The organism is Streptomyces sp. TSRI0107 (assembly GCF_001905845.1).
Lineage (GTDB): Bacteria > Actinomycetota > Actinomycetes > Streptomycetales > Streptomycetaceae > Streptomyces.
In genome coordinates this window covers 56,028-111,192 of the sequence record NZ_LIVZ01000011.1, presented here as the reverse complement: position 1 = coordinate 111,192, position 55,165 = coordinate 56,028, and the positions used below count along the sequence as shown (strand labels likewise).

54 protein-coding genes (1 of these 54 running past the window's edge) are annotated in these 55,165 nt (G+C 74.3%); 22 read left to right on the top strand and 32 right to left on the bottom strand.

The window, feature by feature from the left end; all coding sequences use genetic code 11:
* The 4 genes from AMK31_RS28110 to AMK31_RS28095 form a co-directional block, all read left to right on the top strand.
* On the top strand, positions 1–45 hold the 3' portion of the coding sequence (locus AMK31_RS28110; protein ID WP_241842738.1) for an RNA polymerase sigma factor. Its footprint begins 405 nt before the window's first position; the window shows 45 of its 450 coding nt (coding positions 406–450); its start codon lies off the left edge, out of view; it ends in the stop codon at positions 43–45.
* A 51-nt stretch (positions 46–96) separates the two neighbouring features.
* A complete protein-coding gene (locus tag AMK31_RS28105) occupies positions 97–834 on the top strand; it encodes a hypothetical protein (protein ID WP_073943473.1) in 738 nt (245 codons plus the stop codon).
* Between the two features lie 527 nt (positions 835–1,361).
* On the top strand, positions 1,362–2,909 hold the full coding sequence (locus tag AMK31_RS28100) for an ABC1 kinase family protein (RefSeq protein WP_073943472.1): 1,548 nt from the start codon (positions 1,362–1,364) through the stop codon (positions 2,907–2,909).
* A 38-nt stretch (positions 2,910–2,947) separates the two neighbouring features.
* Complete coding sequence (locus AMK31_RS28095; RefSeq protein WP_073943471.1) at positions 2,948–3,838, top strand: SAM-dependent methyltransferase; 891 nt, start codon at positions 2,948–2,950, stop codon at positions 3,836–3,838.
* Between the two features lie 73 nt (positions 3,839–3,911).
* On the opposite strand, the gene AMK31_RS28090 is transcribed toward AMK31_RS28095, so the two are convergent.
* The 10 genes from AMK31_RS28090 to AMK31_RS28045 all read right to left on the bottom strand — a co-directional run bounded on the left by AMK31_RS28090 (position 3,912) and on the right by AMK31_RS28045 (position 13,866).
* The gene (locus tag AMK31_RS28090; protein WP_073943470.1) at positions 3,912–5,150 is read right to left on the bottom strand and encodes a wax ester/triacylglycerol synthase domain-containing protein; all 1,239 of its coding nucleotides are present in this window, start codon (positions 5,148–5,150) and stop codon (positions 3,912–3,914) included.
* A 35-nt stretch (positions 5,151–5,185) separates the two neighbouring features.
* The gene (locus AMK31_RS28085) at positions 5,186–6,505 is read right to left on the bottom strand and encodes an NAD(P)/FAD-dependent oxidoreductase (protein ID WP_073943469.1); all 1,320 of its coding nucleotides are present in this window, start codon (positions 6,503–6,505) and stop codon (positions 5,186–5,188) included.
* Positions 6,502–7,080: a flavin reductase family protein gene (locus AMK31_RS28080; protein ID WP_073943468.1), complete on the bottom strand. Its 579-nt coding sequence runs from the start codon at positions 7,078–7,080 to the stop codon at positions 6,502–6,504. The genes AMK31_RS28085 and AMK31_RS28080 overlap by 4 nt, the downstream gene beginning before the upstream one ends.
* Positions 7,049–7,570 carry a type II toxin-antitoxin system RatA family toxin gene (locus AMK31_RS28075; RefSeq protein ID WP_079186958.1) on the bottom strand — a complete coding sequence of 174 codons (522 nt, stop codon included), beginning with the start codon at positions 7,568–7,570 and terminating at the stop codon, positions 7,049–7,051. Before AMK31_RS28075 ends, AMK31_RS28080 begins: the two co-directional genes overlap by 32 nt.
* A gap of 69 nt (positions 7,571–7,639) precedes the next feature.
* Positions 7,640–8,905 (bottom strand): aspartate aminotransferase family protein, encoded by a 1,266-nt coding sequence (locus AMK31_RS28070; RefSeq protein WP_073943467.1) that lies wholly within the window; start codon positions 8,903–8,905, stop codon positions 7,640–7,642.
* Entirely contained in the window at positions 8,902–10,032 is a 1,131-nt protein-coding gene (locus AMK31_RS28065) for an SDR family oxidoreductase (protein ID WP_073943466.1), read from the bottom strand. Before AMK31_RS28065 ends, AMK31_RS28070 begins: the two co-directional genes overlap by 4 nt.
* A gap of 265 nt (positions 10,033–10,297) precedes the next feature.
* Positions 10,298–11,431: an acyl-CoA dehydrogenase family protein gene (locus AMK31_RS28060; RefSeq protein ID WP_073943465.1), complete on the bottom strand. Its 1,134-nt coding sequence runs from the start codon at positions 11,429–11,431 to the stop codon at positions 10,298–10,300.
* 30 nt (positions 11,432–11,461) lie between these two features.
* Positions 11,462–12,424 carry a bifunctional lysylphosphatidylglycerol flippase/synthetase MprF gene (locus AMK31_RS28055; RefSeq protein ID WP_073943464.1) on the bottom strand — a complete coding sequence of 321 codons (963 nt, stop codon included), beginning with the start codon at positions 12,422–12,424 and terminating at the stop codon, positions 11,462–11,464.
* Complete coding sequence (locus AMK31_RS28050; RefSeq protein ID WP_073943463.1) at positions 12,408–12,902, bottom strand: hypothetical protein; 495 nt, start codon at positions 12,900–12,902, stop codon at positions 12,408–12,410. Before AMK31_RS28050 ends, AMK31_RS28055 begins: the two co-directional genes overlap by 17 nt.
* Before the next feature lie 28 nt (positions 12,903–12,930).
* Positions 12,931–13,866, bottom strand: a complete 936-nt coding sequence (locus AMK31_RS28045) for a DMT family transporter (RefSeq protein ID WP_073943462.1) — start codon at positions 13,864–13,866, stop codon at positions 12,931–12,933.
* 122 nt (positions 13,867–13,988) lie between these two features.
* On the opposite strand from AMK31_RS28045, the gene pdxR reads away from it, so the two are divergent.
* From pdxR to AMK31_RS28030, 3 genes are all read left to right on the top strand, one after another.
* On the top strand, positions 13,989–15,485 hold the full coding sequence (gene pdxR, locus AMK31_RS28040) for a MocR-like pyridoxine biosynthesis transcription factor PdxR (protein WP_073943665.1): 1,497 nt from the start codon (positions 13,989–13,991) through the stop codon (positions 15,483–15,485).
* A gap of 120 nt (positions 15,486–15,605) precedes the next feature.
* On the top strand, positions 15,606–17,180 hold the full coding sequence (locus AMK31_RS28035) for an alkaline phosphatase D family protein (RefSeq protein ID WP_073943461.1): 1,575 nt from the start codon (positions 15,606–15,608) through the stop codon (positions 17,178–17,180).
* A 201-nt stretch (positions 17,181–17,381) separates the two neighbouring features.
* Positions 17,382–18,782, top strand: a complete 1,401-nt coding sequence (locus AMK31_RS28030; protein WP_073943460.1) for a GNAT family N-acetyltransferase — start codon at positions 17,382–17,384, stop codon at positions 18,780–18,782.
* 51 nt (positions 18,783–18,833) lie between these two features.
* Here AMK31_RS28030 and AMK31_RS28025 read toward each other — a convergent pair whose 3' ends face one another.
* On the bottom strand, positions 18,834–19,979 hold the full coding sequence (locus AMK31_RS28025) for a trans-sulfuration enzyme family protein (RefSeq protein ID WP_073943664.1): 1,146 nt from the start codon (positions 19,977–19,979) through the stop codon (positions 18,834–18,836).
* Between the two features lie 60 nt (positions 19,980–20,039).
* Here AMK31_RS28025 and AMK31_RS28020 point away from each other — a divergent pair, with 60 nt between their 5' ends.
* Positions 20,040–20,531, top strand: a complete 492-nt coding sequence (locus AMK31_RS28020) for an Lrp/AsnC family transcriptional regulator (protein ID WP_073943459.1) — start codon at positions 20,040–20,042, stop codon at positions 20,529–20,531.
* 33 nt (positions 20,532–20,564) lie between these two features.
* Entirely contained in the window at positions 20,565–22,256 is a 1,692-nt protein-coding gene (locus AMK31_RS28015) for a DUF885 domain-containing protein (RefSeq protein WP_073943458.1), read from the top strand.
* 7 nt (positions 22,257–22,263) lie between these two features.
* Here the strand turns inward: AMK31_RS28015 and AMK31_RS28010 are convergent, their stop codons facing one another.
* A complete protein-coding gene (locus tag AMK31_RS28010) occupies positions 22,264–23,109 on the bottom strand; it encodes an SDR family oxidoreductase (protein ID WP_073943663.1) in 846 nt (281 codons plus the stop codon).
* Between the two features lie 184 nt (positions 23,110–23,293).
* Entirely contained in the window at positions 23,294–23,794 is a 501-nt protein-coding gene (locus AMK31_RS28005) for a rhodanese-like domain-containing protein (RefSeq protein WP_073943457.1), read from the bottom strand.
* A gap of 120 nt (positions 23,795–23,914) precedes the next feature.
* On the opposite strand from AMK31_RS28005, the gene AMK31_RS28000 reads away from it, so the two are divergent.
* Entirely contained in the window at positions 23,915–24,361 is a 447-nt protein-coding gene (locus tag AMK31_RS28000; protein WP_073943456.1) for an Lrp/AsnC family transcriptional regulator, read from the top strand.
* Here AMK31_RS28000 and AMK31_RS27995 read toward each other — a convergent pair.
* The 5 genes from AMK31_RS27995 to AMK31_RS27975 all read right to left on the bottom strand — a co-directional run bounded on the left by AMK31_RS27995 (position 24,355) and on the right by AMK31_RS27975 (position 30,572).
* Entirely contained in the window at positions 24,355–27,345 is a 2,991-nt protein-coding gene (locus tag AMK31_RS27995) for an AAA family ATPase (protein WP_073943455.1), read from the bottom strand. The genes AMK31_RS28000 and AMK31_RS27995 overlap by 7 nt on opposite strands.
* 31 nt (positions 27,346–27,376) lie before the next feature.
* Positions 27,377–28,540, bottom strand: coding sequence for an exonuclease SbcCD subunit D (locus AMK31_RS27990; protein WP_073943454.1), 1,164 nt, complete (start codon positions 28,538–28,540; stop codon positions 27,377–27,379).
* Positions 28,541–28,657: 117 nt separating this feature from the next.
* On the bottom strand, positions 28,658–29,284 hold the full coding sequence (locus AMK31_RS27985; RefSeq protein ID WP_073943453.1) for a YigZ family protein: 627 nt from the start codon (positions 29,282–29,284) through the stop codon (positions 28,658–28,660).
* A 20-nt stretch (positions 29,285–29,304) separates the two neighbouring features.
* Entirely contained in the window at positions 29,305–29,847 is a 543-nt protein-coding gene (locus AMK31_RS27980; protein ID WP_073943452.1) for a SixA phosphatase family protein, read from the bottom strand.
* The gene (locus tag AMK31_RS27975) at positions 29,844–30,572 is read right to left on the bottom strand and encodes a hypothetical protein (protein ID WP_107468743.1); all 729 of its coding nucleotides are present in this window, start codon (positions 30,570–30,572) and stop codon (positions 29,844–29,846) included. Before AMK31_RS27975 ends, AMK31_RS27980 begins: the two co-directional genes overlap by 4 nt.
* 122 nt (positions 30,573–30,694) lie before the next feature.
* Here AMK31_RS27975 and AMK31_RS27970 point away from each other — a divergent pair, with 122 nt between their 5' ends.
* The 3 genes from AMK31_RS27970 to AMK31_RS27955 all read left to right on the top strand — a co-directional run bounded on the left by AMK31_RS27970 (position 30,695) and on the right by AMK31_RS27955 (position 33,830).
* Complete coding sequence (locus tag AMK31_RS27970) at positions 30,695–31,102, top strand: CoA-binding protein (RefSeq protein WP_073943450.1); 408 nt, start codon at positions 30,695–30,697, stop codon at positions 31,100–31,102.
* Positions 31,103–31,349: 247 nt separating this feature from the next.
* Positions 31,350–32,573 carry a 4-hydroxybenzoate 3-monooxygenase gene (locus AMK31_RS27960; RefSeq protein ID WP_073943449.1) on the top strand — a complete coding sequence of 408 codons (1,224 nt, stop codon included), beginning with the start codon at positions 31,350–31,352 and terminating at the stop codon, positions 32,571–32,573.
* A 138-nt stretch (positions 32,574–32,711) separates the two neighbouring features.
* Entirely contained in the window at positions 32,712–33,830 is a 1,119-nt protein-coding gene (locus AMK31_RS27955; protein ID WP_073943662.1) for a cation diffusion facilitator family transporter, read from the top strand.
* 222 nt (positions 33,831–34,052) lie between these two features.
* Here AMK31_RS27955 and AMK31_RS27950 read toward each other — a convergent pair whose 3' ends face one another.
* Entirely contained in the window at positions 34,053–34,613 is a 561-nt protein-coding gene (locus AMK31_RS27950; protein WP_073943448.1) for a YbaK/EbsC family protein, read from the bottom strand.
* Positions 34,614–34,633: 20 nt separating this feature from the next.
* Positions 34,634–35,206, bottom strand: a complete 573-nt coding sequence (locus AMK31_RS27945; RefSeq protein WP_073943447.1) for a helix-turn-helix domain-containing protein — start codon at positions 35,204–35,206, stop codon at positions 34,634–34,636.
* 124 nt (positions 35,207–35,330) lie between these two features.
* Here AMK31_RS27945 and AMK31_RS27940 point away from each other — a divergent pair, with 124 nt between their 5' ends.
* The gene (locus AMK31_RS27940) at positions 35,331–36,188 is read left to right on the top strand and encodes a DMT family transporter (protein ID WP_073943446.1); all 858 of its coding nucleotides are present in this window, start codon (positions 35,331–35,333) and stop codon (positions 36,186–36,188) included.
* Position 36,189: 1 nt separating this feature from the next.
* Here AMK31_RS27940 and AMK31_RS27935 read toward each other — a convergent pair whose 3' ends face one another.
* Positions 36,190–36,993 (bottom strand): acyltransferase, encoded by an 804-nt coding sequence (locus AMK31_RS27935; protein ID WP_073943445.1) that lies wholly within the window; start codon positions 36,991–36,993, stop codon positions 36,190–36,192.
* A gap of 108 nt (positions 36,994–37,101) precedes the next feature.
* Between AMK31_RS27935 and AMK31_RS27930 the strand changes: the two genes are divergently transcribed.
* A complete protein-coding gene (locus AMK31_RS27930) occupies positions 37,102–37,638 on the top strand; it encodes a gamma carbonic anhydrase family protein (protein ID WP_073943444.1) in 537 nt (178 codons plus the stop codon).
* Positions 37,639–37,654: 16 nt separating this feature from the next.
* Here AMK31_RS27930 and AMK31_RS27925 read toward each other — a convergent pair whose 3' ends face one another.
* The gene (locus AMK31_RS27925; protein ID WP_073943443.1) at positions 37,655–38,302 is read right to left on the bottom strand and encodes a DedA family protein; all 648 of its coding nucleotides are present in this window, start codon (positions 38,300–38,302) and stop codon (positions 37,655–37,657) included.
* A gap of 129 nt (positions 38,303–38,431) precedes the next feature.
* Positions 38,432–40,192 carry an RICIN domain-containing protein gene (locus AMK31_RS27920; protein WP_073943442.1) on the bottom strand — a complete coding sequence of 587 codons (1,761 nt, stop codon included), beginning with the start codon at positions 40,190–40,192 and terminating at the stop codon, positions 38,432–38,434.
* Between the two features lie 302 nt (positions 40,193–40,494).
* Between AMK31_RS27920 and galU the strand changes: the two genes are divergently transcribed.
* Complete coding sequence (gene galU / locus AMK31_RS27915) at positions 40,495–41,418, top strand: UTP--glucose-1-phosphate uridylyltransferase GalU (protein WP_073943441.1); 924 nt, start codon at positions 40,495–40,497, stop codon at positions 41,416–41,418.
* 67 nt (positions 41,419–41,485) lie between these two features.
* Here the strand turns inward: galU and AMK31_RS27910 are convergent, their stop codons facing one another.
* A complete protein-coding gene (locus AMK31_RS27910; RefSeq protein ID WP_073943440.1) occupies positions 41,486–41,923 on the bottom strand; it encodes a DUF4442 domain-containing protein in 438 nt (145 codons plus the stop codon).
* Positions 41,924–42,008: 85 nt separating this feature from the next.
* Here AMK31_RS27910 and AMK31_RS27905 point away from each other — a divergent pair, with 85 nt between their 5' ends.
* The 3 genes from AMK31_RS27905 (at position 42,009) to AMK31_RS27895 (ending at position 45,467) form a co-directional block, all read left to right on the top strand.
* Entirely contained in the window at positions 42,009–42,959 is a 951-nt protein-coding gene (locus AMK31_RS27905; protein ID WP_073943439.1) for a hypothetical protein, read from the top strand.
* A 79-nt stretch (positions 42,960–43,038) separates the two neighbouring features.
* On the top strand, positions 43,039–44,067 hold the full coding sequence (locus tag AMK31_RS27900) for a hypothetical protein (RefSeq protein WP_073943438.1): 1,029 nt from the start codon (positions 43,039–43,041) through the stop codon (positions 44,065–44,067).
* Between the two features lie 65 nt (positions 44,068–44,132).
* Complete coding sequence (locus tag AMK31_RS27895; protein ID WP_073943437.1) at positions 44,133–45,467, top strand: MFS transporter; 1,335 nt, start codon at positions 44,133–44,135, stop codon at positions 45,465–45,467.
* On the opposite strand, the gene AMK31_RS27890 is transcribed toward AMK31_RS27895, so the two are convergent.
* The 4 genes from AMK31_RS27890 to tuf all read right to left on the bottom strand — a co-directional run bounded on the left by AMK31_RS27890 (position 45,429) and on the right by tuf (position 48,777).
* Positions 45,429–46,274: a spermidine synthase gene (locus tag AMK31_RS27890; protein WP_073943436.1), complete on the bottom strand. Its 846-nt coding sequence runs from the start codon at positions 46,272–46,274 to the stop codon at positions 45,429–45,431. The genes AMK31_RS27895 and AMK31_RS27890 overlap by 39 nt on opposite strands.
* Entirely contained in the window at positions 46,271–46,513 is a 243-nt protein-coding gene (locus AMK31_RS27885) for a helix-turn-helix domain-containing protein (protein ID WP_073943435.1), read from the bottom strand. Before AMK31_RS27885 ends, AMK31_RS27890 begins: the two co-directional genes overlap by 4 nt.
* A gap of 113 nt (positions 46,514–46,626) precedes the next feature.
* Positions 46,627–47,463: a patatin-like phospholipase family protein gene (locus AMK31_RS27880; RefSeq protein ID WP_107468742.1), complete on the bottom strand. Its 837-nt coding sequence runs from the start codon at positions 47,461–47,463 to the stop codon at positions 46,627–46,629.
* Between the two features lie 144 nt (positions 47,464–47,607).
* Entirely contained in the window at positions 47,608–48,777 is a 1,170-nt protein-coding gene (gene tuf, locus AMK31_RS27875) for an elongation factor Tu (protein WP_073943434.1), read from the bottom strand.
* A 399-nt stretch (positions 48,778–49,176) separates the two neighbouring features.
* Between tuf and AMK31_RS27870 the strand changes: the two genes are divergently transcribed.
* Positions 49,177–49,941, top strand: coding sequence for a TVP38/TMEM64 family protein (locus tag AMK31_RS27870; protein ID WP_073943433.1), 765 nt, complete (start codon positions 49,177–49,179; stop codon positions 49,939–49,941).
* 4 nt (positions 49,942–49,945) lie between these two features.
* On the opposite strand, the gene AMK31_RS27865 is transcribed toward AMK31_RS27870, so the two are convergent.
* Positions 49,946–51,115 carry a thiolase family protein gene (locus AMK31_RS27865; protein WP_073943432.1) on the bottom strand — a complete coding sequence of 390 codons (1,170 nt, stop codon included), beginning with the start codon at positions 51,113–51,115 and terminating at the stop codon, positions 49,946–49,948.
* A gap of 106 nt (positions 51,116–51,221) precedes the next feature.
* Here AMK31_RS27865 and AMK31_RS27860 point away from each other — a divergent pair, with 106 nt between their 5' ends.
* Together AMK31_RS27860 and AMK31_RS27855 are read left to right on the top strand one after the other, a co-directional pair.
* A complete protein-coding gene (locus AMK31_RS27860; protein WP_073943431.1) occupies positions 51,222–51,692 on the top strand; it encodes a winged helix-turn-helix transcriptional regulator in 471 nt (156 codons plus the stop codon).
* A gap of 60 nt (positions 51,693–51,752) precedes the next feature.
* Positions 51,753–52,211 (top strand): hypothetical protein, encoded by a 459-nt coding sequence (locus AMK31_RS27855; protein ID WP_073943430.1) that lies wholly within the window; start codon positions 51,753–51,755, stop codon positions 52,209–52,211.
* A gap of 34 nt (positions 52,212–52,245) precedes the next feature.
* On the opposite strand, the gene AMK31_RS27850 is transcribed toward AMK31_RS27855, so the two are convergent.
* The 3 genes from AMK31_RS27850 to AMK31_RS27840 are packed head-to-tail and all read right to left on the bottom strand — an operon-like array spanning position 52,246 to position 54,979.
* On the bottom strand, positions 52,246–52,890 hold the full coding sequence (locus tag AMK31_RS27850; RefSeq protein ID WP_385312133.1) for a cupin domain-containing protein: 645 nt from the start codon (positions 52,888–52,890) through the stop codon (positions 52,246–52,248).
* Entirely contained in the window at positions 52,887–53,816 is a 930-nt protein-coding gene (locus AMK31_RS27845) for a PmoA family protein (protein WP_073943428.1), read from the bottom strand. The genes AMK31_RS27850 and AMK31_RS27845 overlap by 4 nt, the downstream gene beginning before the upstream one ends.
* The gene (locus AMK31_RS27840) at positions 53,813–54,979 is read right to left on the bottom strand and encodes a Gfo/Idh/MocA family protein (RefSeq protein WP_079186955.1); all 1,167 of its coding nucleotides are present in this window, start codon (positions 54,977–54,979) and stop codon (positions 53,813–53,815) included. Before AMK31_RS27840 ends, AMK31_RS27845 begins: the two co-directional genes overlap by 4 nt.
* Positions 54,980–55,165 lie beyond the last annotated feature (186 nt).

Below are 55,165 nucleotides of genomic sequence, written 5' to 3'. Positions count from 1 at the left end.
TTGAAAATGGCCTGCGTAAAGGCCTTGGACGATCGCGTCGGATAGGACGGCAGCGCCTGCTGCCGCATCGCACAGACAGCGAAAGGAAATCCTTCCATGGGCAGCAACAAGAACATCCAGGACATCATGAAGGACTTCGTCGGATCGGTGACCGACGCCTGGAAAGACATGATCGACGACCTCATCAACAGGCCGGACAGTTCCACGTCGACCGCGGCCTTCAACCCGGCCCAGGCTCTGGCCGGCCTGCCCGTGAACGCGCTGGGCACACTCTCCCAGGCCCTCAACCCGGCCGCCGCCGCCCAACTCCTGGGCGGCGTGGGCAATCCGCTCGCCGCCCTGGGCGCGCTCGGCGGGGGCGGTGCCGCCGCCAACCCGCTGGCCGTGCTCAACGCGCTCACCGGCGGAGCCGCCGCCGCCAACCCGCTCGCCGCCCTCCAGATGCTGGGCGGCGCGGCGGGCGGGCTCGGCGGACTCGGCCAACTGGCGGGCGGCGTGGGCCAGCTGGCCGGCGGCGTCGGACACGCGGCGGGCGGCATGGGCAACGTGCTCAACACGGCCGCCGCGCTGCCGGGTCAGCTCGGCCAACTGGCCGGTCTCCCGGCCCAGCTCGCCCACGCCGTCCCCGGCGTCGGCCAGGCGGCCTCCGGGATCGCGGGAGCCGTCCCCGGCGTCGGCCAGGCGGTCTCGGGGCTCGCGGGGGCCGTCCCCGGCGTCGGTCAGGCGATGTCCGGGATCGCGAGCGCCGTCCCCGGCGTCGGCGGGCTGCTCGGCGGCGGGGCCCCCGGCGGGGGCGGACCGGCCGAGCGGGGCGCGGAACCCCACAAGCCCTGACCGCACTTGGCCGGTCGTCCCGCTCTGAGCGGCCCCGGCGCCTGCCGCTCCGAGCGCACCCGATCCGGCACGCTCTGAGCACACCCGGCACCCACCGCTCCGAGCACGCCGGGCGCCCGCCGCTCCAAGCCCACCCCATCCGCCCCGCTCCGAGCGCTTCCGGCGCCCGCCGCTCGGAGCCCACCCCCACCCGTCACGCTCTGAGCACACCCGGCACCCACCGCTCGGAGCACACCCGATCCGTTCCGCTCCGAGCACGCCGGGGGACCGCCCCTCCTAGCCCACCCCATCCGCCCCGCTCCGAGCGCGTCCGGCGCCCGCCGCTCGGAGCACACCCCCACCCGTCACGCCTCTGAGCACACCCGGCACCTGCCGCTCCGAGCCCACCCATCCAGCACGCTCTGAGCGCAGCCGGCGCCGGCCGCTCCGAGCGCTCGCCCGATCCGTCCCGCTCCCCGGTCGCGGCCGCCGCCGGCGCCGACGGCGGTGGACCGCGGTTTCCGACCGACCGTAAAGGATCCCTCGCGATGGCGTCTGTCGTAGGTGACCGCCTGCGTCTCGTGGTCAAGGTGCTGGGCAGTCTCGTCGCCGACGAGGTCGGTCAGGCCACCCGGTTGCGCAGGAGCACGAAGCGGGACGACTGGTCTCCGGCGGAGGCGGCCGACGCCTCCGCCGGGGCCGAACAGCGCCGCGCCAAGGCGGTGCGGCACGCGCTCGAAAGCCTCGGCCCCTTCTATGTGAAGCTCGGCCAGATGCTCTCGACCCGGCCCGACATGGTGCCCCAGTCGATCCGGGACGAGCTGCAGAACCTGCACGACGAGGTCGACGTCCAGCCGTTCTCGGCGTTCGAGCCGGTGCTGGCCCGCGATCTCGGACCCGACTGGAAACTGCGCTTCGACGACATCGAGACCGTCGCCCCGCTCGGCGCGGCCTCGCTGGCCCAGGTGTACCGGGTGACCCTGCCCGGCGGGCGCCCGGCCGTGGTCAAGATCCAGCGGCCCGGCATCCGCGAGGGCGTGCTCGCCGACATGGCCCTGATGCGCCGGGCGTCGAAGATCGTGGCGAAGGTCGCGCCCCGGTTCAACGAGGTCATCGACATCGAGGCGATGCTGGGCTCGGTCTTCGACGCGATGGAGCCGGAGCTGGACTTCACCGGCGAGGCCCGCAACATGGACGAGGCCCGGGAGAACATCCGGTCCTTCCGCAGCCTCCAGGTGCCGCGGGTGCTGCACGCCAGCCCCCGGGTGCTGGTCCAGTCGATGGCGGCCGGCACCTCGGTGCGGCATCTGGACCGGCACCACTTCACCGACGACGAGCGCATGGAGATCGGCCGGGATCTGCTGCGCTTCATGTACCACGGTTACTTCGTCCACCGCATGTTCCACGCCGACCCGCACGCGGGCAACGTCTTCGCGGTCCCCGGCGGTCCCGCCACCCTCATCGACTGGGGCATGGTGGGCCGCCTGGACCGGCGTACCAGTCTCCAGCTGCTGCCGCTGTTCATGACGTTGGCGCAGAACGACGGTCCGGGGCTCGCGCACCACTGGGCGGAGATGGGCCGGCTGACGCCGTGGGCCAACATGCCCGCGTTCGCCGCCGACATGGCGGCGTTCGTGCCGAAGGTGTCCCATCTGTCGCTGGAGGACATGAACTTCGGCGTGTCCCTCACCACCGTGCTGGCGAAGGCGACCAAGCGGGGCATCGGCTCCCCGCCGGCCGTCTCGCTGCTCGGCAAGTCGTTCGCCAACCTGGACGGCTCGGTGCGCTGCCTCGCCCCGGAGATCACCCTGCCCGAGGTCTTCCAGGGCGAGGTGCCGAAGATCCTCCTCGCCCTCGGCCGCGAGTACCTGGGCCGCAACCAGTTCGCCCGCAACTCCATGGAGCTGCTGCTCGCCGCGGTCACCAGCCCCGAACAGATGCGGGGGGTACTGGCCGATCTCGCCAACCGCCGCTTCGCCCTGCATGTGCACGAGCCCCGCACCCCCGCCGCGATGGGCGGACAGCGCCCCACCCGCCCGTCCGGCGGTCTGCTGGCCCTGGGCGCGCTGGCCTATCTGCTGGGCCGCCGCCGCTGACCCCCGCCGTCCCGGATCAACGCGCTACGGAGGTTTCCATGCCGGACACCGCTCCACCCGACTCCCCCGCCGCCCCGGCGCACGGCGTCTCACCCGCCGCCCCGGCGCACGGCATCTCGCCCGTCGCCCTGTGGACGGCCGCCGCGCACGCCGCCGAGCAGGGCCGGCCCGCGCCCTACGTCCGCGATCCCTGGGCCGCCGACTTCCTGCACACCGCCGGGTTCCGGGGCGGTCCGCCCGGGGACGGCCCGCTGCAGCGGCTGCTGCCGGACTGGGCGGTGGTGCGCTCCCGGTTCTTCGACGAGCAGCTGCTGGACGCCGCCCGGTCGGGCTGCCGCCAGGTGGTGCTCCTGGGCGCCGGGCTCGACACCCGCGCCTACCGGCTGGACTGGCCGACGGGGGTGCGGGTCTTCGAGGTCGAGGAGCCCGCCGTACTCCGGTTCAAGGACCGGGTGCTGGACGGCTCGCGGCCCGCCTGCGGCCGCCGTACCCCGGTCGCCGCGGACCCGGCCGGAGCCGGCCTGCGGGATGCCCTGCTCGCCGCGGGCCTCGACCCCCGGCGGCCCACCGCCTGGCTCGCCGAGACGCTGCTGTACCACCTCCAGCCGGCGGCCGTGCTGGCGCTCGTCGGCACGATGACGGAGCTGTCGGCGCCCGGCAGCTTCCTCGCCGCGGAGTGCGTGAGCGCGCGGGAGGCGGCGTCGGCCTTCGTGGCGCCCTTCCTGGACGCCCTGTCGGCCACCGGCATCCACTGGCACTGGCAGCTCGCCGAACCGGAGGAGTGGTGGGCGGGGCAGGGCTGGGACGCACACGTCGCGGACCTGTTCACCCTGCCGTACGTGATCGAGCGGCTCTCCCCCTATCTGCCGCTGCTCACCGAGGCGGCCGCCAAGTGCGTGTTCCTGACGACCGGGACGCTGCGCGGCTGACCGCGCGGCCCACGCACGCGTGGAGCCCCGGACCGCACGGTCCGGGGCTTCGGCACTCGGGCGGATGCCCGTGTCACCCCCGCTCCAGCTCCAGCAGCACGTCGAGCCACAGGTCGGGGAGTTCGTCGGCGGTGGCCAGCGCCTCGTCGTGGACGACGGTCAGACAGGTGGTCCCCTGCTGGCTGGTCAGCGTGATCAGGCAGCGGATGCCGGAGGCCAGCCCCGAGAAGACGACGGCGCGGCGCGAGGCGGTGCCCTGGTGGACGAGCGGGTCGCCGAAGTTGACGCTGCTCACCGGTCCGGCGACCGTCGCCCCGTTGACCAGCCGGGTGCCGACCCGGGCGCCCAGCTCGCGCGGGCCCGCGGCCAGCAGCAGCCGGAAGGCGTCGCGCTGCCGGCCGTCGCGCAGCCGCGCGGTGCGGTCCATGACCCGCGCGAGGGCGCGCTGGGGTGACGGCTCGTCACAGGGCAGCAGCACGCGCGCGACGACCATGTGGTTGCCGGGGGCGCACTCCTGTCCGGCGCCGCGCAGCGACATCGGCACCGCGACCGGCAGCGGCGGGTGGACGTCGCCGGTGGCCTTCAGATGCCAGCGGTGGACGGCGTGGGCGTACGACGCGAGGAAGATGTCGTTGACCGTCCCGCCGTACGTCCGGCCGAGCGCCCGCAGCCGGGCCAGCGGGACCTCCGCGTGGCACACGCCCAGCCGTCCGCTGAGCGGCCCGTCGAACGCGGGTTTGGGCGTCGGGCGCAGGGAGGCCGCCACGTCGCCGAGGGCGCCGGTGAAGCCGCGCGGGGCCGGCCAGGCGGGGCGGTGCGGTGGCGGGCCGCCGACGGGGTGGTCGTCGAGCAGGGCGCGGGCGGTGTGCGCGGCGCCGACGCCGTCCTGGATGGTGTGGTCGTTGCGGTAGCAGAGGTGGTAGCGCCCCTCGGGGCCGTGGATCAGCCACACGTCCCACGGCGGCCGGTCCCCGTCGGTCAGCGGCCGGTTCGCCATCAGCCGCCCGGCGCCGGTGCCGTCGTCGTCCGCGGGCAGCCGGGCCTCGTGCACATGCTGGTCCACCGCCATCCGGTCGACCCGCCGGAACACCTTGCGGTCGCGGACGATCCCGTAGCGCAGCACCGGGATGCGGTGGGCCCGTTCGGCCACGCGCGCGCGGACCGCCTCCAGGGACGGCGCGCGGCCCGTGAAGTCGAACAGGAAGGCGGCCGTCAGCGGTCTGCCGCCCATGACCCGGTGGTAGGCGGCGTCCGCGGCGCCCATGGCGACGGTGTCGGGCAGCCCGTCGGAGCCGAGGTGGGGTAGCAGCATGGATTCTCCCTGTGACGTGTGACGAGAGGCCGGGCTCAGCAGGCGCGCCGGGTGACCCGGCCGAGCGTGTCCAGGTAGGCCCGCAGCAGCGGGCGAGCGGGTCCGCGGACGGGCAGCGGCGGGGCGGCCGAGCGGTGCCAGGGCAGCGGGTCGTCCTGGTGGCCGAGCAGGGCGCCGGCCACATGGGCGCCGTGGGCCACGGACAGCGCGAGGCCGTGCCCGCAGCAGCCTCCGATGTACCAGACGTCGGGGAGGCCGCGGACCGGGCCGACCACGGGCAGGCCGTCGCCGGTCATGCCGACGCGGCCGGACCAGCGGTGGGTGACCGGCACGTCGGACAGCTCCGGGTGCAGGCGGCGCAGCCACCGGCCCAGCCAGTCCCAGGCCCGCCCGCGCAGGGCCTGGAGCCGGGGCGCGGGGAGTCCGGCGGGGAGGGTGACGGTGCCGCCGCCCGCGACGAGGCTGCGGTCCGGGAGCAGCCGGAAATACGGCCCCATCGGCAGCGCGTCCACCACGGCCCGCCCCTCGGGCCCGCCCAGCGCCCGGTAGGCCGCGAGGCTCAGCGGCGCGGTGGCGACGGCGTACACCTCCAGCGGCAGCACCGTGCCGACCGGCAGGTCCAGGTCCCGGGCGGCGGAGTTGACGGCGAGGACCGCCTGCCCGGCGTAGAGCCGGCCGTGCGGGAAGACCAGTTCCGGGCCGATGAGGTCGCCGGGCCGTACCGCGCGCAGCGGGCTGTCGCCGTAGAACCGGACGCCCTTGGCGGCGCAGGCGCGGGCCAGGGCGCAGGTCAGCGCGGCGGGGTCGAGGGTGGCGGCGGTGCGGTACAGCAGGCCCCCGGTGTACGTCACCCCGACCCGATCGCGGATGTCCGTCTCGGACAGCACCGGTACGTCCAGGCCGAGCGCGCGGTAGGCGCGGGCCTGCCGGGCGAGGGAGGACAGGCCGGCGGGGGCGCGGGTCGCCATGATCTGCTCGCCGCGCCGCAGTCCGACGGACGTGTCCAGCCGCCCGCACAGGTCGAGCACCGTGTCCACCGCCCGTACGCTCGCCAGGTGCATACGGCGGGCCTCACGCGGCCCGAACCGCCGGACCGCGCGGTCGACGGCCGGGCCGGCCCGCGGCCCGAGCAGGCCGGTGCCGCGGCCGCTGGCCCCGGCGGCGGGGTACCCGGCGTCGACGACGGCGATGTCGAGGCCGGGCACGTTTTCCGCTAGGTGGTAGGCGCAGGACAGGCCGGCGAGTCCGGCGCCGACCACGGCGATGTCCGCGGTGACCACGCCGTGCAGCTGGGGCTGCGGCGGCAGCTCCGCCGGCTCCCAGGCGGGGCTGCCGGCCGCCGGCTGGGTCCTCATCCCGTGCCGTCCGGGACGAGTTCGGTGAGGGAGCGGAACCGGCGGTCGTGCCACAGCAGGGGCCGCCCGCCGCCCACGTGCACGGCCGCGAGCTGGCCGACGACCAGCTGGTGGTCGCCGTACCGGCGGACGTCGGTGAGCAGGCACACCGACCAGGCGAGCGCGCCGGCGAGCACGGGGACGCCGAGGACCTGCCGGGTGCCGGTGCCCGCGAACCGCTGGCCGGCGGTGGTGGTGGGCCCGGCGAACCGGGTGGCCAGCTCGTGCTGGTCCTCGCGCAGCAGGTGGACCGCGAACGCCCCGTGGGCGCGGATCGCGGCCAGGGTGCGGGAGCCGTCGCGCAGGCAGGCGAGCAGCAGCGGCGGGCGGGCCGACAGGGAGGTGACGGCGGAGACGGTCATGCCGAGCGGGCCGTCCGCGCCGCGTGCGGTCACCACGCTGACCCCGGCGGCCAGCTTGGCGTACAGGCCCAGGCAGCGGGCGATGTCGGGGCCGGGCTCCGCGGACAGCGGGTCCGGGGCGGGCGTGTCCGTGCCGGGCCGGTCAGCCGCGAGCGGGGGCGACGGCGCGTTCATCGGTCACCTCCGTGCCGCGCGTACCGGATCCGTGCAGGGGCACCGGAGGGGCGTCGACGACCTTGGCGTCGACCAGGCCGGCCAGGATCTGGGCGATGTTGGTGCGCAGGGTGGACTCGGCGACCGGGTCGAGGATGTCGGCGAGGGTGGGGATGCCGAGGTCGAAGGCGGCGGTGAAGGTGACGAGGGTGCCCTCGTCGTGCGGGGCGCAGCGCCAGCTGCCCTCGAAGGTCTGGAAGTCGCCGCTGAGCTGTTCGAAGGTGAGCGAGTCGGTCGCGGGCGACAGGGTGTCGCGTTCCCGCCAGCGCATCAGGCCACCGCGGAACAGCACGGTCCAGTCGGACACCACCGAGCCGTCGGGCAGGGTCTCGACCTGCACGTCCTGGACGGTCCCGGTGAGTTCGGGATATCTGCGGAAGTCGCTGATGCGCTGGTAGACGGCGTGGGGGGTCATGCCCTGGGCGAGCGCGTGCAGGACTACGTGGCGCATGGTCGGTTCGGTTCCTTCCGTCTTGTGGCCAACGGTTCCGGGCGGTCGGGGGTCACCCGGCGATGCGGGTCACCCGGCCATCCGGGCCGTCACGGTGTTCAGCGCCTCGGCGAAGGTGGTGAGGAACCTCTCCAGCACGGCGTCGTCGACGACGGCGGGCGGGGTCAGGCGCAGCACCCGGGTGGAGTTCAGGGAGTGGTTGACGAGCACGTCGCGGGCGATGAGCTCCAGCAGCAGCTCGCCGACGGCCTGTTCGGCGGTGAACTCGACGCCGATCAGCAGCCCCCGGCCGCGCACCTCGTGGACGAGGCCGCCCGGGTGGGGCGCGCAGACGGCCCGGACTCCGGCGAGGATGCGCGGTCCGAGGGCGGCGGCCCGTGCCACGGTGTCCTCGCGCTCCATCGTCTCGACGGTGGCGAGGGCGGCGGCACAGGCGATCGGGGAGGCTCCGAAGGTGGAGGTGTGCAGGTAGGGGTCGCTGCTGAAGGGGGCGTACGCCTCCTTGGTGGCGGCGATCGCGGCGATCGGTACGACGCCGCCGCTGAGCCCCTTGCCGATGAGCATGATGTCGGGGCGCACGCCCTCCGCGTCCACGCCCCACCAGGTGCCCAGCCGGCCCATGCCGGTCTGGATCTCGTCGACGACGAGGAGGGCGCCGTACTCCCGGCACAGCGCGGCGACCCGGCCGAGGTAGCCCGGTTCCGGGATGCGCACCCCGGCCTCGCCCTGCACCGGCTCCAGGATGACGCAGGCCCGGTCCCGGCGGTCCGCGAGGACGCGTTCGAGGTCGTCCGCGTCGCCGTACTCGACCTGCGCGACGTCCGGGACGAGCGGCTCGAACGGGGCCTGGTAGAGCGGGTTGGCGGTGACGCTGAGGGCGCCGAGGGTCTTGCCGTGGAAGCCCTTGCGGGTGGTGACGACGGCGTTGCGGCCCTGGGCGCGGGCCAGCTTCAGGGCGGCTTCGGTGGCCTCGGCGCCGGAGTTGACGAAGTGGACGTAGTCCATGCCCTGCGGGGTGTGCCGGGCCACCGCCTGGGCGGCGCGCGCGGCGACCGGTTCCAGGAAGACGCGGCTGGCCAGCGGGTGGGTGTCGAGCTGCCGGTGCACCGCCTCGACGACGGCCGGGTGGCGGTGGCCGAGCAGGAAGACGCCGTAGCCGCCGAAGTCCAGGAAGCGGCGGCCGTCGTCGGTGTGGATCCAGGGGCCCTCGGAGAAGACCTCGGCCATGCCGCCCATGACCCGGCCCATGACGGCGCGGCCGGTGCCGATGTGGCGCTGGTAGAGGTCGACGACGCCGGTGCCGGGGTCGGTGGGCAGGGGCGGGGACATGGTCATGACGCGGCCTCCGTGGGCATCGTGGTGATCGGCCGGCTGCGGAGCCGGTTCAGCGTGCCGGCCTGGCCCTCGGCCCAGCTCTCCAGGTTGCGGACGAGGGCCGCGCGGATGTCGTCGTGGCTCGGCCGGACGCCGCAGTGCGGCTCGCCGAGGGAGGAGTCGAAGGGCAGCTCGCTCTGGAAGACCAGCAGCAGTTCGGCGTAGTAGCGCAGGCGCCGGCGCATCGAGCCGGGCAGGGCGGTGCCCTCCAGCATCGGCAGCAGCAGCCGGTGCACCGCCTCGACCGGGATCAGCCGGGGCCGGTCCGGTTCGGGCAGGCCGTGGCGCACGGCGAACTCGGCGCAGACGTCGGCGACCTCCCGCAGCAGGATGGCCTCCTTGCCGGCGGTGAGCCAGTACTCGCCGTTGCCGACGCCGCCGCGGACCAGGTCGCCGATGGCCTGGGTGACGTAGTCCTGCGGGACCATGTCGACGCGGGCGTCGGGGGCGCCGGGCAGCACGGGGACCTGGCCCAGCACCATGGAGCCGATCGCCTTGGTGAGGCCCTGCTCGTCGGCGATCCGTCCGGTGGCGGAGTCGCCCATCACCACGGAGGGCCGGACGAGGGCGCCGGGCAGGTCGGCGTCGCGCCACAGCTGCTCCGCCGCGGCCTTGGAGACCAGGTAGGCGGCGGCGCCCGGGAAGCGCTCCTCGTCCTCCGTGGTCGGGGTGTTCACCACGAACGCGGTGCTCACCAGGTACATCGGGGCGTCCGCGCGGGCGGCGAGGTCGAGCATGGTCTCGGTGCCGAGGGTGTTGGTGCGCACGATGTCCTCGGGCCGGGTGCGCCAGTTGGTCTCGGCGGCGGAGTGCAGCACCACGTCCACCTCCAGGGCGAGCTGGTGCCACTCCAGGTCGCTCAGCCCGAGGCGCGGCGCGAGCAGGTCGCCCTTCAGCTCGCGCACCCTGGGGTCCCGCAGCGGCCGGTTGCGGCGCAGGCAGAGCAGGTCGAAGTCGGGGTGCAGCTCGTCGATGAGGGCCCGGCCGAGGACGCCGGAGCCGCCGGTGAGCAGCACGGTGGGCCGGTCGCGCGGGGCGGGCGCGGGCGTCGGCGCCAGGACGGTCGATCGCAGGGTGTTGCGTGACATGGGTGGTTCCCCCAACGGGTGTCGACTGCCGTACGCGGTGGGCGCCCAGGGCAGGGACGTACGGCGATGACGGTGACGCGGACACGGACGTACGGCGGTGTCGGTGCCCCGGGCCCGGACGTACGGCGGTGTCGGTGCCGCGGGCCCGGACGTACGGCCGTGGAGAAGGCCGGCAGGCGCCGGTGTTCCGGCGGCGGTCGGCGGCGTGCGGCGTGCGGCGTGCGGCGTGCGGCGTGCGGCGTGCGGCGTGCGGCGTGCGGCGAGGTCAGGCGATCATGAGCGGCTGGTCGGCCAGGTACGCGGCGAGCGGGCCGGTCATCCGGGAGCGGGACGGCGGGTGCAGGGCGAGGCCGTTGGCGCAGGCGGCGAGGTGGCCGACCTCGTCGGACGTCATGAAGTTCAGCCCGCCGAGCAGTTCCACCGCGCGGGGCACGATCCGGGCGAGGGCGTCCTGGACGCCGTAGCGCACGTACAGCGACTGGGCGAGGGTGGACTCGTCGAGGTCGCCGTCGTCGACCCGGCGGGCGACGCCCTCCGCGGTGGCCATCGCGGCCTCGGTCTCCACGTGCAGCCGGACCCGCTCGTGCTCGGGGATGCGGTCGTTGAGCAGCACCCGCTCCACCAGGGCGCTCGCCGCGCCGAGGTAGCTGCCGGTCATCAGCACCTGGAACCAGATCAGCCCGGCGGTCTGGAGTTCGTCCAGCTGCTGTCCGGTGGGCGTCGCGGTGCGCAGCAGCAGCTCCGGTGGGACGAGGACGTCGGTGAGGGTGACCTGTTCGCTCTCCGCGCCGGCCAGGAAGGTGCTGGACCAGAAGCCGCTGACGCTGAGTCCCTCGCTCTCGGCGGGCACCAGCGCCACCGCCAGTTCCTCGCCCTGGCCGTCCTCGCGGGGCACCAGGACGCTGGCGGTGAGCAGGTCCATGGAGCGGGCGAGGCTGCACGGGCGCTTGACGCCGTTGACGCGTACCCCGTCCTCGGTGACCGTGGCCGTCATCGACGGTTCCAGGATGCCCGCGCCGCTGCGGCCCTCGGCGAAGCCGGAGGCGATGATGCGGTTGGCGGCGGCCACGCCCTCGATGAGCATCCACTCCAGTCCGTCGCCGAGGGCGCCGAGGCCGACCAGGGTGGCCATCGAGAAGTGGTGCATGGTCGTCGCCACGGCGAGGGACGGCGAGCGGCTGCCGATGGCCCGCTGCACCCGCAGCGCGTCCAGCGCGCCGGCCCCGCGGCCCTGATGGGACTCGGGCACCAGCAGGCCGGGGCCCCCGCAGTCCCGGAAGAGGCGGATGCCGGGGCTGCCCGGCCGCTCCAGCTCCATCAGCGGGATCTCCCGCAGGGCGGGGTCCAGGTCGGGCAGCAGCTTGGCCAGCGTGGCGCGTTCACGCTCGAGGAATCTCATGGGCGTCCAGTCCTCCAGGAGTCGGGTCGGTCAGACGGAGTTGGTGGCGCGCAGCAGCTGCCAGACGGCACCGAGGCGCGGCCTGCCCTTGAAGGCGATGTACTCGGGGAGGACCGCGTGGGGGGCCCATTTCTCCTTGTATTCGAGCTGGGAGGCGGCGGGGTAGATCGCCTGGCCGTGGGTGGCGAGCAGCCGGGCGAACCGGGCGAAGGACCGGCTGGCGCCGGGCACTTCGTGTTCCTCGGCGAGCGAGGTGAACGGGGTGAAGCCGAAGTGCAGCCACTGCGCGCCCTCGCCGGTGAGGCGCTCGATGACGGTGGCGTTGAGCGCCTCCATGACACCCGGCGGCGCGTCGGGGCGGCGCCGGCTGAGGTCGTGCAGCCAGCCGGGGCGGCTGCCGTAGACCGGCGAGTAGTTGATGTAGCAGACGATCTCGCCCTCGATCCGCCCGACGAAGAGCCGGCGGTGGGACTGCAGCGGTCCGGTGCGCTGTCCGACGAGGAACCTCAGTTCCTTGACGTGCCGGCCCTTGTCCCGCAGCCAGTCCTGGTCGAGCCGGTCCAGCGCGGCGCAGTCGGCGCCGGGTTCCGCCTCGGTGATCTCCAGGCCGGCCCGCCGGGCCCGCGAGATCTTGTTGCGCAGCCGTACGAACCGGGAGCCGCGCAGGGTGAACCGGGCGAGGTCGATGGCGTACGAGGCGCCGAGCTGGTTCACGGTGAAGCCGTGCCGCGCGTACAACTCGGCGTCCTCGCGCTGGAGCTGTACGGCGACCAGGCGCCGCCCGGCGTGCTCGGCGAAGGCGTCGAGCAGCTGCTCGCGGTGGTCCGGCGCGGCGAACGGGCCGCCGAACTGGAGGGTGTAGCGGCCCGACCGGCGATAGGCGCAGGCGCCGGCGAACCGGTCGTCCCGGAAGAATTGGTTGCCGCTGTTGAGTGCGAGAAACGAGCTGGGGTTGTCGCTGTATTCGGCGAGTGTGTCAAGCGCCGACTGCATGTGCGCCCTCCCTCGGCGTCCGGGAACCGCCCGCGGCCGTGGCCTCGTACTGCTTCTGGAACTCCCGGTAGGCCGGATCGGTCTCCGGCTCGAAGGCGACACCGAAGGGCTTCAGCGAGTTCCCGAACAGCGCCCGGTCGCCCATGAGGTGGATGGGCAGCGCGAGCAGGGCCCACTCCGGTTCCACGAACCAGGCCCACGCTCCGGCCAGTACGAGGGCCGTGACGAGGCTGTGCATCACGTTGTAGGCCACGTAGTAGCCGCGCGCGACGCGCCGTTCGGGACTGCGCCGGAACGCGATCGCCCCAGGGACGTATCCGATGAGGTCGATCACCACGAAGAAGGCCGCGAACACGCCCCAGCGGATGTCGGAGAGGTGCTGGTAGGCGAGTACGAGTGAAATGACCAGAAAGGCCAGCCATTCGAGTCGGGAGAACGCGAAGGTGGTCTTGGTCTCGAACCGGTTCTTGGCATCCACGGTCGGCCTGCCCCCTCACTGTGGTCTGTCACTCCTGATTACGCGCGAGCGGGCGCGACCCCTCGTAAACAGGAAGCGACTGCCGCCGCGAGGCCCGCTTCAGTGCTCCGGAGCCCAGGGCGACTCCGGCGCCGACCAGGGCACTGCCGACGGCCTGGGCGGGGCCGTAGGAGCCGGTCCCGACGAGCGGGGCGGTGCAGGCGGCGGCAACGGGGATCAGCCCGGAGAAGAGGGTGGCGCGTTCGGCGCCGATCCGCTGCATGCCGATGTACCAGCAGACGAAGCCGACGACGGTGACGATCGCCGCCTGCCACAGCAGGGCCAGGGTCTCGGTGGTGTCGGGCCGGCGCAGCCAGGCGGTGCCGTCGAGGAGCAGGCCGGCCGCCGCGGACTCCAGGGCGGCGACGCCGCACACGGTGGCGGACAGCAGCCGCGGGCCGAGCGGGCGCAGCACGGGTACGGCGAGGACCGCGAAGCCGACCTCACCGGCGAGCGCGCACACCGACCAGGCGAGACCGGCGCCGTCGGTGCGGCCCCAGCCCTGGACGGCGAAGGCGCCGACGGCGACGAGTGAGGCGCCGTACAGCACGGTGCGCCGGGGGCGCCGGCCCTCCAGCATGGGGACGAGGACGGCCACCACGACGGGCGCGCAGCCGACGAAGACGCCGGGCACTGCGGGTTCGGCGGTGCGCTCGGCGGCCAGGATCGCCAGGTTGAAGCCGACCATGCCCACGGCGGCGAGCAGCGCCAGCCGCGTCCACTGCCGGGCGTTGAGAGCGCGCAGCCGGGCGGCGGCGCCGGGTCCGGCCAGGGGTACGAGCAGCAGGCAGGCGAGGGCGTAGCGCAGGAACTGACCGCCCGCGTACGGGTAGTCGCCGAGGACGCTGTTGGCGGTGAAGGATCCTCCGACGAGGACGCAGGCGAGCGCGGCGAGCAGGGAGCCGCGGGTGGTGGTGGCGTTCATGGGACTGACGCTAGGAACGGCGGCGGCCCGGATTAAGGTCCACTTCCATGACGGTGTCCCGGACCAATTCGACTTTCCCGCAAGGCACGGACGACACGGACGGCACGGACGGCACGAGCGGCATGGACAGCACGGGAGGCACGGGCGGCACGGACGGCACGGACGACGGGGACGGCAAGGCCGGCTCGGTCGCCTGGGAGGTGCTGCTCCCGGCCGCGTCGGCGCCGGCCCGGTCGCGCGGCAGGGCGTTGCAGGCGGCGCTGAGGGAGGCGGTGCGGGCGGGGCGGCTGGTGCCGGGGACCCGGCTGCCGTCGAGCCGGGACCTCGCCGCCGACCTCGGGGTGTCGCGCGGGCTGGTCACGGAGGCGTACGAGCAGCTGACGGCGGAGGGCTATCTGCGCAGCGGACGCGGGGCGGGCACCTGGGTGGGGGACGCCGTACGGGCCGCCCGTCCCCGTGTGCACGACCGCGCCCCGCGCTCGCCCGGCGCGCGCGCCGACTTCGTGCCCGGCACCCCGGACCTGTCGCTGTTCCCGCGCGCGGCGTGGGCGGCGGCGCAGCGGCACGTGCTGGCGGAGCTGCCGCACCACGGGCTCGGCTATCCCGACCCGCGCGGCCTGCCCCGGTTGCGGACCGCGCTGGCCGAACTGCTGGCCCGCCGCCGGGGCGTGGTCGCGGACCCGGAGCGGATCGTGGTCGTCTCGGGGGTGACGCAGGCGACCGCCCTGCTCGGTTTCGCGCTGCACGCGCGCGGGATACGCGAGGTCGGTGTCGAGGACCCGGGCAGCCCGCAGCACGACGACGTGTACGCCTCGGCCGGGGTGACCACGGTGCCGCTCCCCCTGGACGCCGACGGCCTCGCCCTCGGCCCGCTGCGGGCGTCGGGTGTGCGGGCGGTCGTGACGACCCCGGCCCACCAGTACCCCACCGGCATCGCGTACTCCGCACGGCGCCGCGCCGGACTCCTCGACTGGGCGAGGGAGGTGGACGGGATCGTCCTGGAGGACGACTACGACGGCGACTTCCGCTACGACCGCGCCCCCGTCGGCGCCCTCCAGGGCCTGGACCCCGAACGGGTCGCCTACACCGGCTCGGTGAGCAAGGCCCTGGCGCCCGGGCTGCGGCTGGGCTGGCTGCTGGTCCCCGAGTGGCTGGCGGAGGAGGTCGTCACCCGCAAGCGGACCATGGACCTCGGCCATCCCACCGTCGACCAGGCGCTGTTCGCCCGCTTCCTGGAGCACGGCGACTACGACCGTCAGCTGCGCCGCTGCCAGCGCGCCTACCGGGAGCGGCGCGACGCGCTCGTCACCGCTCTGGCCGAGCACTTCCCCGGCGCCGAGGTGTCCGGCATCGCGGCGGGCCTGCACGTCATCGCCACTCTCCCGGCCCGCTACGGCCCCCAGGCGGGCTTCCTCGCGCGGATGGCCGCGGCCGGTGTGGCGGTACGTCCGCTGTCGGACTGCACGCACACGCCCGCCGGCGGGGAGGAGGAGCAGGCGGTGCGGCTGGTGCTGGGCTACGCGCATCTGCCGCCGGGACGGATCAGGGAGGGCGTCCGGTCGATGGCGGAGGCGGCGGCCGCGGGAGACCACGCTCGCCCCGCCCCGTCGTCGATGTGACCGGCACGGCGGTTCCCGCCGCGTACGGTCAGTTGTTCACTTGTGGTTTCCGTGTGCGCTGCGACGCACCAGTAGTTGTGGCTTCACACACCGGCCGGATTCCGTCCTGGAGGCCCCTTCATGTCACACCGCCCGCTCCCCGACCGCCGTACCGTGCTGCGCGGCTCGCTCGCCGCGTCCGCGGCCCTGACCCTGCCCGTCGGCCTCGGCGCGGCCCCCGCCCTCGCCCTGTCGGGGCGCCCGCGGGCGGGCTGGGGCGTGCAGACGGGCGACGTGACGACGGACTCCGGGCTGGTGTGGGTGCGCTCCGACCGGCCCGCCCGGATGATCGTGGAGACGTCCGCGACCGAGTCGTTCCGCAATCCGCGCCGGTGGCACGGCCCGCTGCTGGGCGCGGACAGCGACTTCACCGGCACCACCCGGCTGCGCGGGCTGCCCCCGGGCGAGCAGATCCACTACCGGGTGCTGCTCGCCGACCCGGACGACCCGCGCCGCACCGGCGAGCCGGTCACCGGCACCTTCCGCACCGCGTCCGTGCGGCGGCGTGACGGTGTGCGGTTCGTCTGGTCCGGCGACCTCGCCGGGCAGGGCTGGGGCATCAACCCGGAGATCGGCGGCTACCGCATCTACGACGCGATGGCCGCCCTGGACCCGGACTTCTTCATCTGCTCCGGCGACAACGTCTACGCCGACGGCCCGATCACCGGGTCCGTGACCCTGCCCGACGGGCGGATCTGGCGGAACGTCACCACCGAGGAGAAGTCCAAGGTGGCCGAGACGCTGGCCGAGTTCCGCGGTAACTTCCGCTACAACCTGCTCGACGAGAACCTGCGCGCGTTCAACGCCCGGGTGCCCTCCGTCATCCAGTGGGACGACCACGAGGTCACCAACAACTGGTACCCGGGCGAGATCCTGGCCGACAGCCGGTACACGGAGAAGAACGTCGACGTGCTCGCCGCCCGCGCCCGGCAGGCGTTCTCCGAGTACTTCCCGATCTCGACGCTGCGCCGCCCCGACGGCCGGGTCTACCGGGTGCAGCACCACGGTCCGCTGCTGGACGTCTTCGTGCTGGACATGCGCACCCACCGCAACGCGAACTCGGCCGGCGACCAGACCCGCGACCCGCAGGGCATCCTCGGCCGTGAGCAGCTGGAGTGGCTGAAGAAGGAGCTGTCGCGGTCCCGCGCGGTGTGGAAGGTGATCGCCTCCGACATGCCGCTCGGCCTGGTCGTGCCGGACACCGGGGACGGCAAGCCGAACATCGAGGCCGTCGCCCAGGGCGACCCGGGCGCTCCGCTCGGCCGTGAGCTGCAGATCGCGGAGCTGCTGCGGTTCGTCAAGCACCGGCGGATCACCGGCACGGTCTGGCTGACGGCCGACGTGCACTACACCTCGGCCCAGCACTACCAGCCGTCGCGGGCCGCGTTCACCGACTTCGAGCCGTTCTGGGAGTTCGTCTCTGGTCCGCTCAACGCCGGGGCGTTCCCCGCGAACACGCTGGACGGCACGTTCGGCCCGGAGCGGGTGTTCCTCAAGGCGCCGGCCCGGGCGAACGTCTCGCCCGCCGAGGGCTACCAGTTCTTCGGCGAGGTCGACATCGACGGCGACACCGCGGAACTGACGGTCCGGCTGCGCGAGCAGGACGGCACCGTGCTGTTCACGAAGGTGCTCCAGCCGGGGCTGGTCGGGCAGTAGATCCCGTACCCTCGTTGCCGTGTCGCGCACCGCCGTCATCCCGCGGTGCGCGGCACGACAGCTGCGAGGCCGAACATGCACCGGCCACATTGAACGGTCAATTGAACCGTAAATGGGGCAGAAGGCCACTTTACCCATCAGTCACACACCGTTTGTGATCACGCAACACCGTTCCTTCACAGTGGGTGCATGAAGCGGAAAATGACTGATGTGACGCGCGCGAAGCACGGGCGTCCCGTCCACCACTGGCGACGGGACGTCGTCGAACTCGCCGCGCTCTTCACCGCCGTAGCGGTGGCCGACGCCGTGGCCAACCTGATCGGGCACGGGCCGGACGGCCCCGCACTGCTGGTGATCTCCGCGATCGCGCTGCTCGCGACCGCGGCCTTCCACACCTGGTGGGCACGCCGCCACGGCCACGCCCCGCCGGTCTCCGATACCGGCGCCCGGCCGAGCTCCACCGAGCGGCAGGCCGGGCCGTCCGAGACGGCGGAGCGGAACCCGGAGGCCGCCTCCGGGGGAAGCGTGCTGTGGCGGCTGCGGACGACGGTACGGGACGAGCCGGGATCGCTGGCGGCGCTGTGCACCGCCCTCGCCGGCCACCAGGTCGACATCCTCAGCCTGCAGACGCACCCGCTGGGCCACGGCACGGTGGACGAGTTCCTGCTGCGCGCCCCCGGGACCCTCACGGCCGGTGAGCTGACCCGGGTGGTGTCGCTGGCCGGCGGCACCGGCACCTGGATCGAGCGGGCCGACGCCCACGACCTGGTGGACGCCCCGACCCGGATCCTCGGCCTCGCCACCCGCACCGCCCTCGACGCCGCCGAACTCCCCCTCGCACTCAGGCAGTTGCTCGGCCGTTGCACCATCCGCCAGCTGCCCGCCGCCCCGGCCGGCCGCTCGGGCGGCGGTGACGCCGTACCGGCGGAGGGCGTCCTGGAGGACACCGTGATGCGGCTGCGGGCCCCGGAGGGCGGGGTGATCACCGTCGAGCGGCCGTATCTGCCGTTCACTCCGACGGAGTTCGCGCGGGCCCGGGCCCTGGTGGAGCTGGACACCCGGCTCGGTCCCCGCGTCCCGCGCAGCGAGGACGTGCTGACCCTGCCGGAGGGCAACTCCATCACCGTGCACCGGGCGGACACCAGCGACCTGGAGGCGGCGAAGGAGATGCACGAGCGCTGCTCGAAGCGCACCCTCGCCCTGCGCTACCACGGCCCGGTCGCCGACGCGGACCGCTATCTCAACCACCTGCTCTCCCCGCGCTTCGGCCGCACGCTCGCCGTGCGGACCGCCTCGGGGCGGATCGTCGGCCTCGGTCATCTGCTGTGGGACGGCGACGAGACCGAGGTCGCCCTGCTCGTCGAGGACACCTGGCAGCGGCGCGGCATCGGCGCCGAGCTGCTGCGGCGGCTGGTGGCGATGGCCGCCGAGGCGGGCTGCGAGAGCGTGTACGCCGTCACCCAGGCCTCGAACACCGGCATGGTCGCCGCGATGCGCGGGCTGGGCCTGCCCCTCGACTACCAGATCGAGGAGGGCACCCTGGTGATCACCGCCCGGCTGGCGGCGGCCCCGGTGGCCGGCCGGCTGCCCGTCCGCGACTGACCCGCGACTCCCCCGATGAACGGCCCGGCGCCGCCGGGCCGTTCGCGTGTCTCATCCCAGGGCGCGGTCCAGGTCGGCCCACAGGTCGTCGACGTCCTCCAGGCCCACCGACAGCCGCAGCAGGCGGTCGCTGACGCCGGCGCCCCGGCGGTCGTCGGCGGCCACGATGCGATGGCTGATGGACGCCGGGTGCTGGATGAGGGTGTCCACGCTGCCGAGGCTGACGGCCGGGGTGACCAGCCGGACACCGCCGATCACCGCGTGCGGGTCGCCGTACACCTCGAAGGCGATCATCGCGCCGCCGATGCGCGGGTAGTGCACCCGGGCGACCCGCGGATCGGCGGCGAGCCGGCGGGCCAGTTCGGCGGCGTTCTCCGACGCGGCCCGCACCCGCACCGGCAGGGTGGCGAGGCCGCGCAGCAGCAGATAGCCGGCCAGCGGGTGCAGGACACCGCCGGTGGCGAACCTGACCTGCCGCAGCCGCCCCGCGAACTCCTCGTCGCAGGCGACCACTCCGGCCAGCACGTCGCCGTGGCCGCCGAGGTACTTGGTGGCGCTGTGCAGCACCAGCCGCGCCCCGTGTTCGACGGGGCGTTGCAGCACGGGGGTGGCGAAGGTGTTGTCCGCGAGCAGCGGCACCGAGCCGCAGGCGTGGGCGACCGCCGCCAGGTCCAGCTCGGCGAGGGTCGGGTTGGCCGGGGACTCGACGACGACCAGCCCGGTGTCCGGGCGCAGCGCGGCCGCGATCCCCGCCGGGTCGGTCCAGGTGACCTCGGAGCCGAGCAGCCCGGCGGTGAGCAGATGGTCGCTGCAGCCGTACAGCGGGCGCACGGCGACGACGTGGCGCAGTCCGAGGGAGGCCCGGACGAGGAGGACCGCGGTGAGGGCGGCCATGCCGCTGGCGAAGGCGACGGCGGCCTCGGTGCCCTCCAGCCGGGCGAGGGCGGTCTCGAAACGGGCGACGGTCGGGTTGCCGAGGCGGGCGTAGACGGGCGGGCCGTCCGGTTCGGCGCCGGTGGTGGCGAAGGCGTCGATACGGGCGGCCTCGCCCCGGCTGTCGGCGGAGGGGTAGGTGGTCGACAGGTCGATCGGCGGGACGTGCAGGCCCTGCTCGGCGAGGTCGTCGCGGCCGGCGTGCACGGCCTCGGTGGCCAGTGCTCTGGGACGGGTGGGTATCTGTGTGGGCGCTGACTCCATGGCGGAGAGGGTGAACACCGGCCGGGGTCGGATGCGGAAACCCCGTGTTACGTTCGGCCAGTGGCCGAATCTGTCGTACTGGATCCGGTGGACCTCCATCTGCTGCGGCTGTTGCAGAACGACGCCCGGACGACGTACCGGGACCTCGCCGCGCAGGTCGGGGTGGCACCGTCCACCTGCCTGGACCGGGTGACCCGGTTGCGCCGTGCCGGCGTGATCCTCGGGCATCAGCTGCGGCTGGATCCCGCCAAGCTGGGGCGTGGCCTGGAAGCGCTGCTGTCCGTGCAGGTCAGGCCGCACCGGCGGGAACTGGTCGGCCCGTTCGTGGAGCGGATCCGGGCGCTGCCGGAGTCCCGGACCGTCTTCCACCTCACCGGGCCGGACGACTACCTCGTCCACGTCGCGGTCGCCGACATGGCCGACCTGCAGCGCCTGGTCCTGGACGAGTTCACCGCCCGCCGCGAGGTGGCCCGCGTCGAGACGCGGCTGATCTTCCAGCAGTGGGACTGCGGTCCCCTGCTGCCTCCTTCGCCCTCGGCGCAATACGGGTGACGGCCCGCGGGCCGTCGTACGAGGATGGGCCGCATGTCAGAGACCAAGAGCCAGCTGCCTCGCGAAGTCGCCGACGCCTACGTCGACGAGCTCGTCGCCCTCGACCCGGTGACCGGTACCTACCTAGGTGTGAAGGAGAGTTCGAGCCGGCTGCCCGACACCTCGCCCGCGGGTCAGGAGGCGCTGGCGGAGCTGGCGCGCCGGACGCTGGCACGGCTCGACGAGGCCGAGCGCCGGCCGGGCGCGGACAGCGACATCGAGCGCCGCTGCGCCCGGCTGCTGCGGGAGCGGCTGACCGCCGAACTCGCCGTGCACGAGGCCGACGAGGGGCTGCGCGCGGTCGGCAACATGGGCACCGCCGCCCACCATGTGCGCGAGGTGTTCACCGTGACCCCGGCGGACACCGAGGAGGACTGGGCGGCGATCGCCGAGCGGCTGCGCGCGGTGCCGGCCGCGCTCGGGGGCTACCGGGAGTCCCTCGCCCTCGGCCTGGAGCGCAAGCTGTACGCGGGCCCGCGCCCGACCGCCGTCTTCATCGAGCAGCTCGGCGAATGGGCGGACACCGACGGCTCCGGCCGCGGCTGGTTCGAGGACTTCGCCGCCGCCGGCCCGGACGCCCTGCGCGCCGAACTCGACGAGGCCGCCCGGGCGGCGACGACGGCCGTCGCCGAGCTGCGGGACTGGGTGCGCGAGGTGTACGCGCCGGCCGTCGAGGGCGCCCCGGACACGGTGGGCCGCGAGCGCTACGCCCGCTGGTCGCGCTACTACAACGGCACCGACCTCGACCTGGACGAGGCGTACGCCTACGGCTGGTCGGAGTTCCACCGCCTTCTCGGCGAGATGCGGAAGGAGGCGGAGAAGATCCTGCCGGGCGCCGGGACGCCGTGGGTGGCGCTCGCGCACCTCGACGAGCATGGCCGGCACATCGAGGGCGTCGACGAGGTCCGGGACTGGCTCCAGGGCCTGATGGACCAGGCGATCGACGCGCTCGACGGCACCCACTTCGAACTCGCCGAACGGGTGCGGAAGGTGGAGTCGCGGATCGCCCCGCCCGGCAGCGCGGCCGCGCCGTACTACACGGCTCCGTCGGAGGACTTCTCCCGTCCGGGCCGCACCTGGCTGCCGACCATGGGCCTGACCCGGTTCCCGGTCTACGACCTGGTGTCCACCTGGTACCACGAGGGCGTGCCCGGCCATCACCTCCAGCTGGCGCAGTGGGCGCACGTCGCGGAGAACCTGTCCCGCTACCAGGCCTCCGTCGGCATGGTCAGCGCCAACGCCGAGGGCTGGGCGCTGTACGCGGAGCGGCTGATGGACGAGCTGGGTTTCCTCACCGACGCGGAGGTGCGGCTCGGATACCTCGACGCGCAGATGATGCGCGCCGCCCGGGTCATCGTCGACATCGGCATGCACCTGGAGCTGGAGATCCCGGCGGACTCGCCGTTCCACCCGGGCGAGCGGTGGACGCCGGAGCTGGCCGAGGAGTTCTTCGGCGCGCACAGCAGCCGTCCGGCCGACTTCGTGTCCAGCGAGCTGACCCGCTATCTGACCATCCCCGGCCAGGCGATCGGCTACAAGCTGGGCGAGCGGGCCTGGCTGCTCGGCCGGGAGAAGGCGCGCGAGCGGCACGGGGACGCCTTCGACCTCAAGGCCTGGCACATGGCCGCCCTGTCCCAGGGGTCGCTGGGCCTGGACGACCTGGTGGACGAGCTGGCCCGGCTCTGACCGTGTCTCAGCGCCGGAAGCCGCCCTCGGAGTCGATCACCTGACCGGTCACCCAGTCCGCCTCGTCCGTCGCCAGCCAGGCGATGAGGCGGGCCGGGTCGTCCGGCATGCCCCAGCGTCCGGCGGGGAAGCGGGCGGCGATCCCGTCGTAGGCGTCGCCCGTCAGGTAGCCGGTGTCGACGGGCCCCGGGTTGACGGTGTTCACGGTGACCGCCTGCTCGGCGAGGGTGGTGGCGAGGGAGCGGGTGATGGAGGCGAGGGCGCCCTTCTGGAGGGCGTAGGCGATCTCGCCGGGCATTCCGCCCGCGATGTCCTGGCCGGAGGTCATCATCACCACCCGTCCGCCCGGGGTACGCGGCGGCAGTCCGGCGCGCAGCCCGGCGTACGCCTGCGTCAGCAGCAGCACCGAGCGGGTGTCGACCGCCCAGTGGGCGTCGAGCATCGCGGCGTCGATGGTGTCGAGGGTGCCGTCGGAGCCGCTGAGGGCGTGGTTGGCGACGAGGATGTCCAGCCGCCCGCCGAGCGCGTCGGCGGCGCCGGCGATCAGCTTCGCGGGGGCCGCCGGGTCGGCCAGGTCGCCGGGGCCGTGCACGACCCGCGCCCCGGGGTCGCCCAGGGCCTCCCGGACGGAGGCGGCCACCTCCTCCGGCTCGTCGGCGCCCCACGGCTGGGCGGAGTCGTGCGGCACGTGATGGTGCAGGTAGACGCTCGCCCCGTAGGCCGCGAGACGCCGGGCCACGGCGTGCCCGATCCCACCGCGCCTGCTGGCCCCGGTGACGAGCGCGGTCCGACCGCGCAGGGGCAGGGGGTCGCGACGCAGTTCTTCGGGAGCGGGCTGCGGAAGTCGGGCCATACAGATCATGATGCGCGCCACACGAGGACCACGTCATCCCCGGGGCTCCTGTCCAGACGGGGGCGCAGCGCAACCCCCCAAGGGGCGCGGGGAACTGCGCGCCCAGCCCCCCACGACCCGCACTCGCCGAACGACAGAACCACGCACCACCCCAGGCGGTCTTCTCCACCAACCGCCGGAGGCCTCAGCAGCCGCAGTCCTCCGAGTCCACCGGCGCCGTCAGCGGATCCGCGACGCGCCGCTCACGCCCCTCCCAGGTCTCGAACTCGAATCCCTCACGCACCCAGTACTCGAACCCGCCCAGCATCTCCTTGACCTGGTAACCGAGTTCGGCGAGCGCGAGCGCGGCCCGCGTCGCGCCGTTGCAGCCGGGCCCCCAGCAGTACGTCACGACCGGCACCGACTTGTCGAGCAGCTGCTCGGCCTGCTCGGTGATGAGCGCGGTGGGCAGGTGGATCGCGCCGGGCACGTGTCCCTGGTCCCACGCCGCGGTGGAACGCGAGTCCAGCACCACGAACCCCGGATCGCCGCCGGAGGCAAGCGCGGCGGCCACGTCCGAGACGTCGGCGTGGAAGACGAGGCTGGCCCGGAAGTAGGCGGCGGCCTCGGCGGGGGCGGCGGGCGCGACGCGCAGGACGGGGTTGGCGGCGGTGTCGGTGGCGGCGTTGGCGGTGGCGGCGGTCATCGCGAACCTTTCTGGTGGTGTCCGATGACCGGAAATCTACGGTCGTTGATCATCTTCCTGAAGGGCCGATCCCCGGCGTGAAGCTTGATCGGCGGGGGATTCCCCTGCTATCCCTCGCACATGACCACGTTTTCCCCGGACGCCACCGACTGGCGCATCCTCGACGTCCTCCAGCGGGAGGGCCGGGCCAGCTTCGCCGAGCTCGCGCGGGCCGTCTCCATGTCCCCGAGCGCGGTGACCGAACGGGTCCGCCGGCTGGAGGAGGCGGGCGTCATCCGGGGGTACGCCGCCGTCGTGGACCCGGACCGGCTGGGCCTGCCGATCCTCGCGTTCGTCCGGCTCCGGTACCCGAACGGCAACTACCGGCCCTTCCACGACCTGGTCGCGGTGACCCCGGAGATCCTGGAGGCGCACCACGTCACCGGTGACGACTGCTTCGTCATCAAGGTCGCCGCCCGCTCGATGCGGCACCTGGAGGAGGTCTCGGGGCGGATCGGGGCGCTGGGGTCGGTGACGACGAGCGTCGTCTACTCGTCGCCGCTGCCCCGGCGGCCCCTGGCTCAGTGACCCCGCTGCCGCAGGGTCGACCCGGATCTTCCCTTGACGACCTCCAGCTGTGCGTGGATCCGCCGCCGCAGGTCGGCGACATGGCTGACGATGCCGACGCTGCGGTCGCGTTCGCGCAGTGAGTCGAGCACGTCCAGCACCTCGTCCAGCGTCTGGTCGTCGAGGCTGCCGAAGCCCTCGTCGATGAAGAGGGTGTCCAGGCGGACCCCGCCGGCCTCGTCGGTGACGACGTCGGCGAGGCCGAGGGCGAGCGCGAGGGAGGCGAAGAACGTCTCGCCGCCGGACAGCGTCGCCGTGTCCCGCTCCCGTCCGGTCCAGGCGTCGACGACGTGCAGCCCGAGCCCGCTGCGGCCGCGTCCGGCCCGGTCGTCGGAGTGCACGAGGGTGTAGCGGCCGGACGACATGCGCCGCAGCCGTACGGTCGCGGCGGCGGCGACCTGTTCCAGGCGGGCGGCGAGGACGTACGCCTCCAGGCGCATCCTGCGCTCGTTGTCCGCGGAGGTGCCGGCCGCGAGACCGGCGAGCCGGGCCACCCGGTCGTACTCGTCGCGCAGTGGCGCGAGCCGGCGTACCCCGGTGGCCGCGCGGGCGGAGAGCCGGTCCAGTTCGGTGCAGCGGCGGGCGGCGGCGTCCCGCGCGGAGGCGGCCTCGCGCACCCGTCGTTCCGCCTCGGCGGCGGTCCGTTCGGCGGCGGCGAGGTCGGCGGGCGGCCGCTGCGCGGCGGCCGCGGTGTCGGCCTCGGCGAGCACCGCGCGGACCGCGGCCTCCTCGTGCTGCCAGGCGTCCAGGCGTCGTTGCAGCTCGCGGTGGGCGGTGTCGTCCAGGAGGGCGGCGGCCGCGTCCCGCGGGGTGTCGAAGCCGGCCCGGTAGGCGGCGTCGGCGAGCCGGGCGTCGGCCTCCTTCAGGCGCTGGGCGGTGTCCTCGGCGGCGCGCGCGGTGTCGGCCGCCTCGGTGAGCCGGGCGGCCCACCGCTCCAGCTGGGCGGCTCGCGCGGCCACGCTGTCCGCGCCGCCGCGTGCCTGTGCCAGCTCCTCCTCGAGGGTGGCCCGCTCGCTCTCCAGGCGCTCCCGGTGGCCCACGCGGGCGGCGGTGCGGACGGCGGCCTGCTGGCGGTCGGCGGTGCGCCGCTCGTGCTCCCGCTCGGCGTGGCGCAGCTCCTCGTTGGCGGCGTGCAGCGCGGAGGCGGCGTCGCGCGCCTGCCGGTACTGCCGCTCCAGCTCCTCGGCCTCGTGGGCCAGTCGTGCGGTCGGCAGGTCGCCGGCCTCGGCGGTGGCGGCGGCCAGCGCCTCCCGTACGGCGCCCAGGCGGCGCTCGTCCTCGGCGCGCTGCTCGTCGGCGCGCTGGTAGGCGGCCAGGGCGCGTTCCTCGGTCTCGCGGCCGACGTGCCCGGCGACCTTGCGGGCGGGGGCGGGGTGGTCGGTGGCCCCGCAGACGGCGCAGGGGGCGCCGTCGACGAGGTTCGCGGCGAGTTCGGCGGCGATGCCGTCGAGGCGCTGTTCCTTGAGGTCCAGCCAGTGGGCGCGGGCGTCCACGGCGGCCGTGGCGGAGGTGAGGGCCTGCCGCTCGGCGTCGTCCGCCTCCCGGGTGAGCCGGTCCCGCTGCCGGGCCGCGTCCAGCCGCCGCCGGGCGGGCTCGCGCTGCGCGGCGAGCTGTTCGGCGCGGCCGGCGGCCTCCTGCGCGGACTCGATACGGGCCCGCAGTTCCGCGCGGGTGGTCTCCCAGTCGGCGAGCCAGGACTCCGCCTCGTGGAGGATCTCCTCGTCGGCGCTCTCCTGGCGGTCCAGGTGGGCCCGTTCGGCGACGAGGTCGGCGAGCCGGCGTTCCGCGCGGCGGGCGGACTCCAGGCCGCCCAGCTCCTCGGCGGCCCGGCGGGCGTCGGCCGCGAGCCCGGCGGCACCGGCGTCGGCGTACCGCTCCGGCAGCTGCCCGCGCGCGTGCGCCTCGGCGGCGGCCGCGCGCCGGTGTTCGGCCTCGGCGGAGTCCCGCAGCTCCAGGGCGGGCGCGACGGCCTCGGCCTTGCGGGCCCGCTCCATCCGGGTCTGCGCCTCCCGGTGGGCATCGGCCCGCTCCTCCAGCAGCACCGCCCGCTGCCTTGCCTCGGCGAACCGCCGCTGCAACCGGGCCAGTTCCCGTACGTCGTCCAGGGTTCGGTCGGCGGCGGCCCGCGCGGACTCGGCGGCGGCGAGGCGGCACTGGGCGACGGTCAGCTGTTCGCGGGCGGTGCTCCGGGCGACCGCGGCGGCGGTGAGCACGGCGTCGGCCAGGCCGGGGTCGCCGGGGGTCAGCTCGGGCAGCTCCATGGCGCCGCCCGCCGCCTGCTGCATGCGGTGCGCGTCGGCGAGCAGGGCCGCGTCGCCCTCGCGGACGTCGGCCTCGGTGGCGCGGCGGCGCTCGGCGAGCCGCTTCTCGACCTCGGCGAAGCGGTGGGTGTCGAAGAGCCGGCCGAGGAGTCTGCCGCGGGCCTCGGCGTCGGCGCGCAGGAAGCGCGCGAAGTCGCCCTGCGGCAGCAGCACCACCTGGCAGAACTGTTCGCGGCTCATGCCGATCAGCTGGGTGATCTCCTCGCCGATCTCCTGGTGGGAGCGGCTGCGGTCGGTCCAGGCGCCGGCCGTGGCGTCGTACTCGCGCAGCCAGGTCTGGGCCTTGTCCAGGGTGGTGCCCTTGCCGCGCTTCTTGGGGCGCTCCCAGGGCGGCTGGCGGGTGATCTCCAGCCGGCGTCCGGCGACGGTCAGTTCCAGGGTGACCGTGGTGCGGGTGCCGGGTGCGGCGTGGTCGCTGCGCAGGCCGGTGCCCTGGCCGCTCTGCCGGGCGCCCGGCACGGAGCCGTAGAGGGCGTAGCAGACCGCGTCGAGCACGGAGGTCTTGCCTGCGCCGGTCGGTCCGTGCAGCAGGAACAGCCCGGCGGCGGACAGCGCGTCGAAGTCGACGCTCTGGGAGCCGCCGAAGGGACCGAAGGCGGTGATGTCGAGCCGGTGCAGCCTCATCGGGCGACCTCCGTGAAGTGGGCGCGTGCCGTCACCGGGCCACCTCGCGCACGGTCTCGTCCGCGCGGACCGCGTCGAACGCGTCCCGCAGCACGGCCCGCTCCCGTTCGTCGGGGCCGGCGCCGCGGACGTGGGCCACGAAGTCCTCGGCGATCTGCTGGTCGCTGCGGCCGGCCAGGCGGCGGGCGTAGGACACGTCGGGGTCGTCCTGGGCGCGGTCGGGGTCGAAGACGAGGCTGAGGGTGTGCGGGAAGCGCTCGGTGAGCCGGGCCATGGGCTCGGTGGGGCGGACCGCGTCGGTGAGGGTCGCCTCGACCCAGGCGTCCTCGTGCGGCGCGAGGTCCGGGTCGGCGAGCAGGTCGTCCAGGGTGCCGCGGACGCGGGCGAGCGGCCGGGGCACCGGGCAGTCGACGCGCTCGGCGGTCACCGCGCCGTCGGCGTCGAGGTCGACGAGCCACATGGTCTTGCGGTGCGCGGCCTCCGAGAAGGAGTACGGCAGCGGGGAGCCGGAGTAGCGCACGCGCTCGGTGATGGTCTGGCAGCCGTGCAGATGCCCCAGGGCGGCGTAGTCCACACCGTCGAAGACGCCGGCCGGGACGGCGGCGACTCCGCCGACGGTGATGTCCCGTTCGCTGTCGCTGGGCTCGCCGCCGGTGACGAAGGCGTGGGCGAGGACGACGGACCGGGTGCCGGGCGGGCGGCCGGCGAGGTCGGCGCGGACCCGGTCCATGGCGGCGGCCAGCACGGTCTCGTGCCCGGGCCTGTCCACCCCGAACTCGTCCTTCACCAGGGCGGGTTCGAGGTACGGCAGCCCGTAGAAGGCCACCTCGCCGTGCGCGTCCCGCAGTACGACGGGGGTGCCGCACGCGGCGGGCTCGGTCCGCAGGTGGATGCCCGCCCGCCCGATCAGCCCGGCGCCCACGCCGAGGCGGCGGGCCGAGTCGTGGTTGCCGGAGATCATCACCGTCGGCACACCGAGGTCGGCCAGCCGGTGCAGGGCGTCGTCGAACAGCTCGACCGCGGCGAGCGGCGGCACCGCGCGGTCGTACACGTCCCCCGACACGACCACCGCGTCCACCGCGCGCTCGCGCACGGTGGAGACGAGGTGGCCGATGAACTCGGCCTGGGCTCCGAGCATGTTCACCCGGTGGAACGCCCGGCCGAGATGCCAGTCGGAAGTGTGCAGCAGTCGCATGAGCCCCGAGACTAACGGCCGGGTCTGACATCACGGCCGGTTACTCCTGTATCGCCCGTCATGCCCGCACGACTATCTACCGGTTACAACCTCTTGGCCCGATTTGTGCGCCGCGAATCACACATCTCCGTAGGCCTCTCCGCCCAGTTCGAACCCGGCGGTCCCGGCGGTGGCGTCGGCGAGCCAGGCACGGAAGGCGTCCACGTCGGCGTCGGGCAGGCCGATCTCGATCGTGACCTCCTCCCCGTAGCGCACGTCGCGGACCTCGCGGCCGGTGGCCCGCAGATCGTTCTGCACCTTGCCCGCGCGCTGGTGGTCGACGGTGACGGTGGCCAGCCGGAAACGCCGCCGGGTGATCGTGCCGAGCGCGTCCAGGGCCTCGCCGACCGCTCCGCCGTAGGCCCGGATGAGTCCGCCCGCGCCGAGCTTGACGCCGCCGTAGTAGCGGGTGACGACGGCGACGACGTACCGCATGTCGCGGCGCAGCAGCATCTGGAGCATGGGGACGCCCGCGGTGCCGCCGGGCTCGCCGTCGTCGCTCGCCTTCTGGATCGCGGCGTCGGCGCCGATGACGTAGGCCCAGCAGTTGTGGGTGGCGTCGGCGTGTTCCTTGCGCACGGCGGCGAGGAAGTCCTGGGCCTCCCGCTCGGTGGCCGCCGGTGCGAGGGCGCACAGGAAGCGGGAGCGGTTGACCTCGGTTTCGTGCACGCCCGCGCGGGCGACCGTGCGGTACTCGTCCTGCATCCGGCCAGCCTATGCGGCGGCTACTCCTTCTTCCCCCTCGGTACCGTCACCCAGGTCAGCAGCGCCGTGCCCGCGCGGAGCGCCGCCCAGTCGGTGCTGTGCCAGGCGAGGGCGGCGAGCGCCGAGGTCGGGAACTTGCTCCGGACCCGGTCCAGGGTGTCGTCCAGGCCGTCTCCGGCGAGGGCGAGGACCAGTTCCTCCAGGCCGGGGTTGTGCCCGATCAGCAGCAGGGTCCGCACCTCGGCCGGCACCTCGCGCACGACGGCGATCAGCTCGGGCACCCCGGCGGCGTACAGCCGCGGCTCGAAGCGTACCGGCGGCGGGGTGCCCCACTGGGCGGCGGCCAGCTCCCAGGTCTGCCGGGCGCGCAGGGCGGTGGAGCACAGGGCGAGGTCCGGCAGGCAGTCGGCGGCGGCCAGCGCCTGCCCGGCGGCGGGGGCGTCGCGGCGGCCGCGCGGGGCGAGCGGCCGGTCGTGGTCGGGCACGTCGAGCGGCCAGGCGGACTTGGCGTGCCGCAGGACGACCAGGCGGCGCAGCGGGCCGGCCTTCGCGCGCCTGATCATGACGGGGCCCCCAGGTCACCGGCGAGGTCGAGGCCGAGCAGCCGGTCCGCGTGGACGTACGTCTCGAAGCGGGCGCCGTCGGGCAGCTCCGGCTCGGTCTCCACCCACCGCAGGACGCTCAGCACGCCGGGCACGTCCAGGTCGTCCTCCCACGCGGCGCGCAGCCGTCCGCGCACCTCCTCCGGGATCGGCCGGGACGGCTGCCGCGCCCACCCCGCGACGGCCCGCCGCCAGCCGGCCACCGCCTCCCGCGCCTCGGCCAGGGCGTCGGCGTCCAGCCGCACCGGCTCGCTGCGGCGCCGGGACAGCAGCGCCAGCCGCAGCGCGCCCGGGTCGGTGTCGTCCACGGGGAAGCCGCCGGGCGGCCCGACCGCCGCCACGGCCACCCGCACCCCGCCGTCCGGCACCGGGGTGCCCTCCGCGGCGACGTGCAGCACCTGCCGCTCGCCCAGCCCCGGCCCGGCCGCCGCGCGGTCCTCCAGCGGCCGGACGCCGAGCGCGGCGGCCGCCGCCCGCAGCTCCGTCTGCTGCCGGCCGGCGCGGAGCAGGCCCCAGACCGGTGTCCCGCCGAGTTCGAGGGCGCGCACGAGGACGTCGGCGACGAGCAGGACCCGCAGGGCGGTGGTGTCGAGGGCCGGCGCGTGCGCCTCGACACGGGTGAGGCCCCGGCGGGCGGGGGCGGCCTCGACGGCTTCGCCGGTTCCGGCGTCGATGATGCGCAGCACGGTGCGAGCGTAGGCCGAGGCGCGCCCGTACGCAGGCCCGCGGCGCGGGAATCTTCGCCCGCCGCCCGCCGTTCTCATGATCGGACGGCAGTGCGAGGCGATCAGGCCCGAGGAGGCCCAGGGTGTACGGCGACGAAGCGACGGTCCGCAAGATCCTCACCGAGAGCGGCGACACGTGGGCGGTGGTGGGTCTGTCGACGAACCAGCGGCGCGCGGCCTACGGCGTGGCCGCGGTGCTGCAGCGCTTCGGCAAGCGGATCGTGCCGGTGCACCCCAAGGCGGAGACGGTGCACGGCGAGCCGGGCTACGCCTCGCTCGCCGACATCCCCTTCGACGTGGACGTCGTCGACGTCTTCGTCAACAGCGACCTGGCCGGGGCGGTCGCCGACGAGGCGGTCGCGAAGGGTGCGAAGGCGGTCTGGTTCCAGCTGGACGTCGTCGACGAGGCGGCGTACGAGCGCACCCGCGCGGCCGGTCTCGACATGGTCATGGACCGGTGCCCCGCGATCGAGATACCGCGCCTCGGCTAGGGCCTGTCGTTTGGATCATCCCGGCGTCGCGGAGTCTGGCACGCACATCTGCCGCGTTGTCGTCACTCGCCGACGCGCCGCGTCGACTCCCTCCTCCGCCTTGCAGCTGCACGCACCAGACCCCGCTCGGCTCGGCCAGGACGCACCGTCCCTCACAGCCGGCCTGATCCAAACGACAGGCCCTAGCCGGCGGCCGCGGCCCCGCCCCTGGCACCGCCCGCCCGCGGGGCGCCGCCATAATGCTCGGATGTCTCTCTCCTCCCCCCACCGCAACTCCCCCACTCCGCAAGGGTTTCCGGTCGTCATCGTGGGCGCCGGGCCCGCCGGGCTGACGCTCGGCAACATCCTGCGGGCCGCCTCCGTGCCCTGTGTGGTGCTGGAGGCGGAGAGCAGGGAGTTCATAGAACGGCGGCCCCGGGCGGGGGTTCTGGAGGAGTGGGCCGTGCGCGGCCTGGAGCGGCGGGGGCTGGCCGGGAACCTGCTGGCGCGGGCCCAGCGGCACACGGAGTGCGAGTTCCGCTTCGGCGGGGAGCGGTACCGGCTGCCGTACACCGAGCTGACGGGACATCACCACTTCGTCTATCCGCAGCCGTTGCTCGTGACGGACCTCGTGCGGGAGTACGCCGACGTGCGCGGCGGCGACATCCGGTTCGGGGTGCGGGACGTCCGGCTGCACGATCTGGACACGGACCGCCCGTCGGTGTCGTACGACTGCCCGGAGAGCGGCCGGCGGGAGGTGATCCGCTGCGACTTCGTCGCGGGCTGCGACGGGGCGCGCGGGGTGACGCGTGCCGCGGTGCCGGACGCCCGGACGGCCCGCCACGACTACGGCGTCGGCTGGCTGGCGCTGCTCGCGGAGGCGCCGCCGTCGTCGGACTGCGTGGTGTTCGGCGTCCATCCGCGCGGGTTCGCCGGGCACATGCCCCGCAGCCCCGAGGTCACCCGCTACTACCTCCAGTGCCCGCCCGGCGACGACCCGGCGAACTGGCCGCACGAGCGGGTCTGGGAGGAGCTGCGCCGGCGGCTCGGCGCGGCGGACGCCCCGCCCCTGACGGAGGGGCGGCTGATCGAGAAGCGCGTGCTGGACATGCACAACTACGTCGTGGAGCCCATGACGTACGGGCGGCTGTTCCTGGCCGGTGACGCCGCGCACCTCACCGCGCCGATAGCGGCGAAGGGCATGAACCTCGCGCTGCACGACGCGTTCCTGCTCGGCGACGCGCTCGTCGACCACCTCGTCCGGGGCGACCGTACGGGGCTGGACGGGTACTCGGCGGCCTGCCTGGGGCGTGTCTGGGACTACCAGGAGTTCTCCCAGTGGCTGTCGGAGGTGTACCACGGGGCGGCCTCGGACGATCCGTACCGCGCGGGCACCACGCTCGCCCGGCTGCGCCGGCTGTTCGACTCCCCCGGTGCCGCGACGGTGTTCGCGGAGCGGTATCTCGGCAAGACCGCCCTCACCTCGTGGTGACCGCCGAAACCGGCACCTGATGCGCGGCTGCGTATCCTGCGCAGGTGACAGGTGCATGCGTGCGCTCTTACGCACATAATGGCGGCGGAGCATCACGCGCCACGCGCCCTCCGGCGCGCGCACCGGAAGGAGACCCCCGTGAGCGACCGGCACGGACACACCCACCGGCACGGGCCCCGGCCCCGCGATGACCATCACCACGACCATCACCACGACCACGGGTCCGATCACCCCGAGCAGCCCGGTCACCACCACGAGCCCGGCCGCCTCCGCGGAACGCGGCACCGGCTCGCCCACCTCCTCACCCCCCACTCCCACGACACCGCCGACAAGGTCGACTCCGCCCTGGAGTCCTCCGCGCGCGGCATGCGGGCCCTGTGGGTCTCGCTCGCGGTGCTCGGGGCGACGGCGATCGCGCAGGCGGTCGTCGTGGTGGCGTCCGGGTCGGTGGCGCTGCTCGGCGACACGGTGCACAACGCCGCGGACGCGCTGACCGCCGTACCGCTCGGCATCGCGTTCCTGCTCGGCCGCCGCGCGGCCACCCGGCGCTTCACCTACGGCTACGGCCGTGCCGAGGACCTCGCGGGGATCGTGATCGTGCTGACCATCGCCGCGTCGGCGGCCTTCGCCGGGTGGACGGCGGTCGAGCGGCTGCTCGATCCGCGCCCGGTGGCCCACGTCCCGGCGGTGGCGGCGGCCGCGCTGGTCGGCTTCGCGGGGAACGAGTGGGTGGCCCGGTACCGGATCCGCGTCGGCCGGGAGATCGGCTCGGCGGCGCTGGTCGCCGACGGGCTGCACGCCCGCACCGACGGGTTCACCTCACTGGCGGTGCTGCTGGGCGCGGGCGGAGCCGCGATGGGCTGGCGCCTGGCGGACCCCGTCGTCGGGCTGGCGATCACGGCGGCGATCGTCCTGGTGCTGCGGGACGCGGCGCGCGAGGTGTTCCGGCGGGTGATGGACGCCGTGGATCCGGCGCTGGTGGACCGGGCCGAGCACGCGCTGCGGGCGGTGCCAGGCGTGCGGGAGGTCGGCGAGCTGCGGCTGCGCTGGATCGGGCACCGGCTGCGGGCCGAGGTGGCGGTGGTCGTGGACGGCGACGTGACGGTCCGCGAGGCCCACGCGATCGCGGTGGACGCCGAGCACGCCCTGCTGCACACCGTGCCGCGGCTGACCGCCGCCCTGGTGCACGCCGATCCGGCGCCGGTGCCCGGTGAGGCGGACCCGCACATGGCGCTGGCCCACCACGCGACGGCCTGACGTCACACCGGGGCGCGGATCGGCAGGCCCGGCGGGCTGGTTCGGGGGCCGCCGCCGGCTCTAGGGGGTGTCTCGTCGATCAGGCCGGATCAGGGAGCGGCGTCTGGTGCCGTGCATCGCAAGGCGGAGGAGGGAGCCGATGCGGCGCATCGGGGACCGACGACAACGCGGCGAGGCGCGGTGCCAGGCGCCGCGAGCCCGGCATGATCGGCGAGACGCCCCCTAGACCGGGACCCCCAGCCCATCCAGCACCACCGCGCCCGGCAGTTCCGCGAACGCCTTCCCGGGGACGAGCAGCTTGCCGCGCCGCCGTCCGCTGCCGACCAGGACGTACGGCAGGTCGACGACGGCCGAGTCCACCAGCACCGGCCAGTCGCCGGGCAGGCCGACGGGCGTGATGCCGCCGTACTCCATGCCGGTCTCCCCGGTCGCCGTGTCCATGGGCGCGAAGGAGGCCTTGCGGGCGCCGAGCTGGCGGCGTACGACACCGTTGACGTCGACCCGGGCGGTGGAGAGCACGACACATGCGGCGAGGGTGCTCTCGCCGCCGCGCTTCCCGGCGACGACCACGCAGTTCGCGGAGCGCTCCAGCAGGTCCCGGCCGTAGTGCTCGACGAAGACGGCGGTGTCCGCCCACCGCGGGTCGGTGTCGACGTAGAGGATCTGCTCGGCGGGGACACCGCCGCGCCACTCGCGTACGGCGTCGGCGACGGGGCGGGTCAGCTCGTCGAGGCAGTCGGGAGCCGGGGTGGCGTGGTCGAAGTCTCCGATGGGTGCGCGCATGGCCGCACGGTAACAGCCGCTCACTGGACGGGCGGCACCGAGACGGCCATGACCATTTCCATCGGTACGGTGCCCTGGTTGCCGTAGGTGTGCGGGCTGTTGGCCTCGAAGGACGCGCTCGCGCCCGCGGGGACGAGGTAGTCCACGCCGTCGACGGTCAGTGTCAGCTCGCCGGCCGTGACGTGGACCAGCTCGACGGTGCCGCCGGGGTGCGGTTCCGACGGGCTGTTCTCGCCCGGCATCAGGCACCAGTCCCACATCTCCAGCGGACCGGGGGCCTCGGCGCCCGCGAGCAGCCGGTTGTAGCTGCCGGCCTCGGTGTGCCAGAGCCGCACGGCCCGCTCGGCGGGGACGATCCGGACCCTGGGTCCCCTCTCGTAGTCGAGCAGGGTGGTGATGCTGACGCCGAGCGCGTCGCCGATCTTGACGATGGTGCCGATGCTCGGGTTGGTACGGGCCTGCTCGATCTGGATGAGCATGCCCCGGCTGACCCCGGCACGGGCGGCGAGCACGTCGAGGGTGAAGCCGCGCACGGCACGCCAGTGTTTGACATTGCGCGCCAGGGACTGGGTCAGCAGGTCGAGATCCGACACGTTCCGTCCACCATCAGAGTCTTCGGAGTCCAATATTATGGATGACAGCGTGCACTTCACTGAACTACCGTGAGGTGCACCCGACCGTTCCCGATCGTTCACCGAACTGTACTGCGAGGCCCCCGTGACAGCACTCTTCGCCCTGGCCACCAGCCTTCTGTGGGGCCTGGCCGACTTCGGCGGCGGACTGCTGACCCGGCGCCTGCCCGCTCTCACCGTGGTGGTCGTCTCGCAGTCGATCGCCGTCCTGGTCCTCGGTGCGATCGTGGTCGCCACCGGCGGCTGGAGCGAGGCCGGGCCGCAGCTGTGGTTCGCGGTGGGCGCCGGTCTGGTGGGCCCGGTGGCGATGCTCGCCTTCTACAAGGCGCTCGCCCTCGGACCGATGGGCGTGGTCTCACCGCTCGGCTCGCTGGGCGTGGCGGTCCCGATCGGCGTCGGGCTCGTCCTGGGCGAACGCCCCGGGCTGGTCCAGCTCGCGGGGATCGCGGTCGCCGTGGCGGGAGTGGTGCTCGCGGGCGGACCGCAGTTCAAGGGCGCTCCGGTACAGCGGCAGGCGGTGCTGCTCACCCTGCTCGCGGCGTTCGGCTTCGGCTCGGTGATGGCGCTGATCGCCGAGGCGTCGACCACGCTGACCGGCCTGTTCCTCGCCCTGTTCGTGCAGCGGGTCACCAACGTGGTCGCGGGCGGCACGGCTCTGTACGTCTCCGTGCGGCGCGGCTCCCCCGCACTTCCCGCCGACGGCTTCCCCTGGCGTGCGCTGCCCGCGCTCGCCTTCGTCGGACTCGCCGACGTCGCCGCCAACGGCACCTACTCGATCGCCGCCCAGCACGGCCCGGTGACCGTGGCGGCAGTCCTCGCCTCGCTCTACCCGGTGGTGACCGCGCTGGCAGCGCGCGGCTTCCTCAGCGAGCGGCTGCGCGCGGTCCAGGCCGCGGGCGCCGGACTGGCGCTGGTCGGCACACTGATGCTGGCCGGCGGGTGAGTCAGGGCTCCGCGTCGGCCCCGTCCAGCTCCAGCCGGGCCACGTCCGGCTCGTCCAGCTCCGCGAGCCGGGCCACCGCCGCCTCGTCCAGCTCCGACAGCTTCACCAGCTCGTCGGAGGTCACGCCCTCCGGTATCGGCACGGGCGCCGGGGTGCGCAGCGGCGGCTGCCAGCCCTCGGCGGGCGTCCAGCGGCGTACGACCTTGGCGGGCGCGCCCGCCACCACGGCGTGGTCGGGCACCGTGCCGCGCACCACCGCGCCGGCCGCGACCACCACGTTCCGCCCGATCCGGGCCCCCGGCAGGATCACGGCGCCGGTGCCGATCCAGCAGCCCGGCCCGATCTCCACGGGCTCCATGCGCGGCCACTGCTTGCCGATGGGCTCGTGCGGGTCGTCGTAGGAGTGGTTGGTGGAGGTGACGTAGACGTACGGTCCGAAGTAGCAGTCGCTGCCGATGGTGACCGTGGTGTCCGCGATGACATGGCTGCCGCGGCCGAGGACCACACCGTCGCCGATGCGCAGGATCGGGTCCGGGCCGAGGTCGAGGTCCGGCATCAGACCGGCCGTCAGGGTGACCTGCTCACCGACGATGCAGTGGGCGCCGAGGTGGATCCAGGGTTCGCCGAAGACCGTGCCGAGCGGGAAGGCGAGTCTGGTGCCGGTGCCCATCGAACCGAAGCGGAACCGTCCCGGCCGCTCGGCGGTGACCGAGCCGGTGCGCTGCACCCAGGCCCAGCCCGCGTGGACCGCGCGCTGCGCCAGGCGGCGGCGCCATGATGAGAACGTGTTCTTGGGCTTCGGCACCCGCTCACGGTACTCAGGGCGTCACAGGGCCCGGGGACCGGAGGCCTGTGATCTTCGCCCTACCGGGTGGCGTACGGTGCGGGGGTAATCGACGACAAGGAGGCGACGATGGCTCACCAGGCGCTGATCACGGGTATCGGCGGCAAGGAACCGGCCGTGGACCCGGAGGCGTTCGTGGCGCCGACGTCCACGGTGATCGGGGACGTGACGCTGGGGGCGGGCGCGAGCGTCTGGTACGGGGCGGTGCTGCGGGGCGACGTCGAGCGGATCTCGGTGGGCGCGAGCAGCAATGTGCAGGACAATTGCACGCTCCACGCCGACCCCGGCTTCCCCGTCGCCGTCGGCGAGCGCGTCTCCATCGGGCACAACGCCGTCGTGCACGGCGCGACCGTCGAGGACGACTGCCTGATCGGCATGGGCGCCACGGTGCTCAACGGCGCGGTCATCGGCGCGGGTTCCCTGGTCGCCGCGCAGGCGCTGGTGCCGCAGGGTATGCGAGTGCCCCCGGGCTCGCTCGTCGCCGGCGTACCGGCGAAGGTCAGACGGGAGCTGACCGCCGAGGAGCGCGAGGGCATCACGCTGAACGGGACGATGTACGCGGAGCTGGCGAAGGCGCACCGCGAGGTGCACACCGCCCGCTCGTAGCGCTCGGCCGCAGGGCTCAGTCGGTGGCCGGGACCGGGTCCGGCTCGGCCACCTGCTGCTGCGTCGCCTGCTTCGCCTTGCGCTTGATGATCAGCATGGAGGCGAGGCCGACGCACACCGCCAGCACCAGGCCGACCCAGGAGAAGCGCTTGAGCCAGGCCTCGGCCACCACGCCGACGTAGTAGATGACCGCGGTGGTGCCGCCGGCCCAGACGATGCCGCCGAGGACGTTGGCGATCAGGAACTTCCAGTACGGCATGCGCAGCACACCGGCGAGCGGGCCCGCGAAGATGCGCAGCAGGGCGATGAAGCGGCCGAAGAAGACGGCCCACATGCCCCACTTCTCGAAGGAGCGCTCGGCGGTGGCGATGTGTCCCTCGCTGAAGTGCCGGGGGAACTTGTTGCCGAGCCAGGCCAGCAGCGGGCGTCCGCCCTTGCGGCCGATGGCGTAGCCGATGGAGTCGCCGATGATCGCGCCGGCGGTGGCGCAGGCCCCGAGGATCACCGGGTCGATGTCGCCGTGCTGGGAGGCGAGCAGCGCGGAGGAGACCAGGATGATCTCGCCCGGCAGGGGGATGCCCAGGCTCTCCAGGCCGATGACCACTCCCACCAGCGCGTAGATGCTGACCGCGGGTACGGTCTCGAGCCACTCCTGGACGTGCACCGCAGCTCCCCTCTCGTCTCTCGTCGCCTCACCGGCATGCGCCCGGCGGGCGCATGCCGGTGCAGCCTACCGGGTCACGGTCCGGCGGCGGTGCCCGCCGGGGTGACCCCGTGCGGCCGGGAAACGGCGTCAGCCGAGGAGTGTGGCGGCGTCGGCGGCGACAGCGACGGCCCGCACGGGCGGCGCGGCCTCCTCGGCCCCTGGGTGAGAGGCCCCGTCGGCCCGCTCGCTCGCCGGAAGGGGGCCCGCGTCGATCCGCCCGGCCTCCGGCAGCAGATCCGCGTCGACCGGCTCGCCCGCGGGCGGAAGGTCCACGTCGACCTGCCCGATCCCGGGGACCGATCCCTGCCGCCCGCCCGCGTCCCGCCGGGGCCTGTTCCCGCCCGGCCCGTCGTCCACCGGCTCGACCTCCCAGCGCTGTGCCGCCGAGCCGTCCCGGCCGGTGACGACGACGTCCGCGCCGGAGCCCGCGGCGACGGCCCGTCCGCGGTGCCGGCGGGGCAGGATTTCGCCGCGCACGGTGAGGTCGTACCGCGTCCGTCCGGCGGGCTCGGCGCACTCGGCGAGCACCACCGTCCGGTCGCCCGCGTCGAGACACAGCGCCGGGTCGGTGGCACTGCGCAGCAGTCCGTCGCCCCGGTACGACCACTGCCCGGCGGAGGAGCACGCCGCCAGACCGGCACGCGCCCCCGCCTCGGGCGCGCCGCCGGTGTCGAGGCACCGGCCGGCGTCCAGGTTGCGCAGCCGGCCGCCGCGGACCTCGTCGGCGTGGTCCGCGGGGTCGGCCGAGGGGAGCTGAGGGGTCGGGGTCGGGGCCGGCCGGACCGTGTGGCCGCTGGGCGCGCCCCAGGTGGCGTGGGTGCCGGGGGCGACACCGTTGTCACCGGACCAGCCCCTGACCACCAGCAGGGTGGCGAGCAGGGCGAGGGACGTGACGCCGACGAGGAGGGCGGCCTTGGCGGGCCGCCGGGACAGGGCGCGCCGGCCGCCGCGCACGGCCGTGACCCGGTGCCGGCCACCGCCGGCCGGGCGGGTGCGGGCGGTGTGGGGTGCGTCGGCGGTGCCGGCGCGGCCGGGGCGGGAGTCGAGGTAGCGGCGGGCGCCCCAGCCGAGCACGGTCTCCGCCAGCAGCACGCCGAGCGAGCCGTCGAAGTGGGCGAGTTGTTCGGCGGCGTCCCGGCAGTACCGGCATTCCTGGAGATGGCGCCGCACATCGGGCAGCAGGGTGCCGCCGCGGCGCATCGGGATGTCGAGGAGCCGGTTGTGGAAGCGGCATTCCTTGGTGGGGGCGAGTTCCCGGTGGGCCCGTACGCAGCCCGCCCGGAATTGTTCCCGGGCCTGTTCCAGCACGGTCGCGGCGGTGAGCGTGTCCACTCCCGACAGACCAGCCGGTACGGATATCGGCTCCGCCTCCACCTCCGTGTGCCACAACAGACATTGGGAGGCGGCCGGGAGAGTGTGGAACGCGCGCTCGGCGAGGCGCCTCCGTTCCGGTGTGGCGGGCCGGGCGGCACGCAGTCCGCGGCCGCCGGTGGGCTTTCCCAGATCCGGCAGCAGGGACGTCAGTACGGCGTCGGCGGCCCAGTCGGCGACCGTCTCCCGTACGGCCGCGAGCAGCCGTGGGCGCAGGGCGCCGCCGGCGGCCGGGGAGCCGACGAGCACCTGACGGAACGCGGCGGCGGTCACCATCGCCGCCGAACTCGCCTTGCTTGCGAGGCAGATGGCGGCGTACTCGTGGACCGCCCGCCAGTGCCGGGCGAGCAGCAGGGCGAGGGCCCGGGAGTCGTACTCGGGGCCGCCGAGGCGGGCGACGAGCTCGCGGTCGGAGAGCCCGGGACCGGATCCGGGGTGGGGCGGGTAGGGCGGACGTGGGGGGTAAGGAGGTTGCACGGAAAACCATTTCCTTCCGCACTTATGTGCCTGGCATTTGCCTTCCCGCGGGGGGCATACCCTCGCACACACGTCTCACAGGAAACAAGAAGTCCGACTGAGCGGGAATCAGTTGACCGGAAATGCCGTGTCGTTACCGCCGGTATCCGTACCGGCATTCGAAATTACTCGGCCGCGGGCGACAACTTGTGCACGGACAAAGCCGGTTGGCGCACCAAATCTCCGATTTCCCCGCACGGTTCCACAGCGTTCTCCCATGCGGTTCTCGGCGTGCTCTTATCCCGGTGCCCCAGCATGGCCGCATGAGCGCCCTCCACACTCAGGTCCGCAAGGCGGTCGTCCCGGCCGCCGGCCTCGGCACCCGCTTCCTGCCCGCGACGAAGGCGACACCGAAGGAGATGCTTCCGGTCGTCGACAAACCCGCCATCCAGTACGTCGTCGAGGAGGCCGCCGCGGCCGGGCTCGACGACGTGCTCATGGTCACCGGGCGGCACAAGCGGGCCATCGAGGACCACTTCGACCACGCCGTGGAACTGGAACGCGCCCTCGCCGCCAAGGGCGACACCGTACGGCTGGACGCGGTCCGCGACCCCGCGCGGCTGGCGAACATCCACCACATCCGCCAGGGCGAGCCGCTGGGCCTCGGGCACGCGGTGCTGTGCGCCCGCCGGCACGTCGGCGACCAGCCGTTCGCCGTCCTGCTGGGGGACGATCTGATCGACCCGCGCGAGTCCCTGCTCGCCCGGATGCTGGAGGTGCGCGAGCGGCACGGCGGCAGCGTGGTCGCGCTGATGGAGGTGCCGCCGGAGCAGGTGCACCTCTACGGCTGCGCGGCCGTCGAGCCGGCCGGCCGGAACGGGATCGTCCGGGTCACCGGCCTGGTGGAGAAGCCCGCCCGGCAGAACGCGCCCAGCCGGTACGCGGTCATCGGCCGCTATGTGCTCGACCCCGCCGTCTTCCCGGTCCTGGAGCGCACCCCGCCCGGCAGGGGCGGCGAGATCCAGCTGACCGACGCCCTCCAGGAACTGGCCGCGGGCGGCACGGTGCACGGAGTGGTCTTCACCGGGGCCCGCTACGACACCGGCGACAAGGCGGACTATCTGCGCACGGTGGTCCGCATGGCCTGCGAGCGGCCCGACCTGGGGCCCGGGTTCACGGCCTGGCTGCGGGAGTTCGTCGCGGGGCTCGACGGCACGGCCGCCGCCCGGGGCATCGCCGCGGCCTGAGCGCATGCCGAGGGCCCCGGCCGCGACGCGACGTCCGGGGCCCTGACGGCCGTGGGAGCCGTACGGCTCAGCTGTTGGGGCGCAGTGTCCAGACGACGGTCATCTCGCTGGTGACGGCGCCGTCCTCGCGCTGGATCGCCACGCTCACCGGGAACTCGGGGCGCTTGCCCGCGTCGAGTTCGGCGACGACGTCGGCGATCGGACGGCCGAGGGTCGCGGTGGCCTTCACCGGGCCCAGGGCGATCTTCTTGAACGCGATGTCGGCGTGGACGGGGAGCGGTACGGCGCGCGAGAGCTGGTCCCCGAAGGCGGCCAGGACGATCGCGCCGCTGGCCGACTCGCCGAGGGTGAACATCGCCCCGGCGTGCGGCCCGCCGACGTGGTTGCGGTACTCGCTCTGGTCCGGGAGGGCCAGCACGGCCTTCTCCGGAGTGGTCTCCAGGTACTCCAGGTTCAGGGTCCGAACCATCGGCACCGTGGCGGCGAGCAACTCGCCGATCGACATCTGATCTGCGCTCATGACCGCATGTTACCCATGAGTAGCCAAGCCTGACCAGACTCGTACGATGATCGCCGTATCCTTGCGGCCCATGTGGCATGGAGAGCAGCCGCCGACGAGCGGTCCCGATCCGCACGACCCGCAGAACAACCCCTACCGCCAGCCCGCTCACCAGCAGACCGGCCCCTCCGCGCACAGCCCGCGCCCCTGGGACGCCCCAACCCTCCCCGCCGCGCCGCCGAGCGGCGGCGGCGACGCGGGGGGCGGGCGGCGGACGAGGATGATCGCGATCGGCGCGGCGGCGGCCGTCGTGGCGGCCTCCGCCGTGACCGGCGCCGTACTGCTCGGCGGCGACGGCGACCAGGCGCCCGCCCCGGCGCCGAGCACGTCGTCGGCGGCCCCCTCCGCCACCGGCAACCCCCGCGACGGGGACGGCCCGAAGCCGACCGTCGCGGGCTGGAAGGTCGTCGTCAACCCGGACCTGGGCGTCGCCTTCGACGTCCCGGCCGAGTGGGCGCCCCAGTCGCCGGACTGGGTCAGCTACGTCACCGAGGACGACGACCCGCTGGAGAAGCCGCTGGTCGCGATGAAGGCACCCGCCCTGCTGAAGGAGAAGTGGTGCTCGTCCGACGACGACCGGGACGGCACCGCCGACGACACCCCGCTGGCGAGCGCCGGCACCCGCGGCAACAACGGGGCCCGCGATCCCGGGGAGGCCGCCCGCGCGGACTCCGCGAACTGGGTCTACGGCCTCTACACCCAGCCGGACCGCGCGAAGGTCACGACCGGCCCGGCGACCTCGTTCACCACCGACTCCGGTCTCGACGGCACCCTCGTCACCTCGTCGTCCTCCGGGGTCGAGCGGCGGGAGAAGTGCGACTCGGACGGCAAGGCCACCACCTTCGCCTTCGAGAACGGCGACGGTGACGTGGTGTCGTGGTCGTTCGTCGGCGCGCACGAGGTGGGCGAGGAGGTACCGGACGCCACGGTGAAGGAGATCGCCCGGACGGTGCGCCTCTACACCGTGCCGTCGGAGTCCTGAACACGTGCACGGTTTCGCTACCGCCCTGACAAGGGGCGGTGACCGAATCGTGTCGTGAACACCACTAGGGTTACCGCTCATGTGGCCAGGACAGCAGCAGCCCGGGGGCGAGCAGAACCCGCAGGGCCAGAACAACCCGTACCAGCAGCCGGGGTACCAGCAGCCGAATCCCTATCAGCAGCCCGGCTACCAGCAGCCCAACCCGTACCAGCAGCAGCCGCAGTGGAACACCCCCGCGCCCGTGGGTGCCCCGCAGCCGGCGACCGACGGCGGTGGCGGTGGCGGCGGTGGCGGCAACCGGACGAAGCTGGTCGCGATCGTGGCGGCCACGGCCGTGGTCGTCGCGGCCGGCGTGACCGGGTTCCTGGTCCTCGGCGGCGACAAGGACGACCAGGCCGACGGCGGTTCCAAGACGAAGACCAGCCAGTCGCCCGCGCCGCCCGCGGAACCCACCGCGAGCTCCTCCGGGACGGACGACAACCCGCGCGACGGTGAGGCGGAGAAGCCGACCATCGCGGGCTGGAAGGTCGTCGTCAACCCCAAGTGGGGCGTCGCGTTCGACGTGCCGGCCGACTGGGAGGTGCAGGACCCGGGCATGCTCATCGCGTTCGAGGAGGAGAACGCGGACGAGCTCAAGCCGCTCGTCACCATGACCGGCACCGCCATCTACCAGTCCAAGTGGTGCACGTCGGACGACGACAAGGACGGCAGGAGCGACGACGTCGAGCTGGCCGCGGTCGGCACCAAGGGCGCCGACGGCGCCAAGGACACCGACGAGGTGGCGATCAACACGGTCGCCTGGTGGGTCTACGGCGGCTACACCCAGCCGGACAAGAAGAGCATGGTCTTCGAGGAGAAGGCCGAGCCCTTCACGACCGCCTCCGGCATCGAGGGCAGCGTCGCCTGGGCCGAGTCGAAGGACACACCCCGCAAGGGCAAGTGCGCGAGCGACGGCAAGGCGATGACGTTCGGCTTCCAGAACTCCGCGGGCGACTACGTGGCATGGAACTTCTTCGGCGCCAAGGGCGTGAAGAAGGAGGTCTCCAAGGAGACCATCATGAAGATCGCCGGCACCATCCGGCTGCACGGCGAGCCCACGGGCGGCTGACCTGCGCCGACGGGCGGCGGTCATACGGTTTGGCAAGTCGGGCCCCGGCCGGTGATAGTCAGCCGGTGAACTCCGCCGACGACCTCACCGCCGCCTCCGGCCGCCGCCCGCGCAGACCCTCCTGGGCGGGCCGCAACTACAGTCTGCTGACCGCCTCCGCGGTGGTCACCCACCTCGGCAGCCACGGTGCGCTGATCGCCGCCGCGTTCGCCGTGCTCGAAGCCGGCGGCGACGGCGGCGACGTGGGGCTGGTCGCGGCCGCGCGCACCCTGCCGCTGGTGCTCTTCCTGCTGATCGGCGGGGCGCTCGCGGACCGGCTGCCCCGGCACCACGTGATGGTCGCGGCCAACGCCCTCAACTGTGTCTCGCAGGGACTGTTCGCCCTGCTCGTACTCACCGGCGAGCCGCAGCTGTGGCAGATGATGCTGCTGACCGCGCTGGGCGGCACCGGCCAGGCGTTCTTCAGCCCGGCGGCCGAGGGGATGCTGCTCTCCTCCGTCCAGGGCGAGCAGGCGGGCCGGGCGTTCGCGGTGTTCCGCATGGCGATGCAGGGCGCGGCGCTGGGCGGCGCGGCCCTCGGCGGCGCGATGGTCGCCGCGATCGGGCCGGGCTGGGTGCTCGCGGCGGACGCGGTGGCCTTCGCGGTCGCCGCCGCGCTGCGCTCGTTCCTCGACGTGAGCGGCGTCCCGGCGCGCACGCCGGGCGGCGGGATGCTCGCCGATCTGCGGGAGGGCTGGCGGGAGGTCGCCGGGCGGCCGTGGCTGTGGGGCATCGTGGTGCAGTTCTCGATCGCCAACGCGGTGGTCGGCGCCGCCGACGCGGTCTACGGCCCGCTGGTCGCCCGCGACCACCTCGGCGGGGCGGCGCCCTGGGGTCTGGCGCTCGGCTTCTTCGCCGCGGGCACGGTCGGCGGCGCGCTGCTGATGACCCGCTGGAAGCCGCGCCGGCTGCTGCTGGCGGGCACGCTGTGCGTCTTCCCGCTGGCCCTGCCGTCCGCGGCGCTGGCCGTGCCGGTGCCGGTGGGGGTGCTGTGCGCGGTGATGTTCCTGACCGGGGTGACGCTGGAGGTGTTCGGCGTCTCCTGGATGACCGCCCTGCACCAGGAGATACCGGAGGACAAGCTGTCCCGAGTCTCGGCCTACGACTGGTTCGGCTCCGTCGCGATGGTCCCGCTGGCGACGGCGCTGGCCGGGCCCGCGGAGCAGGCGTTCGGGCGGACCCCGGCGCTGTGGGGGTGCGCGACGCTGGTCGTGGTGGTCACGGCGGCCGTGCTGTGCGTACCGGACGTGCGCAATCTGCGGCGCCGGACCAAGGAGGTCGCGGTGGCGGGTGCCCCGGCCGTGCCCGGCGCGGACAGCGGGTCAGCCGATGCCGAACGCCCCGTCGGGGGGCTCGGGTGACGGTACGGCGTCCTCGTCGCGGACGGGACGGGCGTCGCCGGTGAGCTCCCGCAGGGCGGCCCCGTGCTCGACCCGGGCGGGGAAGACGTCGGCGGCGGTGCGGCGGGCCAGTGCGGCGATGTCGACCGGCCGGTGCGAGGCGACCAGCACGGCGTTGCCGAAGCGGCGGCCCCGCAGCACGGCCGGCTCGGCGATCAGCGCAAGCTCCTCGAAGACCGCGGCGAAGGTGGCCAGTTGGGAGCGGAGGAAGGCGAAGGGCGCGGCGTCGGCGAGGTTCGCCAGGTACACACCGTCCGCGCGCAGCACCCGCTCGGCCTCGCGGGCGTAGGCGAGGGAGGTCAGATGGGCGGGGACCCGCGAGCCGCCGAAGACGTCGGCGACGAGGACGTCCGCCCGCCCGTCGGGGACCCCCGCCAGCCAGGCCCGGGCGTCGGCGGCGTGCAGCGCGATCCCGGCGCCGGCCGGCAGCGGCAACTGCTCGACGACCAGGTCCAGCAGCGCCCGGTCGGCCTCGACGACGTCCTGCCGTGAACCGGGCCGGGTCGCGGCAACGTAGCGCGGCAGGGTGAGCGCCCCGCCGCCGAGGTGCACCACGTCCAGCGCGCGCCCCGGCTCGGCGAGGGTGTCCAGCACGTGGCCGAGCCGCCGTGCGTACTCGAACTCCAGGTGGGTCGGCTCGTCGAGGTCGACGTAGGACTGGGGCGCCCCGTCGACGGTCAGCAGCCAGGCCCGCTCCCGGTCGACGTCGGGCATCAGCTTGGCGGTTCCCTGGTCGACGGCTCGGCTGACGGGGATGGGCTCGTTCACGGGTCCATTGTGCGGGCGGCCGGCGGCCCCCCGTTCACCACCCGTCGCACCCAGGCCTCCGACAGCCCCAGCCGTGCCGCCAGCGTCTCCACCGGCACGCCGCGGGTGTGTGCGGCCCGCAGGGCCGCGTTCCGGCGTCGCTTCAGCCGTTCGTTCGCGACCTCACCGGCCACCGTGCGCTCCAGCACGACCGCCAGCTCGACCAGCAGCCGTGCCGCCACGCCCCGCAGTCCGTCCACCGGCCACCCCCTCGTGTCCGCTCCGTCTCCCCGCCCCCACACCACGGTCAGGGGTCGACAAAGCCACCACAAGGGCGTGTATCAGGCGCACTGGCGACAGACCGGCCCGAATGTCACCCGCCCCACACCTTCGCGACCTCCTCCGCGTGAGCGGGCGCCTGCGCGTACCCGGCCCGCGCCGCCGCCGGGCGGACCGCCGGGTCCGCGGGGTTGCGGCCGAAGGCCTGCTTCGCCGCCGCGGACGGGGCGAGCACGACGACCTGGGCGCCCTGGGCGGCGAGGCGCGCGCCCTGGGCGGCGGCCGAGGCCAGCGGCCCGCCGCCGGCGGCCATGGGGGCGAGCACGACGACCCGGTCGTACCCCGCCGCCAGATGGGCGTTGGCGGGTGAGTGGATGCCGCCGTCCATCCAGCGCCGGCCGTCCAGGGCGACCGGCGGCCAGATGCCGGGCACCGCGCAGCTCGCGGTCAGCGCGTCGAGGAGCGGGACTCCGCTGTGCCGGTCGAAGACCCGCAGTTCGCCGGTGGCCGTGTCGACGGCGGTGAGCCGCAGCGGGCGCTGCGGCCAGTCGGCGGACACCAGCCGGCTCTCGATCGCCGCCCGGCGCGCCGCCGGGTCCGGGGTGCGGGCCGCGAGGGCCATCCGGCCGACCTTGCGGCCGTACGCCTCCGGGGTGCGGGAGGTGAGGGTGGCCCAGGCATAGCGCAGGATCGTGCCGGCACCGAGCCGGCCGCCGATCTCGCCGGCGGGCTCGGCGAGTTGCCGCTCGTAGGTCTCCGCGAGGCCGCTCGCCAGCAGTTGCGCGCCGACGGTGCCTCCGGCCGACGTACCGATCACCACCTCGGCGTCGCCGAGGTCCACGCCCGCTTCCCCCAGGCCGTGCAGCATCCCGGCCAGCCAGCCGGTGCCGCCGCTGCCCCCGCCGCCGAGCACGAGTGCCTTGCCGCCCATGGTGTCCCCGCCCTTCTCCGACCATGACCGTCCGCGGCCCAGTGTCCCGCATGGCAGCGACAACGCGACGCCGGGGCCCGCCCCGGGCCCCCAACGGGCGGACGGGGCCCGCCTCTTGGCATGTGCTGAGGCGGGCCCCGCCGGTCAGCCGACCGTCGTGACCGTGCCCGCGCCGACCGTGCGCCCGCCCTCGCGGATCGCGAAGCCGAGACCCGGCTCCAGCGGCACCTCGCGGCCCAGCTCGACCGTCATCGTGACGGTGTCGCCGGGACGGGCGACAGCCGTCTCACCGAGGTCGACGGCGCCGACCACGTCCGCGGTGCGGATGTAGAACTGCGGCCGGTACCCGGTCGCCACCGGCGTCGTACGGCCGCCCTCGCGGGCGGACAGCACGTACACCCGCGCCGTGAACCGGCTGCTGGGCACCACGCTGCCGGGCGCGGCGGCGATGTGCCCGCGCCGGACCGCGTCGCGCGGCACCCCGCGCAGCAGCAGCGCCACGTTGTCCCCGGCCTGCGCCTCCTCCATGCGCTTGCCGAAGGTCTCGAGGCCGGTGACGACGGACTCCAGTCCGGCGCCCAGCACCTCGACCCGGTCGCCGAGGCGCACCGTGCCCCGTTCGACGGCGCCGGTGACGACCGTGCCGCGGCCGGTGATGGTCAGCACGTTCTCCACCGGCAGCAGGAACGGCGCGTCCAGGTACCGCTCGGGCATGGGCACATAGGTGTCCACTGCGTCGAGCAGCGCCTCCACGGACGCCGTCCAGCGCGGGTCGCCCTCCAGTGCCCGCAGCCCGGAGACCCGTACGACGGGTACGGCGTCGCCGCCGTAGCCGTGCGCGGTGAGCAGGTCGCGGACTTCCAGCTCGACCAGGTCGATCAGCTCCTCGTCGCCCGCGTCGGCCTTGTTCAGGGCGACGACGATGTGGTCGACGCCCACCTGCCGGGCGAGCAGCACGTGTTCGGCGGTCTGCGGCATGATCCCGTCGAGCGCGGAGACGACGAGGATGGCCCCGTCGAGCTGTGCCGCGCCGGTGACCATGTTCTTGACGTAGTCGGCGTGGCCCGGCATGTCCACGTGCGCGTAGTGCCGGGTGTCGGTCTCGTACTCGACGTGCGCGATGTTGATGGTGATGCCCCGCGCGGCCTCCTCCGGGGCGCGGTCGATACGGTCGAACGGCACGAAGGTGCCGGTGCCGCGCTCGGCGAGGACCTTGGTGATGGCGGCGGTCAGGGTGGTCTTGCCGTGGTCGACATGGCCCATGGTGCCGATGTTGAGATGCGGTTTGGTGCGGACGTACGCCGTCTTGGACATGGCAATACCTCGAAGCCTCGGCGAAGTGGATCGGGACCCCCGGGAGTTGCCGACCCTCCCCCTGCGGGGTCCGCCGGACGATCCGGAGAGGGTCAGCTTCGGGCGCCGTCGGCGACGGCCGTGAGCACGACGACGGCAGCCTTCGTGGCATCCGCGACCGCGGATGCTGCGAGGACGAAGGCGTGCCGGAACATGAGGTCGATCATCGCCGACGCGTCACCGCGCGTCGAATGGTTTTCGCGGCACCGCGCGGAGGCGGGACCCCGGTCCGTGGCGGAGGCGGGACCCTGTCTGCGGCGGAGGCGGGGCCCGTTTTGTGGCGGAGGCGGGGCCCGTTTTGTGGCGGTCCTGAGACGCACCACACGGCGATCACACACCTTCGTCGGTTACTGTCGCCGGATGCTCGATGCCACCACCCGCTCTGGGGGCACCGCCACGGCCACTCCCCTGGCCGCCTCGGAACTCGCCGTCGCCGCCCCCGCGCCCGTCGGTCTCCCCGCCCGCTGCGCGCGGGCGCTGCTCTCTCCCTGGGCCCGTTTCTCGCTGCTCGTCGCCCTGCTGGCGGGGGCGGCGGTCTCGGTGCTGCTGTTCGAACCGCAGCGGTTGCTCGCGCACGGCTGGCCGCCGCAGCTGAGCGGTGCCGCGGCGGCGCTGGTGTTCGCGGTGGCGTACGGCCTGTGCACGGTGGCCTTCGTACCGCGCCCCCTGCTGAACCTGGCGGCGGGCGCGCTGTTCGGCTCCCAGCTGGGTCTGGGCGCGGCGGTGGCGGGCACCGTGCTGGGCGCGGGGCTCTCCTTCGGGCTCGGCCGGGTGCTGGGCCAGGACGCGTTGCGTCCGCTGCTGCGGGGCCGGGTGCTCACCGCGGTGGACGGGCAGCTGAGCCGGCACGGGTTCCGCTCGATGCTGGCGGTGCGGCTGTTCCCGGGAGTGCCGTTCTCGGCGGCGAACTACTGCGCCGCCGTCTCCCGGATGGGCTGGCTGCCGTTCCTGCTCGCGACGGCGCTCGGCTCGGTCCCGAACACCGCCGCGTACGTGGTCGCCGGCGCCCGCGCCTCGACGCCGACGTCGCCGGCCTTCCTGATCGCGATGGCCTGCATCGCCGTACCCGGTCTGGCCGGTGCGGTGGTGGCGTGGCGCAAGCGCCACCACCTGCGGGGCCGCTGATCCGTCAGACGCTCTCCAGGATCATCGCGTTGGCGAGCCCGCCCGCCTCGCACATGGTCTGCAGGGCGTAGCGCGCGCCGCGGGCGCGCATGGCGTGCACGAGGGTGGTGGTCAGCCGGGTGCCGCTGGCGCCGAGCGGATGGCCGAGGGCGATGGCTCCGCCGTGCACGTTGACCTTGGCGAGGTCGGCGCCGGTCTCCTGCTGCCAGGCCAGGACGACGCTGGAGAACGCCTCGTTGACCTCGAACAGGTCGATGTCGTCGAGGGCCAGGTTCGCGCGGCGCAGCACCTTCTCGGTGGCGGGGATGACGCCGGTGAGCATCAGCAGCGGGTCGGAGCCGGTGACGGCGAAGCTGTGCAGCCGGGCCAGCGGGCGCAGGCCGAGACGGGCCGCGGTCTCGCCGGACGTGATGAGCACGGCGGAGGCGCCGTCGTTGACGGGGCTGGCGTTGCCCGCGGTGACGTTCCACTCGATCTGCGGGAACCGCTCGGCGAAGCCCGGGTCGTGGTAGGCGGGCTTGAGGCCGGCCAGGATCTCGGGGGTGCTGCCGGGCCGTACGCACTCGTCGCGCGTGACGCCGTCCAGGGCCGCCACCTCGGCGTCGAACAGCCCCTGGTCCCAGGCGGCGGCCGCCTTGCGGTGCGAGGAGACGGCGAAGGCGTCCATCTGCTCGCGGGTGATCGACCACTTGGCCGAGATCAGCTCGGCGCTGATGCCCTGCGGGACCAGGCCCTCCGGGTAGCGCTCGGCGACGCCCGGGCCGAAGGGGTCCTTGCCGGGCGGCACGTTGGACCACATCGGCACCCGGCTCATGGACTCCACGCCGCAGGCGACGACGAGGTCGTACGCGCCGGACATGACGCCCTGGGCGGCGAAGTGCACGGCCTGCTGCGAGGAGCCGCACTGGCGGTCGACGGTGGTCGCGGGGACCGTCTCGGGGAAGCCCGCCGACAGCACGGCGTAGCGGGTGGTGTTCATGGCCTGCTCGCCGACCTGGTCGACGGTGCCGCCGATGACGTCGTCGATCAGCGCGGGGTCGACGCCGGAGCGCTCGACGAGGGTGCGCAGGGTGTGGGCGAGGAGTTCCACCGGGTGGACGTGGGCGAGGGAGCCGTTCGGCTTGCCCTTGCCCATGGGAGTGCGTACGGCTTCGACGATGACTGCGTCGCGCATGCTGCGGGCCTCCTTGGCCGCCGGAGCGAATACCAGTGAGTAGGAAATCTGGACTCACCATAGCCGCATGAGTTGGAAAATCAAACCCTCTAATAGACTGGGCGTCATGGCCGCACCCAAAGACCCGCGCCCCTGCTCGATCGCCGACGCCCTGGCGCTCGTCGGCGAGAAGTACTCGCTGCTCGTGGTGCGGGAGGTGTGTCTCGGCAACGGCCGCTTCGACCAGCTGGTGCGCAACATCGGCGCGCCGCGCGACATCCTCGCCACGCGGCTGCGCCGGCTCGTCGACGCCGGCATCCTCACCAAGCGGGCCTACAGCGAACGCCCGCAGCGCTTCGAGTACCGGCCCACCCAGGCGGGCCTGGAACTGGTGCCGGTGCTGCTGACCCTGATGGAGTGGGGCAACCGCCATCTGCGCCCCGAGGGCGACCGCCCGATGGTCAACGAGCACAGCTGCGGCAACGAACTGGTACCGGTCGTCACCTGCCAGGCCTGCGGCGAGGCGGTCCATCACCAGGACCTGACGGCCCATCCGCAGTCCCCCGGCTGGACGGTGGCGGGCCCGACGGCGGCGTGAAGGCGGACCGGAGCCAGCCGCCGCGCCCCGACCTCAGCGTGCCCCTGACACAATGCGCGGGTGGCCATCGAGATCACGTTCTTCCTCGCCCCGGACGACGACACGGCCGCCGCGACCCGCCGGACCGGGCCGGGCCGCGCGTTCACTTCACTGGACTGCCGCGACTTCTGTCCCGACGACGCCGTCGTCGAGTGGGAGGCCTGCTTCGACGCCCCGTCCGAGGACCTGCCGGCGCTCGATCGGCTCCACGCGCGGGAGTGGCCCCGCTATGTCGCCCCGATCGTCAACGACGGCACCGGCGTGTTCGCCGTCCCCGAGAAGCTGACGCGCACGCTCGCCGCCGCGGGTCCCGACGAGCTGCGCGCCTGCGCCGCTCGCTGGGCCGAACGGCTCCGGATCACGGACGGGGACGACATGACGGACGACGACCCTCCGACCGTCCTGGAAGGCGTCGCCCGGCTCGCACGGACCGCCTCGGACAGCGGCGGCGCGTTGCGTCTGTACTGCTGGCATTACTGACCGAGGACAACGCAAGGCCTGACCGCCGGGCGGATCACGACCGGTAGACGTCCAGCCGCCCGCACATCCCGAACCGCCCCCGCGCCAAGGGCTGTTCCGCGCGTACGGCGGCCTCGGCGAGGTGGGACGCGTCGCCCTCGGCGAGCCGGTCGAGCCGGTGCCCGGTCGCCGCCGCGGCGGCGGCCCGGTGGAAGGCGGCCGGCGCCTCGGGGCCGCCCGCGCGCAGCTCCCGGTAGCCCTCCAGGGCGAGGTCGCGCCGGGCGCGGGCGATCCGTTCCTGCTCGGCCTCCGGCGCGTCCGCCGGGATCGTGGTCGCGGCGGCGTATGTCTCCGGGTCCGCGAGGTGGCGCGGCGGCAGTGTGAGCACCGCGTCACCCGCCTCGGGCAGCCCGCTGTTCTGCATGAGGACGGTGATGCGCAGACCGCCCTCGTTGACGAGCCGGTGGACGGTGCCGGGCGTGAACCAGGCGACCGTGCCGGGCGCGAGCGGCGTGACCTCGTACCCGGACGCGGTCAGCGTCTGCACCGCGCCCCGCCCGCCGGCGACGACGTAGGCCTCGGAGCAGACCAGGTGCGTGTGGGGAGTGCCCCCGCACACGCCGTCCGCCGCGGGCCAGTCGTACACGGACAGCCCGGAGACGCCGACCCCGCCGGGCAGCCCGCCGTGGAACGCGCTCACCACGGGTGCGCCCCCAGGTACCCGGCGATCTCCTCCCGCTCCCACGCCCCGTCGGCGACGACGACCCGGTAGCGGCGGGTGAGGGTGTCGCCGGGCGCCAGCTCCAGTTCGTCGAAGAACGCCCAGGAGGGCGCGACCGCCGCGAAGGGTTCGTTGCGCACGAACCAGTGGGCGGGGTGCGCGCCGTGCACCCCGGCGTGGTCGTTCTCCGGCGCGTGCGCGAACACCAGGGTGGCGTGACCGTCCATGCCGTCGTGCTCGCCGGAGTAGGCGAGCCAGGGCGCCTGCGCGCCCATCAGGCCCGGGCCGTCGCCGTCCGGGCCGGTGATCCGTCCGTCCCGGAAGGCACGCGGGCCGCGCCAGAACAGACCGGTGTAGCCGGCCATCTCGCGCCCGGCGGTGGTCGGGCTGCCGAACCGCAGCGGCTCGGCGCGCCGGTTGGTGATGGCGCTCGTCCAGGTCAGCGCCCACGAGCCGCCCGCCGGATCGACGTCGTGCACCTCGATCCGCCGCCGCTCGTCCGCCCACAGCTCCCCGCCGTGCGGATGCCAGGTCAGCCGCTCGGCGATGACCACCCGCTCCCCGTCGGCGGTGACCTCGTCGAACGCCACGTGCGCCATCGACCCGACCCGTTCGGGAAGCGCCAGATAGCCCTCGCCGTGGACGTAGGAGTTGCCGCCCCACAGGTTCGCCCCGGACAGGTGGGACGCCGTCATCTGCATGCCCTTGTGCCAGCGGTGGTCGTTGGGCCGGTAGTCGGTGACGACGGCGCCGGACAGGGTGCGCAGCGGGTGGAGGTACGGCTTGGGCGCCTCCCAGGCCGCCTCGGGCCGGTAGACGTAGGCGAGCAGTTCCACACCGGTCCGCGGATCGGTGACGGTGACACGTTCGCCGTGGACGTGCGTGACGCGCGGGCCGCCGGTCACGCGGGCACCTCCTGGCTCTCGGCGGACGCCGCGGACCCGGCGGCGGGTGCCCAGCCGGGCGCCCCTCCGTGAAGCTCGGTGTAATAGGGGTCGCCGGGGCCGATCTCGCCCCGGCGCACGGTGGTGTCCGTGAACGCCGACTTGTACAGCGCGGTGACCAGCTCCAGGCTCTTGCGCCCGTCCGGCCCGCTGCTGCGCGGCCGCTCCCCGGCGCGCATGGCGGCGACCAGTTCGCGCAGCTGGGCCAGGTGGGAGCTGGGCACGTCCGCCCCGAAGTCCTGCCAGGCGGCGGCCTCGGCCTCCGGCACGTCCGGCGCCGGGGTGATCCGCCAGGAGGCGTTGCTGTACCCGTAGAGGTGGGTCAGCTCGATGGTGGCGCGCTCGCAGTCGACGCGGATCCGGCTGACCTCGTCGGGGCTGAGCACGCTGTTGACGACGGTCGCCAGCGCGCCGCTCTCGAACCGCACGAGGGCCGTGGAGACGTCCTCGGTCTCCACGTCGTGCACCAGCCGCCCGGCCATGGCGCGCACCTCGCTCCACGGGCCGAGCACGTCGAGCAGCAGGTCCATCTGGTGGATGCCGTGGCCCATGGCGGGGCCGCCGCCCTCGGTCCGCCAGCGCCCGCGCCAGGGGACGGCGTAGTAGGCGGTGTCGCGGTACCAGGTGGTCTGGCAGTGGGCGACCAGCGGCCGGCCGAGGGCGCCCTCGGCGAGCAGCCGGCGGACGTGCGTGGCACCGGAGCCGAAGCGGTGCTGGAAGACGATCGCCGCGTACGGGCCGCCGTCCGTGCCCTCCTCCGCCTCGACGGCGGCGAAGTCGGCGAGCGAGGGCACGGGCGGCTTCTCGCACCACACCCAGGCCCCGGCGCGCAGCGCGGCGACGGTCTGCTCGCGGTGCAGGGTGGGCGGCGTGCAGATGCAGACCAGGTCGGGGCGCTGCTCCCGCAGCATCCGCTCCAGGTCGGTGTAGGCGTGCGGGATCCCGCCCTCCGCGCAGAACGCCTCGGCGGCGCCGGCGTCGATGTCGACCGCCGCGACCACCTCGGCCTCGCCCTCCTCGGCGAGCCGGGCGAGCGCGGGCAGGTGCGAGCCCCGGGCGATGGCGCCGGTGCCGATGACGGCGGCGCGGACGGGGCGGCCGGCGAGGGAAGCGGACGTGGACATAGGACTGATCAGCACTCCTCCGGGGTGACGAGCCAGGACAGCACCGGCGATAGCAAGCGCTTTCCCTCGCCTGGCAACGTAGGTGCCCGCACACCGGCCGGTCAACACCCCGGGGCGATCGCCGCGGATCCCCTGCGAAACCCCTGTGTCGGGTCCGTCATCCCGGGGCGCTACGCTGCCCCCTGC

Excerpts from the sequence above, each read along its gene's own strand:
- AMK31_RS28105 (WP_073943473.1), top strand. The coding sequence starts at position 97 with ATGGGCAGCAACAAGAACATCCAGGACATCATGAAGGACTTCGTCGGA.
- AMK31_RS28100 (WP_073943472.1), top strand. The coding sequence starts at position 1,362 with ATGGCGTCTGTCGTAGGTGACCGCCTGCGTCTCGTGGTCAAGGTGCTG.
- AMK31_RS28095 (WP_073943471.1), top strand. The coding sequence starts at position 2,948 with ATGCCGGACACCGCTCCACCCGACTCCCCCGCCGCCCCGGCGCACGGC.
- AMK31_RS28090 (WP_073943470.1), bottom strand. The coding sequence starts at position 5,150 with ATGCTGCTACCCCACCTCGGCTCCGACGGGCTGCCCGACACCGTCGCC.
- AMK31_RS28085 (WP_073943469.1), bottom strand. The coding sequence starts at position 6,505 with ATGAGGACCCAGCCGGCGGCCGGCAGCCCCGCCTGGGAGCCGGCGGAG.
- AMK31_RS28080 (WP_073943468.1), bottom strand. The coding sequence starts at position 7,080 with ATGAACGCGCCGTCGCCCCCGCTCGCGGCTGACCGGCCCGGCACGGAC.
- AMK31_RS28075 (WP_079186958.1), bottom strand. The coding sequence starts at position 7,570 with ATGCGCCACGTAGTCCTGCACGCGCTCGCCCAGGGCATGACCCCCCAC.
- AMK31_RS28070 (WP_073943467.1), bottom strand. The coding sequence starts at position 8,905 with ATGACCATGTCCCCGCCCCTGCCCACCGACCCCGGCACCGGCGTCGTC.
- AMK31_RS28065 (WP_073943466.1), bottom strand. The coding sequence starts at position 10,032 with ATGTCACGCAACACCCTGCGATCGACCGTCCTGGCGCCGACGCCCGCG.
- AMK31_RS28060 (WP_073943465.1), bottom strand. The coding sequence starts at position 11,431 with ATGAGATTCCTCGAGCGTGAACGCGCCACGCTGGCCAAGCTGCTGCCC.
- AMK31_RS28055 (WP_073943464.1), bottom strand. The coding sequence starts at position 12,424 with ATGCAGTCGGCGCTTGACACACTCGCCGAATACAGCGACAACCCCAGC.
- AMK31_RS28045 (WP_073943462.1), bottom strand. The coding sequence starts at position 13,866 with ATGAACGCCACCACCACCCGCGGCTCCCTGCTCGCCGCGCTCGCCTGC.
- pdxR (WP_073943665.1), top strand. The coding sequence starts at position 13,989 with ATGGACAGCACGGGAGGCACGGGCGGCACGGACGGCACGGACGACGGG.
- AMK31_RS28035 (WP_073943461.1), top strand. The coding sequence starts at position 15,606 with ATGTCACACCGCCCGCTCCCCGACCGCCGTACCGTGCTGCGCGGCTCG.
- AMK31_RS28030 (WP_073943460.1), top strand. The coding sequence starts at position 17,382 with ATGACTGATGTGACGCGCGCGAAGCACGGGCGTCCCGTCCACCACTGG.
- AMK31_RS28025 (WP_073943664.1), bottom strand. The coding sequence starts at position 19,979 with ATGGAGTCAGCGCCCACACAGATACCCACCCGTCCCAGAGCACTGGCC.
- AMK31_RS28015 (WP_073943458.1), top strand. The coding sequence starts at position 20,565 with ATGTCAGAGACCAAGAGCCAGCTGCCTCGCGAAGTCGCCGACGCCTAC.
- AMK31_RS28010 (WP_073943663.1), bottom strand. The coding sequence starts at position 23,109 with ATGGCCCGACTTCCGCAGCCCGCTCCCGAAGAACTGCGTCGCGACCCC.
- AMK31_RS28005 (WP_073943457.1), bottom strand. The coding sequence starts at position 23,794 with ATGACCGCCGCCACCGCCAACGCCGCCACCGACACCGCCGCCAACCCC.
- AMK31_RS28000 (WP_073943456.1), top strand. The coding sequence starts at position 23,915 with ATGACCACGTTTTCCCCGGACGCCACCGACTGGCGCATCCTCGACGTC.
- AMK31_RS27995 (WP_073943455.1), bottom strand. The coding sequence starts at position 27,345 with ATGAGGCTGCACCGGCTCGACATCACCGCCTTCGGTCCCTTCGGCGGC.
- AMK31_RS27990 (WP_073943454.1), bottom strand. The coding sequence starts at position 28,540 with ATGCGACTGCTGCACACTTCCGACTGGCATCTCGGCCGGGCGTTCCAC.
- AMK31_RS27985 (WP_073943453.1), bottom strand. The coding sequence starts at position 29,284 with ATGCAGGACGAGTACCGCACGGTCGCCCGCGCGGGCGTGCACGAAACC.
- AMK31_RS27980 (WP_073943452.1), bottom strand. The coding sequence starts at position 29,847 with ATGATCAGGCGCGCGAAGGCCGGCCCGCTGCGCCGCCTGGTCGTCCTG.
- AMK31_RS27960 (WP_073943449.1), top strand. The coding sequence starts at position 31,350 with ATGTCTCTCTCCTCCCCCCACCGCAACTCCCCCACTCCGCAAGGGTTT.
- AMK31_RS27950 (WP_073943448.1), bottom strand. The coding sequence starts at position 34,613 with ATGCGCGCACCCATCGGAGACTTCGACCACGCCACCCCGGCTCCCGAC.
- AMK31_RS27930 (WP_073943444.1), top strand. The coding sequence starts at position 37,102 with ATGGCTCACCAGGCGCTGATCACGGGTATCGGCGGCAAGGAACCGGCC.
- galU (WP_073943441.1), top strand. The coding sequence starts at position 40,495 with ATGAGCGCCCTCCACACTCAGGTCCGCAAGGCGGTCGTCCCGGCCGCC.
- AMK31_RS27910 (WP_073943440.1), bottom strand. The coding sequence starts at position 41,923 with ATGTCGATCGGCGAGTTGCTCGCCGCCACGGTGCCGATGGTTCGGACC.
- AMK31_RS27905 (WP_073943439.1), top strand. The coding sequence starts at position 42,009 with ATGTGGCATGGAGAGCAGCCGCCGACGAGCGGTCCCGATCCGCACGAC.
- AMK31_RS27900 (WP_073943438.1), top strand. The coding sequence starts at position 43,039 with ATGTGGCCAGGACAGCAGCAGCCCGGGGGCGAGCAGAACCCGCAGGGC.
- AMK31_RS27880 (WP_107468742.1), bottom strand. The coding sequence starts at position 47,463 with ATGGGCGGCAAGGCACTCGTGCTCGGCGGCGGGGGCAGCGGCGGCACC.
- tuf (WP_073943434.1), bottom strand. The coding sequence starts at position 48,777 with ATGTCCAAGACGGCGTACGTCCGCACCAAACCGCATCTCAACATCGGC.
- AMK31_RS27870 (WP_073943433.1), top strand. The coding sequence starts at position 49,177 with ATGCTCGATGCCACCACCCGCTCTGGGGGCACCGCCACGGCCACTCCC.
- AMK31_RS27865 (WP_073943432.1), bottom strand. The coding sequence starts at position 51,115 with ATGCGCGACGCAGTCATCGTCGAAGCCGTACGCACTCCCATGGGCAAG.
- AMK31_RS27860 (WP_073943431.1), top strand. The coding sequence starts at position 51,222 with ATGGCCGCACCCAAAGACCCGCGCCCCTGCTCGATCGCCGACGCCCTG.
- AMK31_RS27840 (WP_079186955.1), bottom strand. The coding sequence starts at position 54,979 with ATGTCCACGTCCGCTTCCCTCGCCGGCCGCCCCGTCCGCGCCGCCGTC.